Source organism: Hydrogenophaga pseudoflava (genome assembly GCF_031020795.1).
Taxonomy (GTDB): Bacteria; Pseudomonadota; Gammaproteobacteria; order Burkholderiales; family Burkholderiaceae_C; genus Hydrogenophaga; species Hydrogenophaga pseudoflava_A.
This window is the reverse complement of the sequence record NZ_JAVHJP010000003.1, coordinates 554,951-611,408: the sequence shown is the minus strand read 5'-3', so window position 1 is coordinate 611,408 and position 56,458 is coordinate 554,951. Positions and strand designations below refer to the sequence as shown.

The following is a 56,458-nucleotide window of genomic DNA, read 5'->3' as shown; positions in this document are numbered from 1 at the left end:
CGGTGCTGGGCGCTGTCTTTGCCATTGGGGCGCTGGACGCCGCGCGTGTGTGGGCCCTGGTGCTGCTGGTGCTGGCCAATGCCGCGCTGGTGGCCCATGTGTTCCTGCTCAACGACTGGGCCGGCATCGAGCAGGACAGCCAGGACCCGGCCCGGGCGCCGCGCGTGTTCCTGCAGCGCGGGGTCAGCCGCCGGGAGATCGGCGTCCTGGCGCTGCTCACGCTCGTCCTCAGTGTGGTCGGGCTGGCCTGGCTGGGCACCATGCCCCTGCTGCTCGGGCTGCTGCTGGTAATGGCGAGCGCCCTGTATTCGCTGCCGCAGGTCTCGGTCAAGGGCCGGCCGCTGGCCAATTCCCTGCTGCACTTCGTCACCGGGGTGCTGCACTTCCTGATGGGTTATGCGGTGTACCGGGACATTGACTCCGGCGGGGCCGTGATCGGGCTGTTCTTTGCGGTGGTGTTCAGCGCCGGGCATCTGACGCAGGAGGTTCGCGACGCCGAGGCCGATGCGCACAACGGCATCCGGACCAACGCCGTCTGCTTTGGCCGACGGACCTGTTTCCTTGTGGCCTTCGGTCTCTTCACGCTGGCCAACGCCCTCTTGGTGGCGTTGGCCCTGGTGGGGAGGGTGCCCGAGGCCCTGATCGCGGTGGTCGCCCTGGCGTATCCCGTGCACGCGTTCTGGACCTGGCAAGCCATGCGCGAGGGCCTCCCTCATGCCAGCGTGCGGCGCCTGCAAGTGCGCTATCGTGTGTTGTATGCAGGCATCGGACTGGCGATGATCACATCGCTGCTGCTGGGGTGATCCCTCGCTGTCCAGCTCCGATGTCCCCTGTGAGAGGCCCCTCGCCATGCCGTCCACCTCCCCCCTGCGCTCCGGCGCGACACTGCGCGCCACCGCCCGCCCGCCGTCGCTGGACGAATTGGGCGAAATCCCTTGGCTGAACCACCTCACTCCGGCCGAGCGCCAGCGGGCGCTGGACGCCCTGGTGGTCAACGAGGTGCAGGTGGGTGAGTACATCTGCCGCATCGGCCGGCCCGTCACTTACTGGTTTGGCCTGCTCGATGGCCTGCTCAAGATGAGCAACGACGATTCGCAGGGGGCGGTGATCACCTTTACCGGTGTCGCGCCGGGCGGCTGGTTCGGCGAGGGCACGGTGCTCAAGCGCGAGATCTACCGCTACAACATCCAGGCCCTGCGCAAGAGCCGCGTCGCCGGTCTGCCGGTCGACACCTTCCACTGGCTGCTGGACCACTCGATCGGCTTCAACCGCTTCGTGATGAACCAGCTCAACGAGCGGCTGGGCCAGTTCATCGCTGCCCGCGAGATCGACCGCATCTCCAGCCCTGACCTGCGCGTGGCGCGCAACCTGGCCGCGCTGTTCCACCCGCTGCTCTCGCCCAACGTAGGCGGGGTGCTGCGCATCACGCAGCAGGAGCTGGCCTATCTGGTGGGCCTGTCGCGCCAGCGTGTGAACGAGGCGCTGACCGCACTGGCGGACAAGGGCTGGATCCGGGTGGAGTATGGGGGGCTGCGGGTGCTGGACCTGCAGGCGCTGCGCTCGGGGGACTTGTAGCCTCCAGGCTTTGCCGTGGGATCATCGGGGCATGACCGACAAACCCAAGACCTTGCAGCTCAAGGCCAAACCCGCGGCCGGAAAGCCCGCCGCGCCGCGGACCCCGGTGCGCCCGCGCGGGCCGGCGCGAGCCCGTCCCCTGTCCGAAGTGCAGGCCGAACGCGCGGCGCGCGAAGCCGCCTGGGCGGCGCAGAACCCGTCGGGCGGTGACCGCCGCCCCCGCACAGACGCCACCCCGCGTGTGCCGCCCGCTGCGCCGCGGGCGACCCGCCCGCCGCGCGACACCCGGCCCGACCTGGCCCGCGTCGGCAACGTGCGCGGCGAGATCCGTCTGAACAAGCGCATGGCCGAGCTGGGGCTGTGTTCGCGCCGCGAGGCCGACGAGTGGATTGCGCGTGGCTGGGTACTGGTCAATGGCCAGCCCGCCGTCATGGGCCAGCCGGTGCCGCCCGAGGCCCAAGTGGAGGTGCTGCCGCAGGCGCGCCACCAGCAGGCGGGACAGGTCACCATCCTGCTGCACAAGCCGGTGGGTTATGTGAGCGGCCTGCCCGAAGATGGCCACGAGAGCGCGGCCGTGCTCATCAAGCCCCAGAGTCACTGGCGCGAGGACCGCAGTGGCCGCCGCTTCGAGGCGGTGCACACCCGCGGCCTGGCGCCCGCCGGCCGGCTGGACATCGACTCCACCGGCCTGCTGGTGCTGACGCAGGACGGGCGCGTCGCGCGCACCCTGATCGGTGAGGACTCGGGCGTCGAAAAGGAGTACCTGGTGCGCGTTCACTGGGCGCCGAACGGCCCCAAAGGCGCGGGCGTGGTGGCGCAGGACGTGCAGGCCATCTTCCCTGCCGAGCGGCTGGCGCTGCTGCGCCACGGACTGAGCCTGGACGAACAACCCCTCAAGCCGGCGCAGGTCGACTGGCAGAACCCCGAGCAGCTGCGCTTCGTGCTCAGGGAAGGCAAAAAGCGCCAGATCCGCCGCATGTGCGAACAGGTGGGCCTGCACGTGGTGGGGCTCAAGCGCATCCGCATCGGCCGGGTGATGCTGGGCAATTTGCCGGTGGGGCAGTGGCGGTATCTCGGGGTGAACGAGGCGTTCTGAACCGGGGACGTGGCGTTAGGGGAGGGCATCCATCGCAGACAAATCCCGGCGCCCACAATGCACCATGACCAAGCCCTCCCCTGCAGAGCCTCTGCGACGCACCCTGCTGCGCCATCTCCGCCCCTCCGACCTGAAGGCGGCGGCGCAACTGGCGGCGCAGGGCACCCACGGCGCGATCAACATCGCCGAAGGCGTGCACCAGGCGGTGCGCCAGCGGCTCGGGCTGGGCGGTGGCGCCTCGGGTGAGCAGACCGGCGGACTGACGGGCCAGATCTACCAGGCCGTGCGCGGCGTGACCCGGCTGGCGGGCTGGGGCACGGAGGCGGCGCTGGGCGTGCTGCTGCCGTTGCTGGACGACCCGTCGTCACCTCCCGAGGCCTCGCCACAGCGCGAGGCGGTGCTGGCTGCGCTCAACGGGGTGCTGGGGGACCGGCTGCAGGCCATGGGCAACCCGCTGTCGCAAGCGATGGAACTGCGCGCCGGCGGGATGTCGCTGTCGCTGGAGTCTGGCCGCCTGAAAACGCAGCTGCCCGGCGCTGGCCCCCACCTCGTGCTGCTGATCCATGGCCTGTGCATGAACGACACGCAATGGCACCGCAGCGGGCACGACCATGGGACGTTCCTGGCGCAGGCGCTGGGCGCCACGCCCGTCTACCTGCGCTACAACAGCGGCCTGCACATTTCGGTCAACGGGCGCGCGCTGGCGCTGCTGCTGGAGCGGCTGGTGGCCGCCTGGCCCGTGCCGCTCGAGCGCATCACCGTGGTGGGCCATAGCATGGGCGGCCTGGTGGCCCGTTCCGCGGTGGCGGTGGGCCAGGCCATGGGCCTGCCTTGGACGGAGCGTTTGCGCGAGCTGGTCTTTCTGGGCACGCCGCACCACGGAGCACCGCTGGAGCGTGCCGGTCACGGGGCCGACTGGCTGCTGGCCTCCAACCCTTTCACCGCGCCGTTCGCACGCCTGGGAAAACTGCGCAGCGCGGGCATCACCGACCTGCGCCATGGCCTTGTGCAGGACGCCGACTGGCAGGGCCGCGACCGCTTTGCCTCGGGTACCGACCACCGCCAGCCCTTGCCACTGCCGGACGGTGTGGCCTGCTATGCGGTGGCCGCCACGTTGGCCGGGCAGCGCAGCCGGCTGGCCGAGCGCCTGACGGGCGACGGGCTGGTGCCGCTGGACAGCGCGCTGGGCCGGCACGAAAACCCGTCGATGCGGCTGGCGCTGGCGCCCGATCACCAGTGCACTGTGTACCGGACCGGGCACCTGGACCTGCTGTCCAGCCCGAAGGTGGCCGCCCAGCTGCGGACCTGGCTGGCCGCGCCGGCTTGACACCCCGGCTTGAAATCGCGCGGTCTGCCCATAATTGCGCCCTCGCGAGTGCCACCCGGCCGGTCCGGCGCGGGTGGCACGGCCCCTCATTCCTTCTGACAATCCTCCAAGCATGAGCAAACAGACCCTCTCCTTCCAGGCCGAGGTGGCCCAGCTGCTGCATCTGGTCACCCATTCGCTGTACTCCAACCCCGAGATCTTCCTGCGCGAGCTGGTCTCGAACGCCTCGGACGCCTGCGACAAGCTGCGCTTCGAGGCGCTGAACAATGCCGCGCTGTTCGAGGACGCGCCCAACCTGGACGTGCGGGTGGCCTTCGACAAGGACGCAAAAACCATCACCATCACCGACAACGGCATCGGCATGAGCCAGGCCGAGGCGGTGGAACACCTGGGCACGATCGCCAAGAGCGGCACGCGCGACTTCATGAGCCACCTCAGCGGCGACCAGAAGAAGGACGCGCAGCTGATCGGCCAGTTCGGCGTGGGCTTCTACTCGGGCTTCATCGTGGCCGACAGGATCGTGGTCGAGTCCCGCCGCGCCGGCCTGCCGGCGGCCGAGGGCGTGCGCTGGACCAGCGGCGGCACGGGCGACTTCGAGGTCGAGGCCATCGAGCGTGCCGCGCGCGGCACCACCATCACCCTGCACGTCCGCGAGGACAAGACCGAGTTCCTGAGCCACTGGAAGCTCAAGTCGCTGATCACCAAGTACTCCGACCACATCAGCCTGCCGATCCTGATGCAGAAGGAGGAATGGGACGCCGAGAAGAGCGAGTACCTCACCCGCGACGAGTGGGAGCCGGTGAACTCGGCCAACGCCCTGTGGGCGCGCAGCAAGAAGGACATCAGCGACGAGCAGTACGCCGAGTTCTACAAGAACATCAGCTACGACCAGGCCGACCCGCTGGCCTGGAGCCACAACCGCGTCGAAGGCAGCACCGAATACACGCAGCTGCTGTACATCCCGGCCAAGGCGCCGATGGACCTCTGGAACCGCGACCGCAAGGCCGGCATCAAGCTCTATGTGCGGCGCGTCTTCATCATGGACGAGGCCGAGAGCCTCATGCCGGCCTACCTGCGCTGGGTCAAGGGCGTGGTGGACTCGGCCGACCTGCCGCTGAACGTGAGCCGCGAGCTGCTGCAGGAAAGCCGCGACGTCAAGGCCATCCGCGAGGGCAACACCCGCCGCGTGCTGACCATGCTGGACGACCTGTCCAAGGACGCGGACAAGTACGCCAGCTTCTACGCCGAGTTCGGCGCCGTGCTCAAGGAAGGCCTAGGCGAGGACTTCTCCAACCGCGACAAGCTCGCCAAGCTGCTGCGCTTTGCCAGCACCACCAGCGACGCGGTGGCCGTGTCGCTGGCCGACTACAAGGCCCGCATGAAGGACGGCCAGAAGGCCGTCTACTACATCACCGCCGACACGCTGGCCGCGGCCAGGAACAGCCCGCAGCTCGAACTCTTCCGCAAGAAGGGCATCGAGGTGCTGCTCATGACCGACCGCGTCGACGAGTGGGCGCTGTCCTTCCTGCCCGAGTTCGACGGCACGCCGCTGCAGAGCGTGGCCAAGGGCGCGGTGGACCTGGGCGAGCTGGAGGACGAAGAGGAGAAGAAGGCGGCCGAACAGGCGGCCGAGAGCTTCAGGCCCGTGCTCGACAAGCTCAAGGACACCCTCAAGGACAAGGCCAGCGATGTGCGCGTGACCACCCGACTGGTGGATTCGGCCGCCTGTCTGGTGGTGGGCGAGGGCGAGCTCTCCAGCCAGCTCGCCCGCATGCTCAAGGCCGCGGGCCAGAAGGCCCCGGACGCCAAGCCCACGCTGGAGGTCAACCCGGCGCATCCGCTGGTGCGCAAGCTTGAGGGCTCGGCACACTTCGAGGATCTGGCACACATCCTGTTCGATCAGGCCCTGCTGGCCGAAGGCGGCCTGCCCGACGACCCGGCCGCCTACGTCCGGCGGGTCAATGCCCTGCTGGTCTGAGCGCTACGGAAATAGAGTGGACGGGCGCTGAAACCCGGGTCGGTATCCGATCCGGGTTTTTTTGCGCCCGAACGGTGTTTGGGCGACAGTGGTGGCCGTGAAACAGGTCACAGATGACTACACTGGCAGATTGGGAGCTTCTGATCGGGGTGATTCGCCCCACCACCGCTGACACATCCAACCACCGTGCAACCCCAGCGCCCCTTTGATCCTGTTGTCACCTTCCGAAACAGCCAAGGCGAAGCCGCGCGCGGCACGCTGACCAGTCTCCAGCGCCGCTCGCTGGTGATGGAGATTTACAACCCCTATTCCATTGTCCAGGTCAGCGAGGTGCTCAGCGACCTGGTGATCCGCTCCGGTGAACGTGCCATCTACCAGGGCAAGGCGGTGGTGGTGAGCCTGCTCAACACCGGCCTGATGGCGGTGGTCTCGCTGGCCCTGATTGACGAGTGGTCGGACCTCAATCTGGCCCGCGGCAATGTGCGGGAGGTGGGGATGGAGGCGGCCCGTTTCGTCGAGGACTGGGAGCAGCGTTTCCGCGTCAAGGAAAGCTACCAGGTGGCGGTCAGCGAGTTCCGGGCCTTCCTGTCGGAGACGGCGCGCTGGATCGACCAGGCCGACATGCTGGACTCGCTGCCCAAGGGCGAGGACGGCAGGCTCACCGATGCCGTGTTCTGGGCCATGGCCGAGCCCCTGATGATCAAGGGCAAGAGCTTCCTGGTGCGGCTGGAAAGCGAAGCCGCCAGCGTGCCGGCGGACGACGCCCTGTTGCACCGAAGCTACGCTCAGGCGGCCCTGCACCCGCTGGTGCTGCGGGCGCCGTTCGTCTACCGGACCTTTGCCAAGCCCCTGGGCTACGCCGGCGACTACGAAATGGTCAACCAGCTGCTGGGCGACCCGCGACAGGGCGGCAGCACCTACATCCAGCTGGTCAATTCGACCTTCCTGCGGGCCGCGGTGGCCGAGGCGCACCGCAACCGCATCAACATCCTGGTCGACTACCTCCGGAGGGCCGTGGCCCTGGGCGAGCGGGAAGGGCGCCAGGTGCGCATCCTCAATGTGGGCTGCGGCCCGGCGGTCGAACTGCAGCGGCTGATCGCCTCGGGCACCGACCTGAGCCGGCTGAGCTTCACGCTGCTGGACTTCAGCCGCGAAACCCTGGACTACACCCGCGAACGCCTTGAGGCGGTAATGGCCCAAACGGGCCGGCACGTCGAGGTGAGCTTCGTTCAGGAGTCGGTGCACGACCTGCTCAAGCGCCCGGCCCAGTCGCAGGCGCTGGAGGGTGGTCAGGGCTTCGATTTCATCTACTGCGCCGGCCTGTTCGATTACCTGTCCGACAAGGTCTGCACCCGGCTGATCCGGTACTTCATGTCCCGCTCTGCCCCCGGCGCCCGCATGCTGCTGACCAACGTGCACTCGAGCAACCCCGAGCGGCACGGGATGGAGCATCTGCTGGAGTGGCACCTGATCTACCGCGATGAGGCTCAGATGACGTCGGTGATGTCGGAGGTCGGGGCGGCGATCGACCTGTACACCGACCAGACGGGTGTCAACCTCTTCGCGGAAACCACGCTTTCCGGGCGAGCCGCCCTGGACCCTGCATGATTGCCCGGGACACGGCGTCCTACGAGCGGCAGCTGTCGGCGTTCCGGCTGGCCTACAGCAAGGCCGGCAGCATCACTTCCATCGGCCTGGTGCTGGCGGGCGTCGGGCTGGACTACTTCTCCTATCCGGAGCGCCTGACCGAGTTCTTCCTGCTGCGGCTGCTGGTGGCGTCGCTCACCTTGGGCATCCTGATGCTGCTTTACACCCGCATGGGAGCCGAGCAGGTGCGGGTGCTCACCATGAGCTGGCTGGTGCTGCCGCAGGTGATGATCGCCTGGATGATCTGGCTGACCAGCGGGGTCGACTCGATCTACTTTGTCGGCCTTCACCTGGCGATGTACGCGGTGGGCATCATCCTGCCCATCACGCTGTTCGAAGGCATCGGATTTGGCGTGCTCACGCTGGTGCTTTACATGATGGCCTGCATGCTCCACCCCGACGGAGTGGCCGAGCCCGGCAAGCTTTACACCAACAGCCTGTTCATCCTGTTCTCGGCCATCGCCAGCGCGGTCTGCACCTGGTTCAACGAGCGGGCGCGACTGCGTCTGTTCGAGTTGCAGCACGAAGTGGCGATGAACAACGACAAGCTGCAGGAAACCAACCGCACGCTGGCCGAGGTCAAGGGGCAGCTGATCCAGCGCGAGAAGATGGCCGCCATCGGCACGCTCTCGGCCGGGCTGCTGCACGAGCTCAACAACCCGGTGAACTACGCCCTGATGGCGGTGAACATGGGCCTGAGCGTGCCCTCGGCCAAGACCGACCCGATGCTCAAGGAAAGCCTGGAGGACGCACGTGAGGGCCTGACCCGGGTGCAGAACATCGTCTCCGACCTCAAGACCTTCGCCTACCAGAAGCCGGGGGACGACAGCCAGCGCCCCTTCCTGCTGGAACATGCGGTGCGCTCGGCCATCCGCCTCGCCGGCTACGAACTCAAGGGCATCGAGCTGGCGCTCGATCTGCCCCAGGACACCCATGTGGTGGGCGACGAGCCGGCGATCATCGGCGTGCTGATCAACCTGCTGAGCAATGCCGCGCACGCCCTGCAGTCCGTGCAACGGGCGGCGCCACGCATCGATGTGCGTGTGGCGCCGGTGGGCGAGCGGCTGCAGATCTCGGTGCGGGACAACGGGCACGGCATCGATCCGGCCAACATCGGCCGGGTCTTCGAGCCCTTCTTCACCACCCGCGACGTCGGTGCCGGCCTTGGCCTGGGGCTCAGCGTGAGCTACGGCATCGTACAGCGGCACGGCGGCATCCTGTCCGTGGACAGCGTGTTCGGTGAATGGACCGAGTTTTCGTTCGACTTGCCGAGGCCCGTCCAATGAAGCCGGACCTGACAGGCGCCGGCGCCATGCCCCCCCTGGCCCGTGCCGTGCTGCTGGTGGACGACGAGCCGCAGGCGCTCAAGTGGTTCGCGCGTTCCTATGGCGACGAGTTCGACGTGCGGACGGCGAGCAGCGTGCGGCAGGCACTGGAGCTGCTGGAGCGGCAGGGGCACGAGGTGGCTGTCCTGCTCACCGACTACCGCATGCCCGAACGCGACGGCGTGGCCCTGCTGGCCGAGGTCCGCGAGCGCCATCCCCAGGTGTCCCGGCTGCTGATGTCGGCCTACGCCGACAAGGACGTCGCCATGGCCGCGGTCAATCTCGGCCATGTGGGGCGGATCCTGGAAAAGCCCCTGGACGAACCGCTGACCCGGCTTGCCCTGCGCGAGGCGCTCGCGGCCTGCCAGCAGCGGCTGCGCGAACAGACCCTGCTGCAGCGGCGCGACGAGGCCCTGCGCGAGACGCTCGGTTTCCTGGCGCACGAGGTGGGCACGCCGCTGGCCACCGTCAGTGGCTACCTGCACGCCATGCGCGAACGCCAGCAGACCCCCCTGTGCGGCAACACCGAGCTCGTGTGCCTCACCCAGCGCCGCCCCGGCGAGATCGGTGCGATGCTGGACGCGGCGCTGCGCCGCACCGACTACGCTCAGTCCCTGGTGGCCACTTTCGTGCGCACGGCGCGCGATGCCTACCACGCCGACGCCACTGCCAGCGAACTGGCCAGCGATCTGGTGCGATCCTTGTGCGAGGGCTATCCTTTCGATGGTGACGAGGCGGACTGGCTGGCCTGCGAACTGCTCCAGGACTTCCTTTTGCCCGGCCAGCGCGACCTGCTGTACCTGGTGCTGTGCACCCTGGTCAAGAACGCCTTGTTGGCCCTCCATTCGGCGCTGCCGCCCGATCCCCGCATCCGCATCGTGATCGCCGGAACGCCCGAGCGCGCGGTCATCGAGGTCAGTGACAACGGGCCGGGCATTGCGCCGGAGGTGCTGGGCCGGCTGACACGCGAGCCCGTCACCACCCGCTCGGCCAGTGGCGGCAGCGGCATGGGCCTGGTCTTCTGCCAGCGGGTGATGGCCTCCGTGGGCGGCTCGATCGAGGTCCGGTCGACGCCGGGCGGGGGCGCCGCGGTCCGGCTGCACTTTGGCATCACGGACGCAGAACAACACCATGAGGTATCCAGATGAAACCCGAGAAGATCCTGTACGTCGACGACGAGGCCATTGCCCTGAAGTATTTTGAGCGGCTCGTGGGGCCGCTGGCCCCGGTGCTGACCGCCAACTCGGTCGACGAGGGTCGGGCGGTGCTCAGCGTGCACGGCGCCGACATCGCCGTGCTGGTGTGCGACCAGCGCATGCCCGGCGAGCGCGGCAACGAGCTGCTGCGCCATGCCCGCACCCACTACCCGCACATCGTGCGCATGCTGACCACGGCCTATTCAGAGATCGGCGAGGCGATCGACGCCATCAACACGGGCGAGATCTACCGCTACATCGCCAAGCCCTGGGAACTGGAGAGTCTGCGCTCCGACCTCAAGAACGCGCTGGAGCTGTCGGCTCTGCGCAGCGAACGCGACGAGCTGGTGCGCGACAAGCTGCTGGCGCAGCAGTCGCGCCTGGTGTCGGGCCGCCTGTCGGCCCTGCTCGTGATTGGCGCCGGCGCCGACCCGGGCGCTTACGAGCGGGCCGTGTTCCGCCTGGCCCAGGCGGCACGGCAGGTGGGGGCTCCGGAGCCCGCCGTGGACTGGCACCGCTGGGACCACGCCGACCTGCAGCAGGCCGAGGCACGGCGTGGGGCCGGTGTGGCGTTGCAGGTGCGCTCCTGGCTGGAGCGCTTCGGCGCGCGGCAGGACGACGCGCACGCGCTGGCGCAGCTGGCCGCGGCCGTGGGCGGCGAGGTCCGGGGCGGTGCGCTGCACCTGGCCCGTCCCGAGCCCTGCACGGCGCTCCTGACCGCGCCGGCCGGCGGGGCGGCGGCGGCCGAGGACTGCGCCTGGCTGGCCTGGCAGCTCTGGACCCAGGGACGTTTCGGCCTGCAATCCACCGGCGGTGCGTGGGTCGTCGCGGCGGCCGCGGAGGGGCCCCTGCCCAATGACTGGCTGGCCGATGCGATGGAGCGCCTGGGCGGCCAGGCTTGACCTTCGTCAGGGCCGGGGCGGGGTCTCGCCACCGCCCGACGACTACACTTGCGGGGTTCCGCGGCGCCTTGTAGCGCCGCTTCGTTTTGTTTCCCACGGGTTCCCATGAAATACGCCAAGACCGTTCTCAAGTGGCTGATGTATGCGGCCGTCGTGGCGTCGATCGTCTTCTTCGTGCGCGCCTTCATGACCCACATGGAGAAGCTGCCGCCGATTCCCCTGAACCTGGCCACCGTGTCCATCGGCCTGCTGAGCATGGTGAGCGTGGTCGTGACCCACTTCTTCGGCACCCACGTCTGGCGCCTGCTCATGTCCGACCAGGGTCATCGCGTGCCCACGCGGCTGGCCGTGCAGGTGTTCTTCATCTCCCAGCTGGGCAAGTACCTGCCCGGCAACGTGGGGCAGTTCATCGGCCGCGGCGTGCTGGCCAAGTCCACCGGCATTCCGGTGGGGGTGGCGGTGGGCACCGCGGTGTTCGAGGGCATCTGGAACCTGGTGATCAGCTGCTCGCTCGCCCTGCTGGGCACGGTGGTGCTGTGGGATCTGCACAACGCCGGCGGCGCGGCGCCTGCCTTTGCCTCCAAGCTGGTCTGGATCCTGCCGCTGGCCCTGGTGGCGCCATGGCTGGGTATCAAGGTGGTCAACACCCTGCTGCCCCGGCTCAGCATGAAGATCGGCGGAGGCCAGCTGTTGCGCCTGCCACAACTGCGCACCGCTTTGTTCGTGTCCCTGTTGATCTTGATCAACTTCATGCAGCAGGGCTATGTAGTGAAATTGCAGTCGGAATACTTATTCGCAAGTCCCGACATTGACTGGTTCAGCATCGCGCTGCTCTACAGCAGCGCCTGGGTGGTGGGCTATGTGGTGCCAGGTTCTCCCGGCGGGCTGGGTGTGCGCGAGGCGATGATGGTGGTGCTCTTCACTCCGTTGACCGGAGCTGCGGTGGCCGCAGGACTGGCCGTGAGCATGCGCCTGACCACGCTGCTCGGAGACGCCTTGACCGTGTTGCTCGGCGTGCTCGGACGCCGCCTGCAATCGCACCAGACGCCTGCCGCCACTTCCTGAAGGGGGCCGGTCACTGAAGGGATGTTTCACGGGACCGCCGTCCCGACACCCTCAGGAGCCTTCAGTGTCCCGCCCCGACCTGTCCAACCGTTTCGTCTTCGACGACCCCCGCTACGAGCAACTCGCCATCGAGGGCGAGGCCCAGTACAAGCTCGGCACGCCGTTCAACCACATGGCGTTCGACAACTTCCTGCCCGCGGACATCGCCGAGGCGATGTGGCAGGAGTTCCCCAAGGCGCAGGACATCGAGTGGCACAACTACAACCGGCCGGCCGAGCGCAAACTGGTGTGTGTGGACGAGACCAAGTTCGGCCCGGTGACGCGCCAGATGCTCTACCAGTTCAACTCGGCGCCGTTCCTGCGCTTTCTTGAGAAGGTCACGGGCATCGACAACATGATTGCCGACCCGTCGATGCGTGGGGGTGGCCTGCACCAGACGCCGCGCGGCGGCCTGCTCAAGCTGCACGCCGACTTCAACAAGCACGACCAGAACTTCCTGGACCGCCGCATCAACGTCATCTTCTACATGAACAAGAACTGGAAGGAAGAGTACGGAGGCAGTCTGGAGCTGTGGGACCGCGAAGTCACTTTCTGCGGTGCCAAGATCCTGCCGGTGTTCAACCGCCTGGCCATCTTCTCGCCCACCAGCAACACCTTCCACGGCCATCCGGACCCGCTGACCTGCCCGGAAGGCGACTCGCGCAAGTCGCTGGCGCTGTTCTATTACACGAACGGTCGGCCCGACGAAGAGAAGAACGGAGCGCACACGACCATCTTTGCCGAGCGGCCCAACGAGAAGATCGGCGGCCTGCGCTGGCGCGTGTCGCAGGACTACATGCCGCCGGTGCTGTTCCGGGCCATGCGCCGCTTCCGCGAGCGGCACCTGGCCGGAACGATCCAGAAACGCGGCTGATCAGGCCAGCGTGAGGGTCACGTCGATGTTGCCGCGGGTCGCGTTCGAGTACGGGCAGACCTGGTGGGCGGCGTCGACCAGGGCCTGGGCCTGCGCGCGGTCCATGCCCGGCAGGTGCACCGTCAGGCGCGCCGCGATGCCATAGGCCTGGCCCACCGGGCCCAGGTCCACCTCGGCGTCCACCGCCACATCGGCGGGCACGGCCAGCTTCATCTTGCCGGCCACGGCCTTGATGGCACCGATGAAACAGGCCGAATAGCCGGCCGCGAACAACTGCTCGGGGTTGGTGCCGTTGCCGGGCGCGCCGGGCGGCGTGTGCTTGACGTCCAGCCGGCCATCGTCGGAGCGCGAGGCGCCATCGCGGCCGCCGGTGGTGTGGGTGCGGGCGGTGTACAGGACTTTGTCGAGAGAGGCCATGGTCGGGTCTTTCATGAAATGCTTGCGGAGCAAGCGGGTGGGAGAAGGGTGTCAGGCGCTGAGCCGGTCGCGCAGCGTCTGGATCTGTCGGGTCAGGGCGGTGACCTCATCGAGGTTGCACTGCGCGGCCTGCATCACGCAGGCGGGCAGTCGGGCGGCCCGGACCTTGAGCCGCCGGCCGGCCGCGGTCAGGCGGATCAGCACGCGGCGTTCGTCGGTGGCGTCCCGCAGGCGCGTGACCAGCTCGGCCGCCTCCAGGCGTTTGAGCAGCGGGGTCAGCGTGCCCGAGTCGAGGTGCAGTCGTTCACCGAGCGCCGAGACGGTGTCGCCGTCGCGCTCCCACAGCGCCAGCATCACCAGGTACTGCGGATAGGTCAGGCCCATCGACTCCAGCAGCGGCTTGTACAGCTTGGTCATGGCCAGCGAGGCGGAATAGAGCGCGAAACACAGCTGGTTGTCCAGCAGCAGGGCGCGTTCGTCGAGGGGTGGTGTGGAAGGCATGGGAGAACTGTAGCTGGCAATTTAATTGTTCACAATTTAATTGCCAGAAACCTTTTTGCGGAAAGGGTCAAAACGGAGCGCGATGCCGATCCAGGGCGCCGCGGAACCGGCTCTGCCGTGCCGCCAGTGCCGCCCCCTGGGGGGGACCGGCGCAGCCGGGCGCAGGGGGGTCACACCACCAGCGGTGGGTTCTGCATTTCTTCGATCTGCTCGACCAGCATGTCCACCTGACCCTGCCAGAAGTCGCGCCCGCCGAACCAGGGAAAGTTGATCGGGAAGGCCGGGTCGTCCCAGCGGCGTGCGATCCAGGCGCTGTAGTGCACCAGGCGCAGCGTTCGCAGCGGCTCGATCAAGGCCAGCTCACGCCGGTCGAAATCGCGCATCTGCTCGTAGCCGTCGAGCAGGGCGCCCAGCTGCTGCGTCTGCTGGCGCCGCTCGCCCGAGAGCAGCATCCACAGGTCCTGCACGGCCGGGCCTGTGCGCGCGTCGTCGAGGTCGACGAAGTGCGGCCCGGCGCCGGGCGCGCCTTCGGGCGTCCAGAGGATGTTGCCCGGGTGGCAGTCGCCGTGCAGACGGATGAGTGCGACCGGCTCGCCGCCGTTCGCGGGCCGGACCGGCCTAAGGGCCGGGTGCGACTCGATGATCTGCAGCGCTTCGTCCAGCGTCTGTCGCCAGGCGCTGCGCACCTCGGGCGCCACGGCCTCGTGCTCCAGCAGCCAGTCGCGCGGCTCGTGGCCGAAGCTGGCGGCGTCCAGGGCCGGCCGTTGGGCGAAGGGCCGGGCCGCGCCCACGGTGTGCAGGCGTGCGAGGAAGCGGCCGGTCCATTCCAGCACCTCGAAGTCCTCCAGTTCGGGCCGCCGGCCGCCGCGCCGCGGGCTCACGCTGAACAGGAAGCCACCGTGGCGGTGCAGCGTGCGGCCTTCGATCACCAGAGGCGCAACCACCGGCACATCGGCGGCGGCCAGCTCGGCCGCGAAGGCGTGCTCTTCGAGGATCTGCGCCTCGTTCCAGCGGCCTGGCCGGTAGAACTTGAGCACCACCTGTGCGTGGCCGTCCAGTGGTGTCTCCAGTGCCGCCTGATAGACCCGGTTCTCGTAGCTGCTCAGCGCGGACAGGCGCCCGTCGCCCCACAGGCCGAGGCTGGCCAGCGCGTCCTGCACCACATCGGGTGTGAGGGTTTCGTAGGGGTGTCGCGGGTCGGTGGCGTGCATGCGCCGATTGTGACCGCCTGCGACAATCCGGCCCATGTCCAAAGCCGTCCGCCGCACCCGAGAATCCCCCAGCCTGCAGGAACAGCTGCCCGAACTGCGCGAGGGCCAGTCCATCGAGCTGCTCAAGGAGCTGCACATCCTCACCCGCGAGGGCAGGCTCAACCAGGACACCCGGCGCAAGCTCAAGCAGGTCTACCACCTGGTCCAATTCATCGAGCCGCTGCTGGCCGAGGTGCTGAAGGACCGCGGCGACGTCACCCTGGCCGATCACGGTGCGGGCAAGTCCTACCTGGGCTTCATCCTCTACGACCTGTTTTTCAAGTCGAAGCCGGCCGGATGGGTGTACGGGGTCGAGACGCGCGCCGAGCTGGTGGAGAAGTCGCGCACGCTGGCGCAGCGGCTGGGCTTCTCGCGCATGGGCTTCCTGGCGACGACGGTGCAGCAGGCGCTGGACCATCCCGACCTGCCGGCGCAGATCGATGTGGTGACGGCGCTGCACGCCTGCGACACCGCGACCGACGACGCCATCGCCTTCGGCCTGGCGAAGCAGGCCCGCTTCATGGTGCTGGTGCCGTGTTGCCAGGCCGAGGTGGCCTCGGTGATGCGCCAGCACAAGGCGCTGTCGCTCGCCCGCACGCCGCTGGCGGAACTCTGGCGCCACCCGTTGCACACGCGCGAGTTCGGCAGCCAGATCACCAATGTGCTGCGCTGCCTGCAGCTCGAAGCCCATGGCTACCAGGTCACGGTGACCGAGCTGGTGGGCTGGGAGCACTCGATGAAGAACGAGCTGATCCTGGCGCGCCGGCACGACGGGCCGCAGGGCCAGCGCCAGCGCGCCCGCGAGCGCCTGCTGCAGATCGTCGACGAACTCGGCCTGCAGCCACTGCGCGAGCGCTTCGCGGCCTGAGGCGCCGCGCCTACTTGCCGGCCGGCTTGGCCGCGGGTTTCGCGGGTGCGGTGGCGGCTCCCGCGGTGGCCACCTTCAGACGATCGCCCAGGGCCTTTTCGAGCGCCTGCACTCGGGGCTCGACGGTGGCCCGGGTGTCGGCCACCAGCTTCGCCTGCAGCGACTGCTGCATCTCGGCGCTCAGCTGCTGGTATTTGGCGTAGGCCGGTGACTCCAGCATCGCCACGATCTCGCGCAGCTCTTCTTCGCTGAACTTGCTCTCGAGCACCGAACCGATGGTGGCGGGCGCCAGTTGCTGGGCGCTGCGGCGCACCAGGGGCACGGTGTCCTTGAGGTACTTCTGCAGCTCGGACTGCACTTCCTTGGCAACCGCCTCCTGCCGCTCGGTCGGCACCTTGGCGGCAATGATCTCGGAGGCCCGGTCGGCGAGCACCAGCGCGGGTTCTTCGGTCATGGCCGTGGCGAGCCGCTCGATGCCGCCTTGCTGGAGCTTGAGCACGCGCTGGATCAGGTCCTTCTTGGCCGGGGTGGAGGCCGTGGGTGCCGCCGGTGCGGCGGCGGGGGTGGACTGGGCGTGGGCCGCGAGGGCGGTCAGGGACAGCAGCAGCGGCAGCCCGACGGAACGGGAGAGGGAGAAGCGTTGGGATTGGGTCATGCGGCATGGTAACCCTGCGCATCCCCAGGGGTGTAACCAGACCTATGCCCGGTACAGGGACTGCTCGCTACCATCGCGCGATGGCCCGCAAGCTCCTGTCATCGCGCCTGCTCGCCACCGCCGTGGCGGTGCTGGCAGGGTGCGCCTCGCCGCAGCCTCGCGGAGCCGACGAGGGCGGGCCGGTGGCTGCCTGCCAGCGCTTGCTGCAGCAGCTCGACGAACAGACCGACGCCCACGCCGTGCGCGACGGCGGCGCCACCCGCATTCCCGGGTTTTCCTTCCTGCGGGTCGACCGGCTGCTGGCCTCCTTCCGCGACGAGGCTCTGCAGGACGCAGCGCGCTGGCAGGCCTGGGGCGAACGCCTGCTGGAGCAGGACCTGGTGGCGCGCACGGCCGAGATCCGCAACCTGCCGCCGGCTGCGCCGGAAGCGTTGGGCGCGGCCGGCCGCGCGGCATTGCAGGCTCGCGTGAGCAGCTGCGGCCCCCGGCTCTGGCAGACCCTCTCGGCCGACGAGACGGCCCGGCGGCGGCTGCGCGACGCGGCCGTGGTGCCCGACGACTACAGCGCCGTGCTGCGCACGCTGGGCCTGTACCCGCTGAGCCAGTGGCCGTTCTTCGCGGGGGTCGAACGCGAACTGCGGCACTGGCAAAGCCGCTGGATGACCTCGCCGCCCCCGCAGGCGCCCGGCTGGGTGCGGTACCGGCCCGACGCCGAGACAGTCCCGTCGGGTTCCTGGAGGCCACTGCCGGTGGACGCGCTGGGCATTCCGGCGCCCGATGCAGAGGCCGCCCGCCGTCTGCTGCAGGCCTACGCGCCGGTGCTGCACATCGAGACCCGCTCCGAAGCCGACCGGCCCGGCCGGCTGCGCTGGGGTGAAGGACCGGCACCAGAAGTGCGGACCGGGCAGCCGGTGCTCTACCAGCGCATCGCCTACACCCGATACGGCGACCGGGTGCTGCCGCAACTGGTCTACAGCCTGTGGTTTCCCGAGAGGCCGCCGCGCCACGGGCTGGACCTGCTGGCCGGCCGGGTGGACGCGGTGGTGCTCCGTCTGACCCTGGATGAGCGCGGCCGGCCGCTGATGCTTGACAGCATCCATGGCTGTGGCTGCTACCACCTGTTCCTGCCCGCGCCCACCATGGCGCTGCGCCCGCCGCCTTCCGCGCGCACCGAATGGGCGTTCGTGCCGGCCTCGCTGCCCAGGCTCGCGCCGGGCCAGCGGCTGCGGGTGCACCTGAGCGCCTCCGACCACCAGCTCATCGGCGTGGCCGCCGACGAAGGCGTGGCAGAAGGCGAGGTTCTGCGGCTGGAGGACGAGGACCAGCTGCGCAGCCTGCCCACGCCGGCAGGGGGTCATCGCAGCGCCTTCTGGTCCAATGGGATCATGCCGGGCACCGAGCGCGGCGAACGGGCCCTGTTCTGGCCCATGGGCATCGAGAGCCCTGGCGCGATGAGGCAGTGGGGGCGGCACCCGACGGCCTTTGTCGGGCGGCGCCATTTCGACGATCCGCGCCTGCTGGAACAGCGTTTCCACCGGCGTCAAGAGGCCGGCGCCCCCTGAGGGGGTTTCGTCCTGTTACATGACATCCCCCTCCGGGGGTGGTACACCCGGGGGCCGGGGCGTCGCCCCCACCTTCTTCTTCTGCATGGTGACCGACTTTCCCTTCCTTCTCCAGTCCATGGCCTGGCCCCTGGTGCTGCTGCTCGCCTGGTACTTGGGCGAGCGCCTGCACGAATGGGCCAACCTGCCGCGGGTGACCAGCTACGTGGCGGTGGGCCTGGTGGCCAGCCTGATCAACCTGCCGGGCCTGACCGACGCGGTGCCGGGCCTGCCCTTCCTGGCCAACGTGGCGCTGTCGCTGATCCTGTTCGAGCTGGGCTACCGCATCCACCTGCGCTGGTTCCGGCACAACCCCTGGGTGCTGGCGCTGGGGCTGGTGGAGTCGGTGCTGACCTTCGCCACGGTGTACTGGGTGTCCGGCCTGTTCGCGCTGCCGGTGGACACGCGGCTGATCGTCGCGGCGCTGTCGGTGTCCGCCTCGCCCGCAGGCATCGTGCGGGTGGCCAACGAGCTGCGCAGCGCCGGCCAGGTGACCGAGCGCGTGCTGCACCTGTGCGCGATCAACTGCCTGGTGGCGGTGCTGGCGCTCAAGCTGGTCATCGGCTACTGGCACCTTGCGACCTCGGGCGACCTCGTGCTGGCCGCCTTCGGCAGCGTGCACGTGCTGGTCACCTCGGTCGCCGTGGGGGCCCTGCTGGGCGTGGGCATGCCCGCGCTGCTGCGCAGCCAGCGCATCCAGGAGCGCGACGTGACCCTGGTCTTCGCGCTGGCGGTGGTGCTGCTGACCACCATGGCCTACGGTCTCAAGCTCTCGCCGCTGCTGGCGGCGCTGACCTTCGGCATCGTGGCGCGCGAGCGCCGCGTGCACCTGACCAATGCGCAGCGCGGCTTCGGCACTGCTGGTGACCTGCTGACCCTGTTCCTGTTCGTCTACATCGCGGCCCTGCTGGACTGGAGCGACATCGGTGGTGGCGTGCTGCTCGGACTGGCGCTGATCTTCACCCGCATCGCCACCAAGGTGGTGTGCAATGTGGCCGCGGCCCGCCTCTCGGGCAGCACCGAGCGCAAGGGCCTGCTGACCGGCCTGGCGCTCACGCCGATGTCGGCCTTCGCCATCCTGCTGCTGGAGCAGAGCCGCCTCTACGGCTTCGAACCTGCGCGCCAGGTGCTGATGGCCCTGGCCTTCATGATGATGCTGCAGGAGCTGTTCGGCCCGCTGGTCACCCAGCGCGCCCTGCAGGCGGCGCGCGAAACGCATGTGACCCGGGAGTGACGCAGACATGCCGCTGGAAACCTTCAAGGCCTCCGAGTCGCTCACGCTGGGTGTCGAACTCGAACTGCAGCTGGTCAACACCTACGACATGGACCTCTCCAGCAGCGCCAACGACCTGCTGGAGTTGCTGCGGCGCAAGCCTTTCCCTGGTGTGGTGACGCCCGAGATGACACAGAGCATGATCGAGATCGCCACCGACGTGCAGCACCTGCACGGCCCGCTGCTGGCGCAGCTGCGCGAGATCCGCGACACCCTGGTGCACGCGGGCGACCGGCTCAACATCGCGCTGGCCGGGGGCGGCACACACCCGTTCCAGCGCTGGTTCGAGCAGCGCATCTTCTCCAAGCCGCGCTTCGAGCAGCTCTCGGGGCTCTACGGGTATCTCGCCAAGCAGTTCACCGTGTTCGGACAGCACGTGCACGTGGGCTGCAGCTCACCCGACGAGGCGCTGTTCCTGCTGCACTCGCTCAACCGCTACGTGCCGCACTTCATCGCTCTGTCGGCGTCCTCGCCGTTCTTCCAGGGCGTGGACACGCTGTTCGACTCGGCGCGCCTGAACTCGGTGTTCGCCTTCCCGCTGTCGGGCCGCGCCCCCTTCACGCTCAGCTGGGACGAGTTCTCCAACGTGTACTTCACCAAGATGGAGAGCACGGGCGTGGTCAAGTCCATGAAGGACTTCTACTGGGACATCCGGCCCAAGCCCGAGTACGGCACCATCGAACTGCGGGTGTGCGACACGCCGCTGACGGTGGAGCGCGCCGCCGCGCTGGCCTGTTACCTGCAGTGCCTGTGCCGCCACCTCCTGCAGCGCGACGAATCGCCGCCGGTCGAGGACGACTACCTCGTCTACACCTACAACCGCTTCCAGGCCTGTCGCTTCGGTCTGGACGGCATGATGGTCAATCCCAAGACGCGCGAGCAGATCAGCATCCGCGAGGACATCCTCGCGACGCTGCGCAAGCTCGGCCACCACGCCGACGTGCTGGAGGCCCAGGCCGCGCTGGACGAGGTCGAGCGCACGGCGGCGCGCGATGGCAACCACGCCACCTGGCTGCGCCGGCGCTACGCCGAGAGCGGCAGCGTGCAGGGCGTGGTGGCGGCGGCGGTGGACGCGCTGCGCGGCTGAGCGGGGTTGCGCGGCGGGCGATCTGCTCGCGCGAGAACTGACAGGTGATTGCCGTTCTTCTCACCCCTTGTCAGGCAATTTCCTACAACGCGAATGGCGTGGCGCCGACTTAACGGTTTGAAACAGGATCAATACAGTCTGTCACATCGACAAACGACTTGTTTTCACCCCGTTTTCCCCAGGACACCGCCATGAACTCCACCGCCAGCCTCAACCCCTTCGTCCTCATGCTTGACCCGGAAGCCGTGATCACGGCGATGGAAAGCAGCCGCGATCTGCGTGGCCTGCGCCACCGCGTGTGCCGCCCGCTGGACAAGCCCCTGATCCCGATCACCCACCGCACCCTCACGCAGCGCTCGGCCGTCCGCGCCTACGACGCCGCGATCGACAACGAGGCCTTCATGGACTCGGGCGTCGAGTTCTACGCCACAGCCCAGCCGGCCCTGCAGCACGCGGTGCACTGATCACTTCGCAAAGCGTTTGCGGGTCAGCGCCAGCGCGACCCAGAACGCGCCGACCGCGTAGACCGCCAGCACCGTCAGGTGCACCAGGGGCCGATCGGGCCACTGGTCCATGAACAGGGGGCGCACCAGCGCGACGGCATTGGTCAGCGGCAGCCATTCGGAGATGGCGCGCACCAGACCCGGCAGCTGTTCCCGGGGAAAGAAGACACCGGAGAGAAACATCATCGGTGTCAGGAACAGCGTGAAGTAGTAGGTGAAGAAGTCGTAGCCCTGGGCCAGCGCGTTGAACACCAGGGCGATGCACGAGAAGGTGATGCCCACCAGCAGCAGCACCGGCAGCACCAGCAGGAGTTTGGTCGAGTGGCTGATGCCCAGCGCGAGCATCACGCCCAGGATGGCCAGCACCGTGAACAGGGCCTTGAAGGCCGCCCACAGCATCTCGGCCAGCACCACGTCGTCCAGCCGCACCGGCGCGTTCATGATGCCGTCCCAGGTCTTCTGCACGTGCATGCGCGAGAACGCCGAGTACAGCGCCTCGAAGCTGGCCGCGTTCATCGCACTCATGCAGATGCTGCCGCTGGCCAGGAAGAGGATGTAGGGCACGGCCTGCTGCCCCTGCGGCGTGGACAGGCTCACCTGGCCCACCAGCGCGCCCATGCCGTAGCCGAAGGCCACCAGCCACATCAGCGGCTCGGCGATGTTGCCGACCAGGCTGGGCAGCGCCAGCTTCTTCCAGACCAGCAGGTTGCGCTGGAAGACGGGCCACCAGCGCATGGACAGTTTCGGTGCAGACCAGTGAGCGTGTGCAGAATTCATCAGCCGTCTTCCCGTATTTGTCTGCCGGTCAGCTTCAGGAACAGGTCTTCCAGGTTGGCAGGCCGGTGCAGCGTGCGCAGATCGTGCATCGGCGCCAGTGCCTGCAGCAGGGGCCGTGCATCCCGCGTGTAGAAGAACACGGTTTCGCCGCTGACCTCGACACGCCCGGCCAGTGCCCGCAGGGCCGCGTGTTCCGGCGCGTCGTGCAGCGCCAGCGCACCGGCGCCATAAACCTCCACCACCTCGGGCTCCAGGTGCTGCGCGATCAGCTCGCGCGGCCGGCCCTCGGCGATCTTGCGGCCATGGTCGAGCACCAGCAGGCGCGAACACAGGCGCTCGGCCTCGTCCATGAAGTGGGTGGTCAGCAGGATGCTCTTGCCTTGCTGCAGCAGCAGCTGCAGGCGCTCCCACATCAGGTGCCGGGCCTGCGGGTCCAGACCGGTGGTGGGCTCGTCGAGCAGCAGCAGCTGCGGGTCGTTCACCAGCGCGCGCGCCAGCGACAGGCGCCGCTTCATGCCGCCGGAGAGCTCGCCCGGCTTGGCGTCGGCCTTGTGCGACAGGGCCGCAAACTCCAGCAGCTTCGGAATGCGCGCGCGGATGGTGGCGTCCTTCAGACCGAAATAGCGGCCGTAGACCAGCAGGTTCTCGGCGCAGGAGAAGTCCGGGTCCAGCGTGTCCATCTGGCTGACCACGCCCAGCCGCTGCTTGACCGCCAGCGCCTCCTGCGGCATGGGCAGGCCAAAGGCGCCGACCTCGCCCGTGTCCGGTGCCGTCAGCCCCAGGCACATGCGGATGGTGGTGGTCTTGCCAGCGCCGTTCGGTCCGATCACGCCCAGGCATTCGCCCGGCGCGATGCCGAAGGAGAGGCGGTCGACCACCGTCTGGCCGCCGTAGCGCTTGACCAGCTCCCGGCACTCGAACAGGAATTCGCTCATGGCGGCCGATTGTGCCGTGCCCGCTGTGCCCTTGAGGGCCGAAGTGGCGTGTGAAAACGGCCGTCCTACAATGCCGGCTCCCGGCCGAACGGTCGTCAGACGCCGCGTCCGGCGCGCTCCAAAGTGTCCCTTCCCCCAGCCGTCGCCCTGCAATACCTGTTGCCCAAGACCGCGGTCACGCGCTTCGCCGGCTGGTGCGCCCACTCGCGCGCCACCTGGTGGACGCACAACGTGATTCCTTGGTTCATCAAGCGCTACGGCGTCAACATGGACGAGGCCGTCAACTCCGATCCGCGCAGCTACGCCAGCTTCAACGAATTCTTCACCCGCCCACTGCGGTCCGGCGTGCGGCCGCTGGCGCCCGAAGGCTTTGTCTGCCCGGTGGACGGCGCGATCAGCCAGTTCGGCGACATCAAGGAGGACCAGATCTTCCAAGCCAAGGGCCACCGCTACAGCACACGCGCCCTGGTGGGCGGCAACGCCGGCCTGGCGGCGCAGTTCCGCGGCGGCTCGTTCGCCACGATCTACCTCAGCCCCAAGGACTACCACCGCATCCACATGCCCTGCAGCGCGCGGCTGCGGCGCATGATCTATGTGCCGGGTGAGCTGTTCTCGGTGAACCCGCTGACGGCGGCGCACGTGCCCGGTCTGTTTGCGCGCAACGAGCGCGTGGTTTGCGTGTTCGATGTGCCGCACGGTGTCCAAGGCGAGACCCGCCCGTTCGCCCTGGTGCTGGTGGGCGCCACCATCGTCGGCAGCATGGCCACGGTCTGGCATGGAGTGGTCAACCCACCGCGTACCGGCACGGTGCGCGAATGGACCTACGACGACGAGCCCTGCCTGCTGCAGCGCGGTGAGGAGATGGGCTGCTTCCTGCTGGGCTCCACGGTCGTGATGCTCTGGCCCAGGAAAACCATCGATTTCAACCCGCGCTGGGCGGCCGGGCGCACGGTTCGCATGGGCGAGGCCATGGGCCTCGCCGCCCCCTGACTTTCATCGAGGACACACATGACCACGCTGGGCACCCCCCTCTCGCCTTCGGCCACCCGCGTCATGCTGCTGGGCAGCGGCGAACTCGGCAAGGAGGTGCTGATCGCCCTGCAGCGCCTGGGCGTGGAGACCATCGCCGTCGACCGCTACGAGAACGCGCCGGGCCAGCAGGTGGCGCACCACGCGCGCACCATCACCATGAGCGACCCCGGTCAGCTGAAGGCGCTGATCGAGGCCGAGCGTCCGCACCTCGTGGTGCCCGAGATCGAGGCCATCGCCACGCCCATGCTGGAGCAGCTGGAAGCTGCGGGCACGGTGACGGTGATCCCGACCGCGCGCGCCGCGCGCCTGACCATGGACCGCGAAGGCATCCGCCGCCTGGCGGCCGAGACCTTGGGCCTGCCGACCAGCCCGTACCGGTTCTGCGACTCGCTGGCCGAGCTGCAGGCCGCCATCGACGCCGGCATCGGCTACCCCTGCATCGTCAAGCCAGTGATGAGCAGCTCGGGCAAGGGCCAGAGCAAGATCGACGGCCCGGCCGACGTGCAGAAGGCCTGGGACTACGCCATGGCCGGCGGGCGCGTGAGCCACGGCCGCGTGATCGTCGAAGGCTTCATCGACTTCGACTACGAGATCACCCAGCTGACGGTGCGCGCCAAGGGCGCCGGTGGCGAGACGGACACCCACTTCTGTGAACCCATCGGCCACGTGCAGGTCAGCGGCGACTATGTGGAGAGCTGGCAGCCCATGGCCATGCGCCCCGAGGCCATCGAGAAGTCGCGCCAGATCGCCAAGGCGGTGACCGACAACCTCGGCGGCCTGGGTCTGTTCGGCGTGGAGCTGTTCGTCAAGGGCGAACAGGTCTGGTTCAGCGAGGTCAGCCCGCGTCCGCACGACACCGGCCTCGTGACCCTGTGCACCCAGCACCAGAGCGAGTTCGAGCTGCACGCCCGCGCCATCCTGGGCCTGCCGGTGGACACGAGCCTGCGCAACCCCGGCGCCAGCGCCGTGATCTACGGCGGCGTCGAGGCCCAGGGCATCGTGTTCGACGGGATCGACGAAGCGCTGCGTGTGCCGGGCACCGACCTGCGCCTGTTCGGCAAGCCCGAGAGCTTCACCAGGCGCCGCATGGGCGTGGCGCTGGCGCGGGCGCAGGACACCGACACCGCACGGGCCAACGCCAAGCTGGCCGCAGGCAAGGTCAGGCCCCGCAAGGCCTGAACTCACTCGTGCCTTAGCGCATCGATGGGATTGAGGCGCGCCGCGCGCCGCGCCGGGAAATAGCCGAACAGCACGCCGATGGCGGCGGAAAACAGGAAGCTCAGCAGGTTCACGCCGATGTTGAACTGGTAGGGCACGTCCATCACCGCCGACAGCGCCACCGAGGCGCCGGTGGCCAGCACGATGCCCACCAGGCCGCCCAGCGCAGCCAGCACCACGGCCTCGATCAGGAACTGCAGCAGCACCTCGCGCTCCAGGGCGCCGATGGCCAGCCGCAGCCCGATCTCGCGGGTGCGCTCGGTCACGCTCACCAGCATGATGTTCATGATGCCGATGCCGCCCACCAGCAGGCTCACCGCGGCCACGGCGCCCAGCAGCATGGTCATGATCTTCGTCGTGCCCGACAGTGTCTCGGCCAGCTGCTTGGTGTCGAGCACGTTGAAGTTGTCCTCGTCGGCTTCGGCCAGCTTGCGGCGTTCGCGCAGCAGCTGGGTGATGGACGCGGTCACGCGCGCGGCGTCGGCGCCGTCGCTCATCGAGACCAGCAGGGTGTTGACGCGGGTGTGGCCGACGATGCGTCGCTGCAGGGTCTTGATCGGCATCAGCACCATGTCGTCCTGGTCGTTGCCGAAGGCGCCCTGGCCCTTGGAGCCCAGCGTGCCGATGACCTCGCAGCTCATGGCCTTGATCCGCAGCTGCGCACCCACCGCGCTGGTGCTGCCGAACAGCTCGCGCTGCACCGTCTGGCCGATCAGGCAGACCGCGCCGCCCGCGCGCAGCTCGTCGTCGCTGAAATTGCGGCCGTCGGCGATCTTCCAGTTGCCGGTGACCAGCCAGTCGTTGGTGCTGCCGATCACGCTGGAATTCCAGTTGCGGCCGTTGGCCACCAGCGTGGTTCCGGTGCGGGCCTCGGGCGCGACCGCCACGATGCCGCTGACCTGGCCCACGATGGCTTCGCCGTCGCTTTCCTTGAACGCGGGCGCGCCGGCACCGCCGCCGCCCGGGCCCATGCGCTGGCCGGGCCGCACCTGCAGCAGGTTGGTGCCCAGGCCGGCGATCTGGTTCTGCACCGCCGCGGTGGCGCCATTGCCCACGGTGACCATGGTGATCACGGCACTCACGCCGATCACGATGCCCAGGATGGTGAGGAAGGAGCGCAGCAGGTTGCGCCGGATCGAGCGCAGCGCGAGGATCAGGGTGTTGAGCCACATCTCAGGCCTCCTGTCCCGCGTCGTTGCGCAGGGCGTGGGCCGGCTGCAGCGCCACCGGGTGCGGGTTGCGCTCGTCGCTCGCGACCACGCCGTCCACGAAGCGCACGATGCGCCGGGCGTAGGCCGCCATGTCGGGCTCGTGCGTGACCATCAGCACGGTGATGCCCTGCTCGGCGTTCAGGCGCCACAGCAGCTCCATGATCTCCTGGCTGCGCTGGGTGTCGAGGTTGCCGGTGGGCTCGTCGGCCAGCAGCACCTGGGGCTCGGTCACGATGGCGCGCGCAATGGCCACGCGCTGCTGCTGGCCGCCGGAGAGCTCGCCCGGCGTGTGGTGCTCCCAGCCTTTGAGTCCGACCTTCTCCAGCGCCGCTTGCGCCGCCGAGTGGCGCAGCGCCGCGGGTTCGCCGCGGTAGACCAGGGGCAGTTCGACGTTCTCCTGCGCGGAGGTGCGCGCCAGCAGATGGAAGCCCTGGAACACGAAGCCGAAGTAGCGCCGGCGGAGCCGGGCGCGCTGGTCGCGCGACAGCGCTTCCACGTGCACGCCGCGGAACAGGTACTCGCCGGTGGTGGGCACGTCCAGGCAGCCCAGGGTGTTCATCGCGGTCGACTTGCCCGAACCGCTGGGGCCCATGATGGCCACGAAGTCGCCCTGCCGGATGTCGAGGTCCACGCCCTTGAGCGCCTGGAAGGCGGTGTTGCCTTCGCCATAGGTCTTGGTGATGCCGCGCAGGCGGATGAGCGGCTTGTCGCTCACGGCGCCGCCCCGCTGCGTTGTTCGGTGATCACGGCCATGCCTTCCGCGAGGCCCTCGCCGCTGACCTCGGTGTTGCGCCCGTCGCTGATGCCGGTGTGGACCTCCTTGGCCACGGGCTGGCCGTTGTCCAGCACCCAGATCTGGCGCGGGCCGCCGCCGCGGCGGTCCATGCCGGCGGTCTTGGGCCGGGCGGTGCTGGGCGGGCGCGGCATCATCTTCGAGAGGATGCCGCCGCCACCGGCGGACGCAGCGCCGCTGGCCGAGGCCGGCGAATAGCGCAGCGCGGTGTTGGGCACCAGCAGCACACCCTTGGCTTCCTTGGCCACGATGGTCGCGGCCGCGGTCATGCCGGGGCGCAGGCTTAGGTCTGCGTTGTCGACGTTGAGCGTGGTGGTGTAGGTGACGACGTTGTCGGTCTTGGTCGATCCGAAGGCCACACGCTGGATGGTGGCCGGGTAGCGCCGCGCGGGGAAGGCGCTGACCGTGAACGTCGCTTTCTGGTCGACCTTGACATTGCCCACGTCCGCCTCGTCCACCGACACATCCAGCTTGAGCTGGGCCAGGTCTTCGGCCAGCGTGAACAGGGTGACCGCCTGCAGTGAGGCGGCCACCGCGTTGCCCGGGTCGACCGAGCGCGAGAGCACCACGCCGTTGATGGGCGAGCGGATCGAGGCCTTGGACAGGTTGGTCTCGTTGGTCGACAGCGCGGCGCGGGCTTCGTTGACCGAGGCCCGGGCAGCGGCTTCGGCGGCCACGGCACGGTCCACGGCGGCCTTGGCACTGTCCAGTTCGGTGGCCGAGGGCACCTTGCCACCCGACAGGCGCGCGACCTCTTCGAAGCGCGCGAGCGTGGCGCGGGCTTCGCGGGCCGTGGCGCCGGCCTGGGCGAGCTGCGCCTGGGCCGAGGCCAGGCCGGCGCGCGCCTGCGTCACCTGGTCCTGCAGCTTGGCGGTGTCCAGCTCGACCAGCACCTGTCCGGCCTTCACGCGGTCGTTCACGTCCACCAGCACGCGCTTGACCGTGCCCGAGAGTTCGCTGCCCACGTTGACCGAACGGGTCGGCTGCAGCGTGCCGTTGGCCGCGACCGTGAGCGTGATGTCGCCGGTCTTCAGCGGCTCGGTCACGTAGACCGGCGCGGCCTTGGCGTTCTTCTGCGACTGCCACACATAGAGGCCGCCGCCGGCCAGCACCAGCACCGCGACCACGATCCAGGTCGAGGCGCGCTGCCACCAGCGGGGCGGACGGTCGTTGCCCAGCAGGTCCTGGACGTCGGCGGGGGTGGGGGTTTTCTTGGCGTTCATGGTGATGGGGAGCAAGCGGTCAGCGGGCGGCGTTCGGTGCGGCGGTGTCCGGCGTCCATCCGCCACCCAGGGCCTTGTAGAGGCGCACATGGCCGGTGGCGAGCGAAGCCTGGGCGCTGGCCACGCTGTCCTGCGCGGACAGCAGGGTGCGCTGGGTGTCGAGCACGGTGCGGAAGTCGATCAGGCCGCTCTGGTAGCGCTGGCGGGCCAGCAGCTCGGCGTTCACGGCCGCGTCCGCGGCGGTCTGCAGGCGGGCCAGGCGCTCCAGGTCGCCCCGGATGGCGACGAGCGCATCCTCCACGTCCTGCAGCGCGGTGAGCACCGTGCTGGCGTAGCTGGCGCGCGCCTGTTCCAGCGCCGCCTCCTGCGCGCGCACCTGGGCCTTCGCCGCGCCGCCGTCCAGCAGCGGCACCGACACGCTGGCCAGCAGCGAGCGCAGCACCGAAGCGCCATCGGTCAGTGTGCCCAGTGTGAGTGCGGACAGGCCGAGCGAGCCGCCGAGCCGGAAGCTCGGGTAGCGCGCGGCGTCGGCGGCCGCCACCCGCGCCAGTGCGGCGCTGATGCGGTGTTCGGCGGTGCGCACGTCGGGGCGCTGGCGCAGGGTTTCGGCCGGCAGCGAGAGCGCGATGTCGGCGGGCGGCTGCGGCACGGGCGCCACCGGGCCCAGCGTGGCGTCCAGTGCGCCGGGTGCCTGGCCGGTCAGGACCGCGAGCGCGTGGCGGGCCTGGGCCAGGCTGGTCTGCAGCGCGGGGATCTGCGCCTGGGTCTGCGCCTGCGCGGCGATGGCCTGTTCGAGGTCGAGCGAGGAGGCCAGGCCGGCCTGTACCCGCCATCGCGTGATCTGCAGCGTCTCGGATTGGGCGGCCAGGTTGCGCTGCGCAATGTCCAGCCGCGACTGCAGGCCACGCAGCTCGATCAGCGAGGCGGCGACTTCGGCCGCCAGCGACACCTGCACATCGGCCAGGCTGGTTTCGGACGCACGGGCGTCCGCCTCGCTGGCGGCCAGGCTGGCGCGGTGGCCGCCGAAGACGTCGGGCTCCCAGCTGGCGTCGAAGCCGGCCTGGAAGCGGTTGCTGGCATCGGCCGTCCCCGATCGGCTGCGCTGGGCCGAGCCTGAGGCGCTGAGCGAGGGGCCGTTGTTCGCCTGCTGCACGTCGCGCTGGGCCCGCGCCTGCTGCAGCGCGGCCTGTGCGCTGCGCACGCCGGGGTTGGCCTGAAGTGCCTGGGTGACGAGTCCGCCCAGGGCCGGGTCGTTGAAGCGCTGCCACCACTGGGCCAGCGCGGTGGACGAGGGCTGGTTGGTGGTGGCTCCGGTGGACCAGGTGGCCGGCACGGTCACACCGGGTGTCCCAGGGGCGGGCGCTGCATTCGGGGTGGCACAGCCCCCCAGCAGGGCGGCCGCGCACAGGCCCAGCAGGAGCGCAACGGGGCGGGGCCGTGACGGAGGAGCAAAGGTCATCGGTTCGTTCATGGCGTGGTGCCGGCAGACCGGCTGGAGACCGATTGTGCGCAGGCGCCCCGAAGGGACCGTGACCGGTGTGTGAAGTTCCGGTAAAGCGCCTGCCTTACTGGAACGCCACCTCGGCGAAGCTGCGCAGCTTGCGGCTGTGCAGCTGGTCGACCCCGCCGGTGCGCAGCAGTTCCACCGCGCGGATGCCGATGCGCAGGTGCTGGTCCACGCGCTCGCGGTAGAAGTGGTTGGCCATGCCGGGTAGCTTGATCTCGCCGTGCAGGGGTTTGTCGCTCACGCACAGCAGGGTGCCATAGGGCACGCGGAATCGGAAGCCGTTGGCCGCGATGGTGGCGCTCTCCATGTCCAGCGCGACGGCACGCGATTGCGAGAAGCGCCGTTGCGGCGTGTTGTCCGGCAGCAGTTCCCAGTTGCGGTTGTCGGTGCTGGCCACCGTGCCGGTGCGCATGATGCGTTTGAGTTCCTGCGGCGGCACGCCGGTCACGTCGGCCACGGCCTGCTCCAGCGCGACCTGGATTTCGGCCAGCGCGGGAATCGGCACCCACAGCGGCAGTTCTTCGTCCAGCACGTGGTCCTCTCGCACGTAGGCGTGGGCCAGCACGTAATCGCCCAGCTGCTGGCCGTTGCGCAGGCCGGCGCAGTGGCCCAGCATCAGCCAGGCGTGCGGGCGCAGCACGGCGATGTGGTCGGTGATGGTCTTGGCATTCGCCGGGCCGACGCCGATGTTGACCATGGTGATGCCCGAACGGTCCTGCCGCAGCAGGTGGTAGGCCGGCATCTGCGGCAGGCGCGGCAGGGCCTTGCCCAGCGCGTCGATGGCCTCGGCCGACAGACCGGTGCGGCGCGTGACCAGGTTGCCCGGCTCGACGAAGGCGATGTAGTCGCTGCGCGGGTCGGCCATTTCGGCATGGCCGAGCTTGATGAACTCGTCGATGTAGAACTGGTAGTTGGTGAACAGCACGAAGTTCTGGAACCAGTCGGGCGAGGTGCCACTGTAGTGGCGCAGGCGCTGCAGCGAGTAGTCCACGCGCGGGCCGGTGAACAGGGACAGCGGGTGCGGCTCGCCGGGCTTGGGCTCGTGCGTGCCGTTGGCGATGCCGTCGTCCATCGCGGTGAGGTCGGGCAGGTCGAACACGTCGCGCATCAGGGCGCGGCGCTCCACGCTCATCTCGCCTTCCACGTGCTCGTGCTCGGCGAATGAGAAGTGGATCGGGATCGGCTGCGTGCTGGTGCCGACTTCGAGCTTTCCGTCGTGGTTGGACAGCAGCAGCCGGAATTGCTCCATGTAGTAGTCGCCGTAGAGGTCGGGGCGGGTGAGCGTGGTCTCGAAGCGGCCCGGTCCCGCGACGAAGCCGTAGCTCAGCCGGCTCTGCAGCCCGGCTTCCTGGCGCGAGACGCTGCGCGAGTGCAGCCGCACGAACGGGTAGCAGGCGCGGATGCGGGCACCCCCCGGTTCGGTGCCGGCCACGAAGTCGTGCATGGCCTCACGCAGGAAGGCGACGCTGCTGTCGTAGATGTGCTGCACCTGGGCCAGCGCGGCGGCCGGCTCGTCGAACAGCTGGGGGGCGATGAAGGTGGGGGATTTGTGCATGGGGGTTATTGTGACCACCCCGTGCCGCTGTGCGGCCTCCCCCTTCTCTTCGCCTGCGGCGGGGAGGGGGACGCACCCTGTGGCCCGGCGGAGCCGTGTTCCACGGGGGCCCTGAAAAGGCCCGCGGTCCGGCGGATCGGCTTACCTGTTGACCGGTTCGCGCATGGTCACGAACTCTTCGGCCGCCGTCGGGTGGATGCCGATGGTGCTGTCGAACACCGTCTTGGTGGCGCCGGCCTTCATGGCCACCGCAAAGCCCTGCACGATCTCGCCGGCCTCTGCACCCACCATGTGCAGGCCCACCACGCGGTCGCTGGCGGTGTCCACGATCAGCTTCATCAGCGTGCGCTCGCTGCTGCCGGAGAGCGTGTGCCTGAGCGCCTTGAACTCACTACGGAACACCGTGATGGCGCCGAACTGCTCGCGCGCCTGCGCCTCGCTGTAGCCGACGGTGCCGATGTTCGGGTGGGTGAACACGGCGGTGGGGATGAACTCATAGCCCATGCTGCGCGGCGGCTTGCCCGGGGCGGGGCCGAACAGCTGGTCGACCACCACCATGGCTTCGCCCAGCGCCACCGGCGTGAGCTGCACCCGGTTGGTCACGTCGCCCACGGCCCGGATGCTGGGCACGTTGGTGCGGTAGTGCGCGTCCACGATCACCTCGCCCTGAGCGCCCTGCGCCACACCGACCGCCTCCAGCCCCAGGCCCTGCACGTTCGGCTTGCGGCCGGTGGCGTAGAGCACGGCATCGGCCATGACGGTGTTGCCGTCCTCCAGTTCGGCGCGCAGGCCTTCGGTGGTCTTGCGGATGTCCACCACACCGGCGTTCAGGCGCAGGTCCACGCCGGATTTCTGCATTTCGCCGGCCACGAAGTGGCGGATCTCGTCGTCGAAGCCGCGCAGCACCTGCTCGCCGCGGTACAGCTGGGTGACTTTTGATCCCAGGCCATTGAAGATGGACGCGAACTCGCAGGCGATGTAGCCGCCACCGACCACCAGCAGGCGCTGCGGGAAGGGTTCGAGGTCGAACACCTCGTTGGAGGTGATGACATGCTCGCGCCCGGTGAAGTGCGGCACGAAGGGGGTGCCGCCGGTGGCAATCAGGATGTGGGCGGCGGTGAAGGACTGGTGACCGGGCGAGCCGTCGGCGTTCAGCGTGGCCACGGTCACGGCGTGCGGACCGTCGATGCGCGCGAAGCCGTTGATGACCGTGACGCCCGAGCCGCGCAGCAGGTTGGCGTAGACGCCGTTCAGGCGCGAGATTTCCTTCGCACGGTTGGTCTTGAGCGTGGACCAGTTCAGGACGGGTTTCTCGCCTTCCCAGCCGAAGCCGTGCGACTCCTCGAAGGCATCGGCGTAGTGCGCCGCATAGCTGTAGAGCTTCTTGGGAATGCAGCCCACGTTCACGCAGGTGCCGCCCAGGCCCTCGGTGCCAAGGGTTTCGGCCATCGCGACGCGGGCGCCGCGCCCGGCGGCCATGCGGGCGGCGCGCACGCCGCCGCTGCCGCCACCGATGACGAAGAGGTCGAAGTCGAAAGAACTCATGGCTTCAGGTGCAGGACAGGAAGCCGGTCAGTGTACGGGGCCACCCGCTGGCACCTCGCGTGCAGGGGCTCTCAGGCGAGCGCGCGCACCTCGTCCTGGGCCATCACGCGCCGCCGCGCCATCTCGCGGCCCATGCCGACGGTGTCGATGCCGGCGAGCCGCTTGCGGGCCTCCGGGTAGGCCAGCGACTCCTCAAGCAGGATGTGGTCGAGGTAGAGCGCCTCAAACACCTCCAGCGCGTGCCGCAACTCCGCGGGGTCGAACCAGAGGTTGCCGTTGGTCGCGGCCTCCAGCGAGGGTGCGATCTGGATCCAGTTTTCCTCCAGCCAACCGTGGTCCTGGATCAGGTGCTCGGCCGCCTGCACCACCTCGGCGTCCTGGCTGGCCAGCAGCGCCGGGAAGATGTGTTTCTCTTCGTCCAGATGGTGTTGGCGCGCCTCGGTGTTGAAATAGTTCAGCACACGGCGGGCCAGCGCCCGGTTGGCCGCGTTCAGCCCGTCGGACTCGATGGCATCCACCAGCCCGTGCAACTGCTTCACCTGGCCCTGGATGTCCTTGTGGGTGCTGTCGAGGAATTCGAAGATCGCGATGGAGACGGGGGCGGCGCTCATGGTGGACTCCTTGATGACGTGCAATCCATTCTGGAGATGTGGCGCCGCCGCCCATTGATCTGCCTCAAGAAATGGCTCCCCCCGCGCCGCCTTCGCCGTCACCCCCCAGGGGGCGGCACTGGCGGCCCGGCGAAGCCGGTTCCGCGGTGCCCTGGACCCACTTCCCTTCCGGCACGGGGGGATCAGTACGTGTACACGCCTTTGCCGGTCTTGCGGCCCAGCCAGCCAGCGGCGACCATTTCCTTGAGCAGCGGGGCCGGGCGGTACTTGCTGTCGTTGAACTCGGCCATGTAGACGTTCATCACGGCCAGGCAGACGTCCAGACCGATCATGTCGGCCAGCGCCAGCGGGCCGATGGGCTGGTTGGTGCCCAGCTTCATGCCGGCGTCGATGTCCTCGGCCGTGGCCACGCCCTCGGCCAGCACGAAGAAGGCCTCGTTGATCATGGGCACCAGGATGCGGTTGACCACGAAGCCGGGCGCGTTCTTCACCGTGATCGGCGTCTTGCCCAGGGCCTCGGCCAGCGCCTTGACGGCGCCGTGCGTGGCGTCGCTGGTCTGCAGGCCGCGGATGATCTCCACCAGCGCCATCATGGGCACCGGGTTGAAGAAGTGCATGCCGATGAATTTGTCCGAACGCTTCGTCGCCGCGGCCAGCTTGGTGATGCTGATCGAGCTGGTGTTGGTGGCCACGATCACCTCGGGCGCGAGGATGTCATCGAGCTGCTGAAGGATCTTGACCTTCAGGCCTTCGTTCTCGGTCGCGGCCTCGATGACCAGCTGGGCGCCCTTGAGGTCGTCGTAGCTGGTCGAGCCCTGGATGAGCGCCAGCGCCGCGGCCTTGCCTTCGGCGGTCAGCTTCTCTTTCTTGATCAGGCGGTCCAGGCTGCCGGCCACGGTGGCCAGGCCCTTGTCCACCGCGGCCTGGGCCACGTCGACCATGACCACGCGGATGCCGCTGACGGCGCAGGCCTGCGCGATGCCGTTGCCCATGGTGCCGGCGCCGATGATGCCGACGGTCTGGATGCTGCTCATGTGGGAATCACTCCTGGAAGATGAGGGTAAAGACGGAGGCGCTCTAGGCGGGCCAGCCTACTGCGGCCAAGGGCCCTGTGCTACCTTGCCCCGCATTGTCGCGCAGCGTCTTGCACTGGCTTGACAGGCGCGCGACGCCAGGAGTCAACATGTTCGATTACATCGTCGTGGGCGGCGGGTCCGCCGGCAGCGTGCTGGCCGGCCGTCTGAGCGAGGACCCGGCCGTGCGCGTGGCGCTGCTCGAAGCCGGGCCGCCGGACCGCAGCGTGCTGATCCACTGTCCCGGCGGGCTGGCGGTGATGGCCAAGTACCAGCTCAACGGCTGGAACTACGAGACCGTGCCGCAGCCGGGCCTGCACGGCCGCCGCGGCTACCAGCCGCGTGGCAAGGTGCTGGGCGGCTCCAGCTCCATCAACGCGATGATCTACGCGCGCGGCCACGCGCAGGATTACGACGCCTGGGCGTCCGAGGGCAACCCGGGCTGGTCGTTCAAGGAGGTGCTGCCCTACTTCAAGCGCGCCGAGCACAACGAGCGCGGCGCCGACGACTGGCACGGCACGGGCGGGCCGCTGAACGTGATGGACCTGCGCTCACCCAATCCGGTGCTGCCGGATTTCATCGAGGCCGGGCGCCAGGCGGGCTACCCGCTCAGCCGCGATTTCAACGGCCCCGACCAGGAAGGGATCGGTGCCTACCAGGTCACGCACAGGAACGGCGAACGCTTCAGCGCCGCCAAGGCCTACCTCACGCCGCACCTGGGCCGCCCCAACCTGCGGGTGATCACCAACGCGCTGACCACGCGCGTGCTGACCGAGGTGGTCGATGGCCGGCCCGTGGCGGTGGGCGTCGAGTACCGCCCCGATGGCGGCCGCGGACCGCTGCAGACCGTGGCCCTGAACCCGGGCGGCGAGGTGCTGCTGAGCGCCGGCGCCTTCGGCTCGCCGCAGCTGCTGATGCTCTCGGGCATCGGGCCCCGCGCGCATCTGTCGGAGCACGGTCTTGCGGCGGTGCACGATCTGCCCGGCGTGGGCAGCAACCTGCACGACCACCCGGACGTGGTGATGGTGGTCAATGCCCCCCGGCTGACCGGCCTGTTCGGCCTCTCGCCGGGCGGGGTGCTGAACATGGCCCGTGGCGTGCTCGAGTGGCGGAGCCGGCGCAGCGGCATGCTCACCACCAACTTCGCCGAAGCCGGCGGCTTCATCAAGAGTGCGCCCGAGGAGTCCATTCCGGATCTGCAGCTGCACTTCGTGGTGGGCAAGCTGGTGGACCATGGCCGCAAGACCGTGCTGGGTCACGGCTACTCGTGCCACGTCTGCCTGCTGCGCCCGAAAAGCCGCGGCACCCTGCGGCTGGCCAGCAGCGACCCGCAGGTCGCGCCGCTGATCGACCCGGCCTTTCTGCAGGACCCGGACGATGTGGCCCGGCTGGTGCGCGGCTTCAAGCGCATGCGGGCGCTGTTGCAGCAACCGGCCCTGGCGCGCCATGGCGGTGTCGAATCGGCCGCCTCGCGCGATGCACAGAGCGAGGCGCAGATCGAGCAGTTCGTCCGCCACCACGCCGACACCATCTACCACCCGGTGGGCACCTGCCGAATGGGGCCCGACCCGGCGGCGGGCGCCGTGGTCGACGCCCGGCTGCGGGTGCATGGCGTGGACGGGTTGCGGGTGGTGGACGCATCGGTGATGCCCAGCGTGGTGGGCGGCAACACCAATGCGCCGGTGATCATGATGGCTGAGAAAGCCACCGATATGATTCGCGACGATCGCCGGGCCGCCGTGGCCTGAGACCTTTGGAGCGAACATGATTCTTGAACACGCCGACATCCGCATCGACCCCGCCAAGGCAGCCGATTTCGAAGCCGCCATCCTGCGCGGTGCCCGCACCGTCATTGCCGGCGCCAAGGGTTTCAAAGGCTTCAAGGTCAACCGCAGCCAGGAAAGCGCAGGTCGCTACATCCTGATGATCTACTGGGACACGCTGGAAGACCACACGGTGGGCTTCCGCCAGTCGCCGGCCTTCGCCGAGTGGCGCGCCATCGTCGGCCCGTTCTTCCTGCAGCCACCGGTCGTCGAGCACCTCGAACTCGTGGGCAAGAGCTGAAAAACAACGGCTCAGGCGCGGGGGCCTATTTCTTCCGCATGAGGGTCGATTTCCCGAACAGGCTCTCGATCAGGTCCACGGCCAGCTCGGCCGTGCGGTTGCGCACATCCAGCGCCGGGTTGAGCTCCATCACGTCCAGCGACGCCAGGCGCCCGGTGTCGGCAATCATCTCCATGCACAGCTGCGCTTCGCGGTAGGTGGGGCCGCCGGGCACCGTGGTGCCCACGCCCGGCGCGATCTCCGGGTCCAGGAAATCCACGTCGAAGCTCACGTGCAGATGGGTGCGCTCGTCCAGCCCCATGAGGGCCTGCTCCATGGTGTGGCGCATGCCCATCTCGTCGATGTAGCGCATGTCGAACACCTCCAGCCCCACCTCGTGCACGAAGCGCTTTTCACCGGGGTCCACGCTGCGGATGCCGATCTGGCGCACCGCGCTGGCATCGATGGCCGGTGTGTGGCCGCCGATGCCGGTGAGCTCGGCCGGGCCGTGGCCGCACAGGCAGGCCACCGGCATGCCGTGGATGTTGCCGCTGGGGGTGAGCTCGGCGGTGTTGAAGTCGGCGTGCGCGTCGAGCCAGAGCACGCGCAGCTGCTTGCCCGTCTCGCGGCAATGGCGCGCCACCGCACTGATGGAGCCCATGCCCAGGCAGTGGTCGCCGCCCAGCACGATGGGCAGGCGGCCCAGCGCGAGTTCGGCGTGCACGGCGTCGTGCAGCGCGGTGTTCCAGGCCACCACCTCGGGCAGGTGCCGGTAGCCGTTGACCGGCGGCAGCCAGGGGTTGGCGGGGCCGCCCAGGTTGCCGCGGTCAACCACCTGCAGGCCGTGGCTTTCGAGCACCGGCTGCAGGCCGGCCACGCGCAGGGCCTCGGGCCCCATGGAAGCGCCGCGCGCGCCGGCGCCGATGTCGGATGGGACGCCGATGAGGCTGACGGGAAGGTTCATGGTCGGTTCGTCGGTGAGAGTTCGGACAGTGTAGGAGCGGTGGCGGAAAGTCCGGACAGGCTTTCCCGCATTCACGCCAGGGGCAGATCGATTTCGAAGCAGGCGCCCTGGCCCGTCGCGCTCTCGGCGCGGATCGTTCCGCCCATGCGTTCCACCGCTTTGAGCACCAGGGCCAGGCCGATGCCGGTGCCGGGAATCTGGTCCTGCCGGTGCAGGCGCTGGAACATGCCGAAGATGCGGTCGTGGTGCTTCATGTCGAAGCCGATGCCCTGGTCGGCCACGCTCAGCAGCACCCGGTCGCCGCGGGTCTGCGCCTCGATACGGATCTGCGGCGCCTGGCCCGCCGGCGTGAACTTGAGTGCGTTGTCGATCAGGTTGCGCAGCGCAATCGCCAGGCCCTTGGGGTCGGCGAGCACCCGCACGCCGCCGGGCACCGGTGTCTCCAGCCGTCCCTGACGGGCTTCGAGTTCGTCGCGGAACGGCGCCGCCACGTCGCGCACACACGCGGCCAGGTCCACGGGCGCGATCTGCTCCGTCATCTGCTGCAGCCGCGAATAGGCCAGCAGGTCGCTGACCAGTCGCGACATGTGCAGCGTCGCGCGCTGGATGCGGCGCAGGTACTCGCGGCCCTGCTCGTCCAGCTGCTGCGCGTGTTCCTCCAGCAGCAGGGCGCTGAAGCCTTCGATGCCGCGCAGCGGCGTCCGCAGGTCGTGCGAGGCCGAGTAGGTGAAGGACTCCAGCTCGCGGTTGACGACCTGCAGCCGCTGCACGCTGTCATGCAGCTGCCGGGTCCGTTCCTCGACCTTCTGCTCCAGTCGTTCGGTCATCTCGCGCACCTGCGCCGCCGCCTGGGCCCGCAGCTGCATGTTCACCAGCATCTGTCCGAACAGCTCCAGCAGCGTGATTTCTTCCTGGCCGTATTCGCGCGCCTGGTGCACCGAGTCCAGGCCCACGAAACCCAGGCAGGTGTCGTCGTGCCTCAGGGGCAGGGTGAGCAGGCCTCGGATTTCCATGGTGTCCAGCAGATCCCTGAGCGCACCGGCGGGCAGGGTCCTGGTGTCGGCGACCAGGATTTTTTCGCCGCGCAGGTGCATCTGGTACCAGTCGGACAGGCCGCCGATCGGCACACCTTGCCACTGCGGCTTCTGTGGCGCGATGCCGGGGGCGCACCACTCGTGGGTATTGGTCGCCGTGTTCGCCTGCGCGTTGTAAGCGAACAGGTAGGCGCGGTCTGCGCCGACGAATACGCCCATGTCCCCCAGCGCGGCATCGATCGCCTCGTCCATGTGCTGCAGCGGCAGATTGATGAAGCGGCTGGCCAGGCGGAACAGCAGCAGCACGAAGTCGTTCATGCGCTCCCGCTCGCGCCGGGCCACCTGTTGCTCGGTGGTGTCGCGCACCAGGAACATGCACTGGTCGCCACCCGGCAGCCAGGCCAGGCGCGCGTTGAAGTGGTGGGTGCCACCGGGCAGTTCCAGGCTGTAGTCCAGTTCCTGGAGCCCTTCCGCGCGGGCCTGGTGCATGGCCGCCTGCAGCCTGGGCACCAGAGGCGGTGGCATCACCTCGCTGATCGTGCGCCCCAGGAACTCGTCGGGCCGCCGGTAGAGCCGGTCTCCGGTGCCCGCCTGGAAGAACACGAAGCGCTCCTGGGCATCCACCACGAAGAGCATGTCCTTGAGCACATCGAAGACCTGCTTGAGGGTGGCGTCGCGTTCACGGGCGGTGGCTTCGGCTTCCCGCAGGTCGGTCACGTCCAGGCAGGAGCCGACATAGCCGATGAAGCGCTGGTCCGCGTCGTAGCGGGGCTTGCCCTGCTCGTGCACCCAGCGGTACACGCCATCGTGCCGGCGCAGGCGGTATTCCATGCTGTACGGCCGACGCGCTTCAAAGTTCTCGTCGAAGGTCTTTTCGCAGCGCTCCCGGTCCTGCGGATGCAGGTCCTCCAGCCAGAAGGTCTCGCATTCGGTGGCCAGGTCGCGACCGGTGAAGTCGAGCCAGGCCTGGTTGAGCCAGTCCGGGTGCTTCTGATCGTCCACGGTCCAGGCCAGCCCGGCCGACGCATTGGCCACCGTGTCCAGGTGCTTGAGGGTCTGCCGCTGCGCCTCTTCCAGCGCCTTGCGGTCGGTGATTTCGAAGGTGGTACCGGCCATGTAGGTCACTCGGCCCATGGCGTTGCGCAGGCCGCTGCCCCGGGTGTCGAACCAGCGCACCCGGCCCTGGGCGTCGATCGCCCGGTACTCGACGCGGAACTCGGCCTCGCCCTTGAGGTAGCGGCGCGCCGCCTCGAGCAGCCGCGGGCGGTCCCCGGGATGGATCAGCGCCGCGATGGCCTTCTTCATGTCCTTCTGTTCCGGTGGGCGGTGCCCCAGGTTCAGGAAGAACTCGTCGCTGGGCTGGATGAGGTCGCGCACGAAATCCCGCTCCCACACCTGCCCGTGGGAGGCGGCCAGCCGGAACCGCTGTTCGCTGCGCACCAGGGCACGCTGCTCGCGCTCCAGCTGGGTGACGTCGCGGAACATCAGCAGCAGGCAGTCGCCGCCGTCCCGCTGCACCCGCTCGGCGCTGTAGCGCACATGCACCATCTGCCCGTCGGGGCGGGGGCTGCTGCCAGCGATGTCGCGCACCTCCTCCCCGCTCTCCAGTGCGTCGATCAGGCGCTGGCGGCGGGTGCTGGAGTGCCAGAGCCCCAACACGGAGGACGACTGCCCGACCAGTTGTTCGCGCGACCGTCCGAACAGCTCGCAGAAGGCGTCGTTGACCAGCAGCAGGCGGCCGCTGTGCCATTCGCTGAGCGACATGGCCTCGGGCGCCGCCTGGAAGGCGGTTTCGAAAAGCTGCCGTGCGGAGTGTCGCAAGGCTTCCGCCTCATGGCGCTCGGTGATGTCTCGCGTGATGACCAGGACCGTGGGCTCTTCGCCTGGCGCCGCCGGTTCCAGACGGGCCTGGGACTCCCAGTGCCGCATGCCGGCGGGCGCATGGTGGCTGAAGTAGAGGGTTTCGGCCCGCCCGGTGGCGAACACGCGGTGCAGACAATCGGTCCACAAGGCTTCGTTGTCGGGAGGAGCGCCCAAGGCCGTGATGGGACGTCCGATCAGGGCGTCGGGCTTCAGTCCGGTCGCCATCTCGATGGCCGGGTTGGCATACAGCACGTGGCAGGCCTTGTCGTAGCGGACAACCACGTCCGGCATGTGGTCGGTCAGGGTCTGCAGGTGGTGCTCGCTGCGGGCCAGGGCCCGCATCGACCGGTGCAGACGCCAGGCGCCGTAGGCCATGGCCGCCGCCACCAGCAGGGTGAGGCCCCAGGCCAGCGGCAGGATGGATTGCCACCCGGCCAGCACGCTGTCGACCGAGAGGGCATACACCACGACCAGGCGGTCGGCCTCGCCACCGAGGCGCTGGTAGCCGACGATGCGCTCCACGCCGTCGATCATCGCCGCGGCCCGGAACACGCCGGTGGGGTGGTTGTCGAGCGCGTTCGCGACATGGCCACGGAAGCTGTGCCCCTGTTCCTGGGCCACCATCGGATGGCGCGCCAGGACCGTGGTGGCTCCGTCGGGCTCGAGCCGGAACAGACTCATGCTGCCCCCGGCGGGCAGGCCTTCCGATTCGAAGCGCGCCAGCACGGCGTCGCGGGGCAGCCAAAGCTCGTAGACGTCGGAGGGGCCGCCACCCGGGGGGCGCCACAGGAATGGCAGCACCCAGCGGCCGCTTTCCTGGCGAGCCAGTTCCGGCACCCAGGTCTGCACAGGAATTTCGGAGCCGCCCGCGGGCTGGCGGTGCAGTTCGAACGGCAGGCTCAGCGTGTCGACCAGCGGTCGGTGGTCGCCGAGGAGCTGCGGCGGTTGCAGCCCGGGCGAGAGGCGGCTGACCTCGATGGCAGCGCGGCCCAGGCGCAGGGACTGGTCGAGTTCGGCCGCCAGGCGCCGGACCTCGCGTTGCGCCCGGGCTGTGGCGAGGTCCAGTGCGGCGTCTCGCTGGGCCAGCAGCAGGACGGTGGCCAGCGCCGCCAGCAGGCCGATGGACACCAGCACCAGGGCCACCAGCCCCCATGGGCGGGTGCCCGTGCGGAACGCCAGGGCGGGCGGCGCGGAGGGAATGGGCTCGGTGGGCGCGCTGGGTGGGGCCATGGAAGGGGAGGCTGTGCGTGAGCCCATATGGGCCACGGGAGTCTAGCAACCCCGTCCCGTTTGAAGAATCACATGTTGCGCCGGTATTGACCACCCACCTCGAACAACGCGCTGGTGATCTGCCCCAGGCTGCAGCAGCGCACCGCGTCCATCAGCACCTCGAACACGTTGCGGTTCTCGATCACGGCCTGCTTCAGGCGCGCCAGCTGCACCGGCGCCTCGTCCGCATGGCGGGCATGGAAATCGGCCAGGCGCTGCAGCTGGCTCTGCTTCTCGTCGTCGGTCGAGCGCGCGAGTTCGATGGACTCGGGTACGGGGTCGCCCTTGGGATTGCGGAAGGTGTTGACGCCGATGATGGGGTACTCGCCGGTGTGCTTGAGCATCTCGTAGTGCATGCTCTCTTCCTGGATCTTGCTGCGCTGGTAGCCGGTCTCCATCGCGCCCAGCACGCCGCCGCGCTCGGCGATCTTCTCGAACTCGGCCAGCACCGCTTCTTCCACCAGTTCGGTCAGCTCGTCGATGATGAAACTGCCCTGGTTGGGGTTCTCGTTCTTGGCCAGGCCCCACTCGCGGTTGATGATCAGCTGGATCGCCATGGCGCGGCGCACCGAGTCTTCGGTCGGCGTGGTGATCGCCTCGTCGAAGGCATTGGTGTGCAGCGAGTTGCAGTTGTCGTAGATCGCGATCAGCGCCTGCAGGGTCGTGCGGATGTCGTTGAACTGGATCTCCTGCGCGTGCAGGCTGCGGCCGCTGGTCTGGATGTGGTACTTGAGCTTCTGGCTGCGTTCGTTGGCGCCGTATTTCTCTTTCATGGCCACTGCCCAGATGCGGCGCGCCACGCGGCCCAGCACGGTGTACTCCGGGTCCATGCCGTTGCTGAAGAAGAAGCTCAGGTTGGGCGCGAAGTCGTCGATGTGCATGCCGCGCGCCAGGTACGCCTCCACGAAGGTGAAGCCGTTGGACAGCGTGAAGGCCAGCTGGCTGATCGGGTTGGCGCCGGCCTCGGCGATGTGGTAGCCCGAGATCGACACCGAGTAGAAGTTGCGCACGTCGTGGTGCACGAAGTACTCGGCGATGTCGCCCATGACCTTGAGCGAGAACTCGGTCGAGAAGATGCAGGTGTTCTGGCCCTGGTCTTCTTTCAGGATGTCGGCCTGCACCGTCCCGCGCACATTGGCCAGCACCCACTCGCGGATCTTGGCGGCCTCGGTGTCGGTCGGTTCGCGGCCGTTCTCGGCCTGGAATTTCTCCAGGTTCTGGTCGATGGCGGTGTTCATGAACATCGCCAGGATGGACGGCGCCGGCCCGTTGATGGTCATCGACACGCTGGTGGTCGGGTTGCAGAGGTCGAAGCCGCTGTACAGCACCTTCATGTCGTCCAGCGTCGCCACGTTCACGCCGCTGTTGCCCACCTTGCCGTAGATGTCGGGCCGCAGGTCGGGGTCGTTGCCGTAGAGCGTGACCGAGTCGAAGGCGGTGGACAGGCGCTTGGCCGGCATGCCTTCGCTGACCAGCTTGAAGCGGCGGTTGGTGCGGAAGGGGTCGCCTTCGCCCGCGAACATGCGGGTCGGGTCCTCGCCCTCGCGCTTGAAGGCGAAGGTGCCGGAGGTGTAGGGGAAGCTGCCCGGCACGTTGTCCAGCATCAGCCACTTGAGGATCTCGCCGTGGTCCTCGTACTGCGGCAGCGCGACCTTGCGGATGGTGGTGCCGGACAGGCTCTTGGTGGTGAGTGCGGTGCGGATTTCCTTGTCGCGGATCTTCACCACGTACTCGTCGCCCGCGTAGGCCTTCTGCATGTCGGGCCACTGGGCCAGCAGCTTGCGTGCGGCCGGGTCCTGCACCAGTTCGCGGGTCTGCGCCAGGTCGATGGCCGCTTCGGACGCCTTGGGCCGGTTGGGCTTGTCCACCGCCAGCATGGCGGCGGCGGCGCGCAGCTGCTGGATCTCGCGCGCCAGTTTCGCCTGTTCGCGCGCCTTCCTCTTGTAGCCGCGCACGGTGTCCGAGATCTCGGCCAGGTAGCGGGTGCGCGCGGGCGGCACGATGGGTGTCTGGTTGGTGCTGTGGCGCACGTTCACCAGCGGCAGCCGGCCGTCGGCGAGCTTCAGGCCTTTCTCGATCAGGCGTGCCTTGAGTGCCTGGTAGAGCGCGGTCACGCCGTCGTCGTTGAAGCGCGCGGCCATGGTGCCGAACACCGGCATCTGATCGGGCATGACGGTGAAGGCCTCGCGGTTGCGCTGCACCTGCTTGGCCACGTCGCGCAGCGCGTCGGCTGCGCCCTTGCGGTCGAACTTGTTGATCGCCACGAACTCGGCGAAATCGAGCATGTCGATTTTTTCGAGCTGGCTGGCGGCGCCGAACTCGGGCGTCATCACGTACATCGGAATGTCCACGTGCGGCACGATGGCCGCATCGCCCTGGCCGATGCCCGAGGTCTCGACCACGATCAGGTCGAAGCCCGCCACCTTGCAGGCCGCCACCACGTCGGGCAGGGCGGCGCTGATTTCGCTGCTGGTGTCGCGCGTGGCGAGCGAGCGCATGTAGACGCGCGGGCCCTTCTGCCACGGCGTGATCGCGTTCATGCGGATGCGGTCGCCCAGCAGGGCGCCGCCGCTCTTGCGGCGGCTGGGGTCGATGGAGATCACGGCCACGCGCAACGCGTCGTCCTGGTCCAGCCGGATGCGGCGGATCAGCTCGTCGGTGAGGCTGGACTTGCCCGCACCGCCGGTGCCGGTGATGCCCAGCACGGGCGTCCGGATGCCCGCCGCGGCCTGGCGCACCGCATCCAGAACCGCCGCCTCGGCCTTGCCGTTTTCCAGCGCGGTGATGAGCTGCGCCAGCGCGCGCCAGGCCATCTCGCCATGGCCCTGGATCGCGTCGATGGCCTTGGGTGCATGGCCGCTGAGGTCCTGGTCGCAGCGCATCACCATCTCGCCGATCATGCCCTGCAGGCCCATGCGCTGGCCGTCTTCCGGACTGTAGATGCGGCCCACGCCGTAGGCGTGCAGTTCGCGGATCTCGGCCGGCACGATCACGCCACCGCCGCCGCCGAAGACCTGGATGTGCGCGCCGCCGCGCTGGCGCAGCAGGTCCACCATGTACTTGAAGTACTCCACATGGCCGCCCTGGTAGGAGCTGATGGCGATGCCCTGCACGTCTTCCTGCAGGGCGGCCGTGACCACGTCGTCCACCGAGCGGTTGTGGCCCAGGTGGATCACCTCGGCGCCCATGCCCTGCAGGATGCGGCGCATGATGTTGATGGCCGCGTCGTGGCCGTCGAACAGGCTTGCGGCGGTGACGAAGCGCACCTTGTTCGTGGGGCGGTAGCTGGCCAGGGCCTTGAAGTCGGCGGACAGGTCGGTCATGGTGGGGTCTCTCTCGGGTGGGCTTGTCGGGGTGGGCGTTTATTCGATCCGCAGTCCCTTGAGGACCGGGTCTTCAGGAGGAAAGCGAAGGTCCAGCGCCTGGAGCGTGTCGCGCACGATGGTCGCGATCATCAGGTTGCGGTGCGTCTTGGAGTTGGCGGGCACCACGGTCCAGGGCGCCCAGGCGGTCGAAGTGGCTTCCAGCAGGTCTTCGTAGGCCTGCTGGTACTGCGCCCACTGCTTGCGCACCTCCAGGTCGCCCAGGCTGAACTTCCAGTGTTTGGTGACGTCGTCCACGCGTTCCTGCAGGCGCTCGCGCTGCTCGTCGGCGCTGATGTGCAGCATGAACTTCAGGACCACGGTGCCGGTTTCGGCCAACAGGCGTTCGAAGTCGTTGATGTGCTGGTAGCGCTGCTTCGTCTGTGCCGGGGTGATCCAGTCGTTGACCACCGGCACCAGCACATCCTCGTAGTGGCTGCGGTTGAACACGGTGATGTGGCCGGCGGCCGGCACCTGCTGGTGGATGCGCCAGAGGTAGTCGTGCGCACGCTCGGGCTCGGTGGGCGCTTTCCAGCCCACGGTGTGCACGCCCAGCGGGCTGGTCTGGCCGAACACACCGCGGATGGTGCCGTCCTTGCCCGAGGTGTCGGTGCCCTGCAGGACCACCAGCAGCTTGTGACGCCCGTCGGCGTAGAACAGGTTCTGCAGTTCGTCGATCTCGCGCGCCAGGGTCTGCACCCGTGCCTGGTCCTCGGCCTTGCTGCCCTTGGAGAAGGGCTTGTCTCCCGGGTCGAAGTCCTTCAGACGGATCTGGCGCCGTGCCGGTCCCGGACCGATCTGCCACCGGGCCCAGGCGCTGCCCGCCGGTGCGTGCAGCGCCTCGAAAGCCGCCGGATCCAAGCCGTTCTGGATGTTCATGAGGGTATCCGCAGGGTGTTTGACGTTTACGTAAACGTAAATTCGAATGTTAACGCAGCCCGTGCGGATACACCATGGGGGAAGCCCGCCCAAGCCTAGAATCTTGCGGCCGCCGCCCTGCAGAAAGAGACCGATGCCCACCGTCCACGACCCCGAACGCAAACGTGCCCTGGTGCTGCGCCTCAAGCGCGTCGAGGGCCAGTTGCGAGGCATCCAGAAGTTGCTGGAGTCCGACGCCGACTGTGAAGCGGTGGCCCAGCAGCTTTCGGCCGCCCGCAAGGCGCTGGACAAGAGCTTCTTCGCCATGGTCGGCTGCGTGATCGCCCAGGGCGACATGCCACCCGACGACGTGGCCGACATGCTGGCCCGCTTTTCCTGACCCACAGCCCTTCAGGTCCTGCCATGAAACCCATCCAGCTGTTCGACCCGGCGTCGAGCACCTACACCTACCTGCTGTTCGACCAGACCACGCGCGACGCGGTGATCATCGACCCGGTCGACGAGCAGATCGAGCGCGACCTGGCGATGCTGCGCGAATACGGGCTGCGCCTGGTCTGGGCGCTGGAAACCCATGCCCATGCCGACCACATCACCAGCGCCGGCAAGCTGGCCGAACTGGCGGGCGCCCGCACGGCCGCGCCGGCGGGCTGTGGCATCGGCACTGCGGGCCGGCAACTGCAGGACGGTGAAGAGCTCGAATTCGGCGGCGAACGCCTGCGCGCCCTGCACACGCCGGGCCACACGGCCGGCAGCATGAGCTACCTCTGGCGCGACCACGTCTTCACCGGCGACGCGCTGCTGATCGGCGGCTGTGGCCGCACCGACTTCCAGTCGGGCAGCGCGGTCGATCTCTACCGCAGCCTCACGCAGGTGCTTTTTGCGCTGCCCGATGGCACCACCGTGTGGCCAGGGCACGACTACCAGGGCCGAACGTCGTCGACCATCGGCCGCGAGAAGGCCGGCAACCCGCGCGTGGCCGGCAAGACCGAGGCCGAGTTCGTGGCCATCATGGACAGCCTGAACCTGCCCAGGCCGCGTCGCATCGACGAGGCCGTGCCTGCCAATCTCAGCTCCGGGTTGCGCCATGACGCCGATGGCGTGCTGCTGATGCAGCCGCGCAGCGGGCAGGGCGGCTACGCGGGCGACGTGTCGCCCCAGCTGGCCTGGCAGTGGGTGCAGCAGGGCGAGGCGGTGCTGGTGGATGTGCGCACCGATGCCGAACGCGAATGGGTGGGCTTCGTGCCCTGCGCGCTGCCGGTGGCCTGGAAGCAGTGGCCGGGCATGGCCATGAACGCCGGCTTCGACGAGGCGGTGCGTGGCGCGGCCGAGGGCGGGCGCAAGCTGGTGCTGCTGTGCCGCAGCGGGGTGCGCTCGGTGGCGGCCGCCCGGCGTGCCACGGAGCTGGGGCTGCAGGCCTACAACATCCTCGAAGGCTTCGAGGGAGACCCCGATGCCCATGGCCAGCGGGGCCGCAAGGGTGGCTGGCGGTTTCACGGCCTGCCCTGGCGCCAGAACTGAGCACAGGCGAACCGTTGCCTGCCGGCGGCGCGCCGCTTATCGGAAAGACAGCTTCAAACTTGAGAAGAAAGCGTAACCACCCCTGCTAAGGCTGACAGGGAGGGGGCGTTTTTCGTCCTACAAGTTTTTTCAATGGGTTCTTCTTTTTACAGGAGCATCCCATGGAACTGCTGGACCACGCCCTTGAAACGCAACGCACCTCCCCCCGCCTGACGGCCGCGCTGGAGGCGCGGATCCAGAAGGACTTCCTGCCCCGCTGGAACGACCTGTGGCAGGGTCGGTTCGCGGTACAGGGCGCACGTCCTGGCCCCAATTCGGTGCGTCTGGACGGCAACGACTACCTGTCGGTGTCCGGCCACCCGGACATCGTGCGGGCCCAGGTGGAGGCGCTGACCCGCAGCGGTGGTTTCGCCGTGCAGTCCGGTGTGTTCCTGCACGACGAACACCCGACCCGCAACCTCGAACTGAAGCTCGCGCACTGGGTGGGCAAGGAGGACGGATTCGTGTGCCAGTCCGGCTACGCGGCCAATGTGGGCCTGATCCAGTCGGTGGCGAATCCGGACACGCCGGTGTATCTGGACGGGCAGGCACACGCCTCGCTGTGGGAAGGCGCCCACGCAGCCCGCGCGCCCTTGCAGGTGTTCCGGCACAACGACCCTCAGCATCTGGACAAGCTCATGGGCCGTCACGGGCCTGGGCTGGTGGCGGTGGACTCGGTCTACAGCACGACCGGCGCGGTGTGTCCGCTGCTGGAGATGCTGGAGGTGGTGGAGCGGCACGGCTCGATGATCCTGGTCGACGAGTCGCACTCGCTGGGCACCCACGGCCCTTCGGGCGCCGGCCTGTGCGCCCAGCTCGGTGTCACGGACCGGGTGCATTTCATTTCCGCGAGCCTGGCCAAGGCCATGGCCGGCCGGGCCGGCTTCTTCACCGCGCCGGCCCGCCTGCGTTACCACATCCTCACGTCGAGCTTCCCCAACATCTTCAGTTCCTGCGTGCTGCCGCACGAAGCGGCTGGTCTGGCGGCGACGGTGGACGTGCTGCAGCAGGCCGACGCCGCACGGGAGAACCTGCGGCGGGTGACCCGCCGCATCCGCAGCGCGCTCACCGGGATGGGCTATCCGATCGACCAGGGCACCGAGCAGATCATCGCGCTCGAAGCGGGCCCGGAGCCGGCCACGATCCTCGTGCGCGACGAGCTGGATGCGCAGGGGGTGCATACCGCGTTCTTTGGTGCCCCGGCCACCAGTCGCAACCGGTCGCTGGCGCGCATGACCCTGCACTCGGCGCTCACCGAGGCGGAGCTCGACCATGTGGAATCGGCCGCACAGCTGGTCGCGGACAGGGTCCGGCCCTGGGAGTGGGCGGCCGCCCGCCGCCAGCGCGGCGGTGCTCAGCTGTCGTGAATGGTGCGCACGCCGTGCATGTCAAGGAAGTTGCGGTACGGGTAGATCGGCTGCGGCAGATCGGCCTCGGCCAGCGGGAACAGGGCGCCGATGAGCTGGCCGTCGTCGCCCACTGCAAAGGCCGGTTCGGTGCGGATCGGCCCGCGCAGGCCCAGCTGCTGGTGCAGCTCGACGGCCGGGAGCTGCCGGCCGTTCTGGATCGCCTGCACCACGTCGAACCCAAGGCCGGCCGAGCGGGCGAGATCCGCCACGTCTTTCAGGCCCGAGGATGGTTCGAGCTGCAGCCACTCGCAGCGGCCCTCCGCGGTCAGCCCCAGCATGCCGAACGGTTCATCGAGCACGACGTACTCGACCCACTGGGAGCGGGCCCGGCCCAGAAGCGCATCGGTGACCGACGGCACTTCGAGGATGGCCTGGTGGTGCGACTGCATGGCCGTGCGCCAGACGGTGTTCAACCGCGGATGCGCTCGCCGGGCCAGCTTGATGAGGGTGGTCATCAGGCGCCCGGCGATGTCCGCGGTCTGCTTGGGGATGAACTGGTCGATCAGCCCGTTGTTGAAGGCCTGGATCGCGATCTGTTCGTCGGCCTGTCCGGTCAGCAGGATGCGTGAGCCCGGCCAGTCCACCAGGGTTTCGAGCACCTTCAGGCCATCGATGCCGGGCATGGCGAAGTCCACCACGCAGGTCTGCGCCAGCTGGTAGCGCGCCGGGTTCGAGCCCCAGTAGCGCAGCACCTGCGGGAGCAGGTGGTGGCCGTGGCGCCAGCGATCGATCATCTGCAGGTGGTGGCCGGCGTCGGCTTCCCAGCGCGCGGGCTCGTCGTTCATCCGGGCGATGAAAGCCGTCGGTCGTGAGAACAGCTCGACCTGGAGGAAGCTGGGCACCACCATGCCGAGCATTTCCAGGTAGTCGATGTCGTCGTCCAGAAAGATCAGGCTTCCCGAACGGTGGTACAGCGGAAAGTTGAAAGCCATGGCTCAGTGTGTACTCGTGGGCGGGATGAAGGGGGCACGCTCGTCCCGCAGGGGCAGCACGATCGTGAACGATGCGCCGTGACCGGGCTGGGACGACAGGAGCAGCCGGCCGTCGGACGCCTCCACCACGTTCTTGCAGAACGTCAGTCCCAGTCCGTTGCCGACGCTGCTCTGCAGGGAATAGAAAGGCTCGAAGATGCGGTGCTGCTTCTGCAGCGGGATGCCGGTGCCCTTGTCGGCCACCACGATCCGGCCCAGTCCGTCCCGCACCGTCACCTCCACCCGCAGGTCGCCCGGCTTGGGCGCATCGCCGGAGGCGGCCAGCGCGTGCATGGCATTTTTGATCAGGTTGACCAGAACCTGTGAAAACTGGGCGCGAGACCCCAGGAAGCCGAAGTCCTCTTCCAGCACCAGCTGCACGCACTCGCGCTCGCGCGGAGAGCGGAAAGGGTACTGGCCGAGCACGTCCTGCACCAGCTCGAAGGCGGTGAGGTGGGTGGTGGGCCGGGGCAGCCGCAGCAGCTGGGCGTTGGAGATCTGGGTGTCGATCTGCCGGTTCATGGTGCGCACCAGGTTCTGCAACCTCTGCGCCAGTTCCTCCAGCTTCCGGCGCTTGGGCTCGGGCACGTCGTGCTGGGCCAGTCCGCGCAGCACATCACCGACCAGGTTCACCGTGGCCAGGGGCGTGCGCAGCTCATGCGCCATCACGCCCATGGTGCTGAGCGTGTTGATCAGCCGGACCCGGCGCAGGTTCGCGCCGGACATGCCGAGCATGAGGCTCATGACAAACGAGAACGCGATGAGGGTGAGGTTCTCTGGCTCGATGCCGGCCCAGGTCTGCTGCGTGCCGGTGAGCAGGAACAGCGCCGCGGCGACCGCAAACCCGGTGATGCAGCCCAGCGAGGCCAGTCGCCAGTCGGTGATGTGGAAGTAGATCAGGATCATGCTGCACACGCTGGCCAGCCAGACCTTGTTGCCTTCGTTCATCAGGAACATCCACCCGAAAAACAGCGGCAGCTGCAGCCAGAAGATGAGCCCGAACACCTGGATGCTGGTCTTGGACTGCAGATCCCGGTTCACGCGCGGATGCAGCAGCAGCAGTCCGGTCATGGCCAGCACCACCCGCACCGCAAACAGCTCGAAGGGTTGCGGCAGGGCCTGACCCCACAGCCACCCGAAGATGAAGTGTCCGCCGAAGGTGAAGACGCCCAGCCACTGGAGGCGGGCCGTCGAAGGATGCAAAATAGGCTCCAGAGGTGCGCGGACAATTTCGTCCACCACCCAGCGCCAGAACCTCAGCCTGGCGTTGTGAACCCTCAGACGGTCCCACTGCAACATGTATTCCTTCCAGCGTCGACCGACGTTGCCAGCCCGACGTCTTCTGGCGGGCGGGTTCATTGTCCCGGCAACGGGACCTCGCCCGTCATGACCCTTCCTGTCAATTTTGACAGCGTGGGCGTGGACGCCATTTTGGCCGATTGGGTGCGCGCCCTGCGCGATTCCGGCGTCGAGGCGGTGCTGGTCATGGGGCCCAATCCGATGGGGGGGCGCGACGAGCGCGAGGTGCTGGCGGTGCATCCCCCGCGCCTGCTCAGTGCCGCCGAGGCGCTGGCCGCGAGCACCGACTTTGGCGCCAGCTGGCGCGACAGCGACGCACCTCTGGTGGCCTGGCAGGACATTTCCAAGGCAGCCTATGCCGAGCCCTCCAGCCGCTGGCGCAGACTGTGGCTGGCCCACGGGCACCAGACCTTGGTCCGCGTGGCCTTCAGCCTGCCGGCGGGGCGCGCCTTCGAGTGCTTCATGTTCAGCCCCCGGGCGTTCGCCGACCGCTCGGAAGCGGCGGCCCTGGCCTGGTCGGCCTACAACATCTGGCCGATGCTGCGCCGCGCCATCGCCGAGCAGCGGGTGACCCTCAGTCCCCGCGAGCAGGAAAGCCTGAATTACGCCTTCGAGGGACTGACAGCCCGCGAGACCGCACAACGCATGGACTGCTCGGAGCGCACCGTCAACTACCACCTGGCCAACGCCATGGCCAAACTCAAGACCGACAACAAGCTCTCTGCGGTGCAGCGCGCCTGCTGGATCGGGTTGATCTGAACCCGGGTGTCCGCGCTGAAGATGCTGCATTGCCGCAAAGTGCGCCCCGGGCCTTGTTCATAATTCCCCGCATGACCTTACTGGCGCTGGACGTTGGCAACACGCGATTGAAGTGGGCGCTGTATGACGCCCCCCGTGTGGGAGGGCGCCTGCTGGCGCATGGTGCGCAGTTCCTGGAGAACATCGAGAAGCTGGCCGAAGGCGACTGGAGCGGACTGCCGGCGCCGACGCGGGTGCTGGGCTGCGTCGTGGCGGGCGACGCCGTGAAGCGGCGGGTCGAGGAGCAGCTGGAACAGTGGGACGTGACGCCGCAGTGGGTGGTGTCCAGCGCTGCGGAAGCGGGGCTGAGCAACGGCTACGACCACCCGGCCCGCCTGGGCTCCGACCGCTGGGTGGCCATGATTGGCGCGCGGCAGCGGCTGCTGCAGCAGGGGGCCGCCCGGCCCTGCGTGGTGGTCATGGTCGGCACCGCCGTGACGGTCGAGGCGATCGATGCGGCCGGCCGCTTTCTGGGCGGCATCATCCTGCCGGGCCACGGCATCATGCTGCGTGCGCTGGAGTCCGGCACCGCCGGGCTGCACGTGCCCACCGGCGAGGTGCGCGACTTCCCGACCAACACCAGCGACGCGCTCACCAGCGGTGGCACCTTCGCGATCGCCGGTGCCGTGCAGCGCATGTGGGACAACCTGCGCCAGCACTGCGGCGAGGACCCGGTCTGCTACATGACCGGTGGCGCGGGCTGGAAGATGGCGCCCAGCATGTCCACCCCATGTGAGCTGGTGGACAGCCTGATCTTCGACGGCCTGCTCGAAATCGCCCACAAGCGGTTCGGTTAGACCTCGCCCCACGGCAGCATCAGGGTCACGGCCAGCAACTGCGCAAACTCCGGTTCGAAGGCGTCGATGATGCGCTGCGGGTCGGGGCAGAGCGCGCTGTCGGCGATCACGCCGAACTGCACACCGCCGCCGTAGCTCAGGATCGAGACGCCCAGGCCGACGGTGCCGGTCTGCGGCACCCAGAACATGGTCTGTTCCAGCGTGGCGCCGCAGAACTTCAGCTTCTCGCCAGGACCGGGTACGTTGGTCATGACGGCCGTGGTTTTGCGGCCGAACAGGCTGAGCATGGCGTCCTGCGCCGGCTTGATCAGCAGCCCCGCCACCGAGAGCAGGCCGAAGGTCAGCAGCGGCTGCAGGCTGCCCTTGAGCGCGTTCATGCGCGCGCGCACCGCGTAGACACGCTCGATCGGGTTGGCGATGCCGATGGGCAACACCAGCGGAATCAGGCCAAAACGGTTGCCCAGCTTCCAGGCCTCCTCCATCGGCCGCAGGTTGATCGGCACCATGGCTCGGATTTCCTGGCCCGCCGGGTCGTCGCCGTGCTGGCGCAGGTAGCCGGCGATGGCGCCGGCCACGCAGCTGAGCAGCACGTCGTTGACCGAGCAGTTGAGTGCCTTGCCGATGGCCTTGACCTCGACCAGCGGGATCGGCTGGCACCAGGCCACCCGCTTCTCGCCTTTGGGGGCGCCCTTGAGCCGCGTGGGCGAGTCGTCGGGCATGAGCGCCAGCGCCGCCAGATCACTCGCCAGCTGGCCGCCCATGCGCGCCACTTCCATGGCCTGGTCCAGCGTATCCCCCAATCCTTGCTGGGGCGCTGCCAGCATCGACAGCGACTTCGCCGCCCCCCCGCCGGCGGCGTCCAGGGCCCGCGCGGCAATGTCACCGAACGGCCGGATCAGCGTGTCGGCCACCCAGTCCTCGGCCGCTTCCAGCCCTTGTCTGTGCGCCCTGGGTTTTCGCTTCGGCGGTTCGGTGCCGCCGTCGACCAGACTCATCATCACGCCGATCAGCGCGATGCCGTCGGCGATGCAGTGGTGGATGCGCGCGATCAGCGCCGAGCCGCCCTGATAGTCCTCGATCAGCTCGAACTGCCACAGCGGGTGCGCCGGGTCCAGCGGCACCATGGCCAGCGCTCCGGCGCGTGCCTGCAGCGCGGCCTGGGCGTCCTGGCCGCGGCGGCGCACCAGGCTGTGCGTGACCACATGCCGGTCGATCGAGAAGTCGGGGTCGTCGCGCCAGTGGGCACCGGCCGCGTCCAGCCGTGCGGTCTGCCGGAAGCGCCGGTAACCCAGCAACTTCTCCTGCACCCGCTGTGCCAGCGCCTCGCGGGTGATGCCCGGGCGCAGGATCCAGACGCCCACGATCATCATCAGGTTGATGTCCGAGTCCATGCGCAGCCAGGCGGTGTCCACCTTGCTCATGCGTTCGCCCTCGAGGCCCAGGACGCCGGCCACCGACTGCAGGGCGCTGCGGTTCCGGGGCTCGGATGGGGAGGTGCCTTTGCGGATGCGCGTGACCATGCTGTCTCCTGCGGTGCCCCGTGGGTCCGGGGCTGGTGGTGATTGGGTGGCGGCGTCTATTCTGGGGGCAGACGCAACCGTAAGATACCGGGCCTCCCCTAGCCCCGGTCCGGGCCACCCCCCCACTCACGGAGACCTTCATGTCCGACCTCCAGTCCCGCTTCGATGCCGCCGTTGCCCAGTCCAAGAACCTCAGCGAGCGCCCCGACAACGCCACGCTGCTCAAGATCTACGGCTTGTACAAGCAGGGCACGGTGGGCGACAACACCGAGAAGAAGCCCGGCTTCGGTGACATGGTCGGCCGCGCCAAGTGGGACGCCTGGAACAGCCTGAAGGGCATCTCGCAGGACGATGCCCAACAGCAGTACATCGACCTGATCGCGTCGCTGAGTTAAGCCCCCACGCCCCGCCGCTTCGCGGGTCCGGTCTTATTTTTTCTTCGAGCCGGCGGCCGCCTTGGTCGCCGGCTTTTTCTTGGCTGCCAGCAGTTCGTCGAGGTTCTTCACGATCTCGCTTTCGATGCGGTCCTTGAAGGCGCCCAGCAGGAAGCCGAGCTGGGCGTCCAGCTCGAAATGGTCGGCCGTGACCCGCAGCGAGCCCTTGGCCCCGGTGCGCGAGAAGTGCACCTCGTCGGCGTCGACACCCTCTTCGTAGGCGCACTGCATGTCGAACTCGGACTCGGCCTGTTCCGCCCACTGCCAGGCCACTTTGCGTGCGCCGTCCAGGCCCAGGTGGTGCTTGCGCTGAATGTGGATGTTCGCCATGGTGCGTGTGTGTCAGAGGTTGGACGGCGGTCGGGCCGAGGGGTCGAGGGCCTGCAGCGCGGCCTGCCGTGCGGCCGCAGGCTGGCGGGCCAGTGAGCGCACCGCATCATAGAACCGTGCGAAGTCTCGGCCCTCGCGCTCGAACAGGGCTTCAAAGGCCGGCACCCACTGGTCGTAGGCGGCCTGGGCTCCAAAGCTGGCGTTGTTGGCCTGCGCGACCCAGGCGTCGTAACCCTTGTAGCCGCCCCAGCCCTCGCGCAGTTCCGCGTAGCGCTGGCGGAAATCCAGCATCAGTTCGGCCTTGCGGGCGCGTTTGCCCGCATCGTCCAGGGCGGGGTCGTCGTAGAGCGCCTGCAGGTTCTCGCGGGTGGTTCGGGTGAGTGCGCGGAAGGTCTGGCGCCTGCCGTCGAACTCGGCGTAGGCCACTCGCGCAGCCTCGTCGGACTGTGCCAGCCAGCGTGCGCCGCCCAGGCGCTCGACCGCCGTGGCAAACGACTCGTTGAACACCGTGTCCCCCGCGGCGTAGACCACCTGGTGGGCCAGTTCGTGAAAGACCAGGCGCGCCAGCTCGCCCTCGGGGTAGCCGATGAAGGTGCTGAGCAAAGGGTCGCCGCCGGCCCAGTTCATCCAGCCCAGCGTGGAATAGGCGGGCACGGGGTAGACCGCCACGTCCAGACCGTTGCCGAGCCCGGCCGCAAACGCCCGGGCCTGGGCCTCGTCGAAATAGCCCCGGTAGCCGACACAGCCCGCGACCGGGAAACACCACTGCTGCAGCCGCAGGGAGAGCGCGGGCGCGGCCACCACGTTGTAGACCGCCGCCTTGCGCCGGAGGTCGGCGTAGCGTCGGTAGCTGGCGTTGTCGGGCAGGTCCAGTTCGGTGACCGCAAACGTGCGGATGCGTTGCGTGAGCTGCAGCTTCTGCTGCAGCGCCATCGGTGTGGCGGGGTCGTCGAGCCAGTCCTGCACCGGCCGCGCCGCGTGCATCAGCTTCAGGTGGCCGGTCACCGATTGCCAGTAGTAGGCGGGGCCGGTGTCCGTCGAGGCGCAGCCAGACAGCAAAGCCGCCAGGCAAAACGCCACCAGCACGCGCCGAGGCACCGGCTTCATTCCTTTTCCACCTCCACCAGGCAGTCGTAGAACACCGGCGCGTGGCCCAGGTCGGTGAGCTTCTGGCTGGTCAGCTCGTTCACATTGGTGCCGTCCAGCCCCAGCTTGCGCCACCAGATGCCCAGGCCGTTGACCACGCCCTCGCGCGCCCGGGGCGAAATGC

The 56,458-nt window shown here is 68.6% G+C and carries 50 protein-coding genes and 1 pseudogene (2 of these 51 cut by a window edge); 27 read left to right on the top strand and 24 right to left on the bottom strand.

All coding sequences use genetic code 11. The annotated features are described in order from the left end of the window. The 11 genes from RCO38_RS12470 to RCO38_RS12420 all read left to right on the top strand — a co-directional run. Positions 1-803: the 3' portion of a UbiA family prenyltransferase gene (locus RCO38_RS12470; RefSeq protein WP_308328634.1), read on the top strand. Its footprint begins 88 nt before the window's first position; 803 of the gene's 891 nt are visible here — the last part of the coding sequence; its start codon lies beyond the left edge, outside the window; it ends in the stop codon at positions 801-803. 46 nt (positions 804-849) lie between these two features. Then, entirely contained in the window at positions 850-1,575 is a 726-nt protein-coding gene (locus RCO38_RS12465; RefSeq protein ID WP_308328633.1) for a Crp/Fnr family transcriptional regulator, read from the top strand. A gap of 31 nt (positions 1,576-1,606) precedes the next feature. After that, entirely contained in the window at positions 1,607-2,671 is a 1,065-nt protein-coding gene (locus RCO38_RS12460; RefSeq protein WP_374694539.1) for a pseudouridine synthase, read from the top strand. Between the two features lie 64 nt (positions 2,672-2,735). Continuing rightward, complete coding sequence (locus tag RCO38_RS12455; RefSeq protein WP_308328632.1) at positions 2,736-3,998, top strand: lipase family alpha/beta hydrolase; 1,263 nt, start codon at positions 2,736-2,738, stop codon at positions 3,996-3,998. Between the two features lie 112 nt (positions 3,999-4,110). Next, positions 4,111-5,976, top strand: a complete 1,866-nt coding sequence (gene htpG / locus RCO38_RS12450; RefSeq protein ID WP_308328631.1) for a molecular chaperone HtpG — start codon at positions 4,111-4,113, stop codon at positions 5,974-5,976. A gap of 186 nt (positions 5,977-6,162) precedes the next feature. Next, positions 6,163-7,584: a class I SAM-dependent methyltransferase gene (locus RCO38_RS12445; protein ID WP_308328630.1), complete on the top strand. Its 1,422-nt coding sequence runs from the start codon at positions 6,163-6,165 to the stop codon at positions 7,582-7,584. Then, positions 7,581-8,909, top strand: coding sequence for a sensor histidine kinase (locus RCO38_RS12440; protein ID WP_308328629.1), 1,329 nt, complete (start codon positions 7,581-7,583; stop codon positions 8,907-8,909). The genes RCO38_RS12445 and RCO38_RS12440 overlap by 4 nt, the downstream gene beginning before the upstream one ends. 26 nt (positions 8,910-8,935) lie before the next feature. After that, positions 8,936-10,096 (top strand): hybrid sensor histidine kinase/response regulator, encoded by a 1,161-nt coding sequence (locus RCO38_RS12435; RefSeq protein ID WP_308328628.1) that lies wholly within the window; start codon positions 8,936-8,938, stop codon positions 10,094-10,096. Then, entirely contained in the window at positions 10,093-11,046 is a 954-nt protein-coding gene (locus tag RCO38_RS12430) for a response regulator (RefSeq protein ID WP_308328627.1), read from the top strand. Before RCO38_RS12435 ends, RCO38_RS12430 begins: the two co-directional genes overlap by 4 nt. Positions 11,047-11,151: 105 nt before the next feature. Further along, on the top strand, positions 11,152-12,111 hold the full coding sequence (locus tag RCO38_RS12425) for a lysylphosphatidylglycerol synthase domain-containing protein (protein ID WP_308328626.1): 960 nt from the start codon (positions 11,152-11,154) through the stop codon (positions 12,109-12,111). 64 nt (positions 12,112-12,175) lie between these two features. Beyond that, positions 12,176-13,024, top strand: a complete 849-nt coding sequence (locus RCO38_RS12420) for a 2OG-Fe(II) oxygenase (protein WP_308328625.1) — start codon at positions 12,176-12,178, stop codon at positions 13,022-13,024. Here the strand turns inward: RCO38_RS12420 and RCO38_RS12415 are convergent, their stop codons facing one another. The 3 genes from RCO38_RS12415 to RCO38_RS12405 all read right to left on the bottom strand — a co-directional run bounded on the left by RCO38_RS12415 (position 13,025) and on the right by RCO38_RS12405 (position 15,153). Beyond that, on the bottom strand, positions 13,025-13,441 hold the full coding sequence (locus RCO38_RS12415) for an organic hydroperoxide resistance protein (protein ID WP_308328828.1): 417 nt from the start codon (positions 13,439-13,441) through the stop codon (positions 13,025-13,027). A 51-nt stretch (positions 13,442-13,492) separates the two neighbouring features. Further along, positions 13,493-13,942 (bottom strand): MarR family winged helix-turn-helix transcriptional regulator, encoded by a 450-nt coding sequence (locus RCO38_RS12410; RefSeq protein WP_308328624.1) that lies wholly within the window; start codon positions 13,940-13,942, stop codon positions 13,493-13,495. A gap of 170 nt (positions 13,943-14,112) precedes the next feature. Continuing rightward, on the bottom strand, positions 14,113-15,153 hold the full coding sequence (locus tag RCO38_RS12405; RefSeq protein ID WP_308328623.1) for a serine/threonine protein kinase: 1,041 nt from the start codon (positions 15,151-15,153) through the stop codon (positions 14,113-14,115). Between the two features lie 34 nt (positions 15,154-15,187). Here RCO38_RS12405 and RCO38_RS12400 point away from each other — a divergent pair, with 34 nt between their 5' ends. Further along, positions 15,188-16,060 (top strand): class I SAM-dependent methyltransferase, encoded by an 873-nt coding sequence (locus RCO38_RS12400; protein ID WP_308328622.1) that lies wholly within the window; start codon positions 15,188-15,190, stop codon positions 16,058-16,060. Between the two features lie 10 nt (positions 16,061-16,070). On the opposite strand, the gene RCO38_RS12395 is transcribed toward RCO38_RS12400, so the two are convergent. Then, positions 16,071-16,715 (bottom strand): hypothetical protein, encoded by a 645-nt coding sequence (locus RCO38_RS12395; RefSeq protein WP_308328621.1) that lies wholly within the window; start codon positions 16,713-16,715, stop codon positions 16,071-16,073. Positions 16,716-16,795: 80 nt separating this feature from the next. Between RCO38_RS12395 and RCO38_RS12390 the strand changes: the two genes are divergently transcribed. From RCO38_RS12390 to RCO38_RS12375, 4 genes are all read left to right on the top strand, one after another. Then, positions 16,796-18,277 (top strand): hypothetical protein, encoded by a 1,482-nt coding sequence (locus tag RCO38_RS12390; RefSeq protein ID WP_308328620.1) that lies wholly within the window; start codon positions 16,796-16,798, stop codon positions 18,275-18,277. Between the two features lie 19 nt (positions 18,278-18,296). Then, positions 18,297-19,550, top strand: a complete 1,254-nt coding sequence (locus RCO38_RS12385) for a cation:proton antiporter (protein WP_308328619.1) — start codon at positions 18,297-18,299, stop codon at positions 19,548-19,550. A gap of 7 nt (positions 19,551-19,557) precedes the next feature. Beyond that, positions 19,558-20,676 carry a YbdK family carboxylate-amine ligase gene (locus tag RCO38_RS12380; protein WP_308328618.1) on the top strand — a complete coding sequence of 373 codons (1,119 nt, stop codon included), beginning with the start codon at positions 19,558-19,560 and terminating at the stop codon, positions 20,674-20,676. 191 nt (positions 20,677-20,867) lie between these two features. Next, positions 20,868-21,140: a hypothetical protein gene (locus RCO38_RS12375; protein WP_308328617.1), complete on the top strand. Its 273-nt coding sequence runs from the start codon at positions 20,868-20,870 to the stop codon at positions 21,138-21,140. On the opposite strand, the gene RCO38_RS12370 is transcribed toward RCO38_RS12375, so the two are convergent. Continuing rightward, positions 21,141-21,956, bottom strand: coding sequence for an ABC transporter permease (locus RCO38_RS12370; RefSeq protein WP_308328615.1), 816 nt, complete (start codon positions 21,954-21,956; stop codon positions 21,141-21,143). It abuts the gene before it with no gap. Continuing rightward, positions 21,956-22,891, bottom strand: a complete 936-nt coding sequence (locus RCO38_RS12365; protein WP_308328614.1) for an ATP-binding cassette domain-containing protein — start codon at positions 22,889-22,891, stop codon at positions 21,956-21,958. Before RCO38_RS12365 ends, RCO38_RS12370 begins: the two co-directional genes overlap by 1 nt. Before the next feature lie 123 nt (positions 22,892-23,014). Between RCO38_RS12365 and asd the strand changes: the two genes are divergently transcribed. Together asd and purT are read left to right on the top strand one after the other, a co-directional pair. Then, complete coding sequence (gene asd / locus RCO38_RS12360; protein WP_308328613.1) at positions 23,015-23,881, top strand: archaetidylserine decarboxylase; 867 nt, start codon at positions 23,015-23,017, stop codon at positions 23,879-23,881. Positions 23,882-23,899: 18 nt separating this feature from the next. Continuing rightward, positions 23,900-25,102 (top strand): formate-dependent phosphoribosylglycinamide formyltransferase, encoded by a 1,203-nt coding sequence (gene purT / locus RCO38_RS12355; RefSeq protein ID WP_308328612.1) that lies wholly within the window; start codon positions 23,900-23,902, stop codon positions 25,100-25,102. Positions 25,103-25,104: 2 nt separating this feature from the next. On the opposite strand, the gene RCO38_RS12350 is transcribed toward purT, so the two are convergent. From RCO38_RS12350 to RCO38_RS12315, 8 genes are all read right to left on the bottom strand, one after another. Further along, positions 25,105-26,313, bottom strand: coding sequence for an ABC transporter permease (locus RCO38_RS12350; protein ID WP_308328611.1), 1,209 nt, complete (start codon positions 26,311-26,313; stop codon positions 25,105-25,107). 1 nt (position 26,314) lies between these two features. After that, positions 26,315-27,067 (bottom strand): ABC transporter ATP-binding protein, encoded by a 753-nt coding sequence (locus RCO38_RS12345; protein ID WP_308328610.1) that lies wholly within the window; start codon positions 27,065-27,067, stop codon positions 26,315-26,317. Further along, entirely contained in the window at positions 27,064-28,368 is a 1,305-nt protein-coding gene (locus RCO38_RS12340; RefSeq protein ID WP_308328609.1) for an efflux RND transporter periplasmic adaptor subunit, read from the bottom strand. The genes RCO38_RS12345 and RCO38_RS12340 overlap by 4 nt, the downstream gene beginning before the upstream one ends. A gap of 19 nt (positions 28,369-28,387) precedes the next feature. Continuing rightward, the gene (locus tag RCO38_RS12335) at positions 28,388-29,839 is read right to left on the bottom strand and encodes an efflux transporter outer membrane subunit (RefSeq protein WP_308328607.1); all 1,452 of its coding nucleotides are present in this window, start codon (positions 29,837-29,839) and stop codon (positions 28,388-28,390) included. Positions 29,840-29,933: 94 nt separating this feature from the next. After that, positions 29,934-31,430 (bottom strand): AMP nucleosidase, encoded by a 1,497-nt coding sequence (locus RCO38_RS12330; protein ID WP_308328606.1) that lies wholly within the window; start codon positions 31,428-31,430, stop codon positions 29,934-29,936. A gap of 141 nt (positions 31,431-31,571) precedes the next feature. Then, positions 31,572-32,975 (bottom strand): glutathione-disulfide reductase, encoded by a 1,404-nt coding sequence (gorA, locus tag RCO38_RS12325; protein WP_308328605.1) that lies wholly within the window; start codon positions 32,973-32,975, stop codon positions 31,572-31,574. A gap of 71 nt (positions 32,976-33,046) precedes the next feature. Then, entirely contained in the window at positions 33,047-33,586 is a 540-nt protein-coding gene (locus tag RCO38_RS12320; protein WP_308328604.1) for a hemerythrin domain-containing protein, read from the bottom strand. A 182-nt stretch (positions 33,587-33,768) separates the two neighbouring features. Beyond that, complete coding sequence (locus RCO38_RS12315; RefSeq protein ID WP_308328603.1) at positions 33,769-34,620, bottom strand: 3-hydroxybutyryl-CoA dehydrogenase; 852 nt, start codon at positions 34,618-34,620, stop codon at positions 33,769-33,771. Between the two features lie 149 nt (positions 34,621-34,769). On the opposite strand from RCO38_RS12315, the gene RCO38_RS12310 reads away from it, so the two are divergent. Continuing rightward, complete coding sequence (locus RCO38_RS12310) at positions 34,770-36,407, top strand: GMC family oxidoreductase (RefSeq protein WP_308328602.1); 1,638 nt, start codon at positions 34,770-34,772, stop codon at positions 36,405-36,407. Between the two features lie 16 nt (positions 36,408-36,423). After that, a complete protein-coding gene (locus RCO38_RS12305; protein ID WP_308328601.1) occupies positions 36,424-36,723 on the top strand; it encodes an antibiotic biosynthesis monooxygenase family protein in 300 nt (99 codons plus the stop codon). A gap of 25 nt (positions 36,724-36,748) precedes the next feature. Here RCO38_RS12305 and rocF read toward each other — a convergent pair whose 3' ends face one another. The 4 genes from rocF to RCO38_RS12285 form a co-directional block, all read right to left on the bottom strand. Continuing rightward, positions 36,749-37,666, bottom strand: a complete 918-nt coding sequence (rocF, locus tag RCO38_RS12300) for an arginase (protein WP_308328600.1) — start codon at positions 37,664-37,666, stop codon at positions 36,749-36,751. 71 nt (positions 37,667-37,737) lie between these two features. Further along, positions 37,738-41,793 (bottom strand): PAS domain S-box protein, encoded by a 4,056-nt coding sequence (locus tag RCO38_RS12295; RefSeq protein ID WP_308328599.1) that lies wholly within the window; start codon positions 41,791-41,793, stop codon positions 37,738-37,740. Between the two features lie 68 nt (positions 41,794-41,861). Beyond that, positions 41,862-45,155: a fused isobutyryl-CoA mutase/GTPase IcmF gene (gene icmF, locus RCO38_RS12290; protein ID WP_308328598.1), complete on the bottom strand. Its 3,294-nt coding sequence runs from the start codon at positions 45,153-45,155 to the stop codon at positions 41,862-41,864. A 39-nt stretch (positions 45,156-45,194) separates the two neighbouring features. Beyond that, on the bottom strand, positions 45,195-46,073 hold the full coding sequence (locus tag RCO38_RS12285) for a PPK2 family polyphosphate kinase (RefSeq protein ID WP_308328597.1): 879 nt from the start codon (positions 46,071-46,073) through the stop codon (positions 45,195-45,197). A 133-nt stretch (positions 46,074-46,206) separates the two neighbouring features. Between RCO38_RS12285 and RCO38_RS12280 the strand changes: the two genes are divergently transcribed. The 4 genes and pseudogenes from RCO38_RS12280 (at position 46,207) to cqsA (ending at position 48,997) form a co-directional block, all read left to right on the top strand. Beyond that, positions 46,207-46,452 (top strand): metal-sensitive transcriptional regulator, encoded by a 246-nt coding sequence (locus RCO38_RS12280; protein WP_308328596.1) that lies wholly within the window; start codon positions 46,207-46,209, stop codon positions 46,450-46,452. Between the two features lie 23 nt (positions 46,453-46,475). Beyond that, positions 46,476-47,156 (top strand): annotated as a pseudogene (locus RCO38_RS12275) (MBL fold metallo-hydrolase); the annotation flags it as partial. A gap of 24 nt (positions 47,157-47,180) precedes the next feature. Continuing rightward, complete coding sequence (locus RCO38_RS12270) at positions 47,181-47,591, top strand: rhodanese-like domain-containing protein (protein WP_308328827.1); 411 nt, start codon at positions 47,181-47,183, stop codon at positions 47,589-47,591. Positions 47,592-47,752: 161 nt separating this feature from the next. After that, positions 47,753-48,997 carry an alpha-hydroxyketone-type quorum-sensing autoinducer synthase gene (cqsA, locus tag RCO38_RS12265; protein WP_308328595.1) on the top strand — a complete coding sequence of 415 codons (1,245 nt, stop codon included), beginning with the start codon at positions 47,753-47,755 and terminating at the stop codon, positions 48,995-48,997. On the opposite strand, the gene RCO38_RS12260 is transcribed toward cqsA, so the two are convergent. After that, on the bottom strand, positions 48,985-49,971 hold the full coding sequence (locus tag RCO38_RS12260) for a response regulator (protein ID WP_308328594.1): 987 nt from the start codon (positions 49,969-49,971) through the stop codon (positions 48,985-48,987). The two genes, cqsA and RCO38_RS12260, sit on opposite strands and share 13 nt — an antisense overlap. A 3-nt stretch (positions 49,972-49,974) precedes the next feature. After that, entirely contained in the window at positions 49,975-51,213 is a 1,239-nt protein-coding gene (locus RCO38_RS12255) for a sensor histidine kinase (RefSeq protein WP_308328593.1), read from the bottom strand. A gap of 183 nt (positions 51,214-51,396) precedes the next feature. Here RCO38_RS12255 and RCO38_RS12250 point away from each other — a divergent pair, with 183 nt between their 5' ends. Further along, on the top strand, positions 51,397-52,068 hold the full coding sequence (locus RCO38_RS12250) for a helix-turn-helix transcriptional regulator (protein WP_308328592.1): 672 nt from the start codon (positions 51,397-51,399) through the stop codon (positions 52,066-52,068). A 71-nt stretch (positions 52,069-52,139) separates the two neighbouring features. Continuing rightward, positions 52,140-52,904: a type III pantothenate kinase gene (locus tag RCO38_RS12245; protein ID WP_308328591.1), complete on the top strand. Its 765-nt coding sequence runs from the start codon at positions 52,140-52,142 to the stop codon at positions 52,902-52,904. Here RCO38_RS12245 and RCO38_RS12240 read toward each other — a convergent pair. Beyond that, positions 52,901-54,325, bottom strand: a complete 1,425-nt coding sequence (locus tag RCO38_RS12240) for a wax ester/triacylglycerol synthase family O-acyltransferase (protein WP_308328826.1) — start codon at positions 54,323-54,325, stop codon at positions 52,901-52,903. The genes RCO38_RS12245 and RCO38_RS12240 overlap by 4 nt on opposite strands. A gap of 239 nt (positions 54,326-54,564) precedes the next feature. On the opposite strand from RCO38_RS12240, the gene RCO38_RS12235 reads away from it, so the two are divergent. After that, positions 54,565-54,819: an acyl-CoA-binding protein gene (locus tag RCO38_RS12235; protein WP_308328590.1), complete on the top strand. Its 255-nt coding sequence runs from the start codon at positions 54,565-54,567 to the stop codon at positions 54,817-54,819. Positions 54,820-54,852: 33 nt separating this feature from the next. Here the strand turns inward: RCO38_RS12235 and RCO38_RS12230 are convergent, their stop codons facing one another. The 3 genes in view from RCO38_RS12230 to RCO38_RS12220 are tightly spaced (at most 12 nt apart) and all read right to left on the bottom strand, a layout consistent with a single transcriptional unit that may run on beyond the window. Further along, the gene (locus tag RCO38_RS12230; RefSeq protein WP_308328589.1) at positions 54,853-55,188 is read right to left on the bottom strand and encodes a polyhydroxyalkanoic acid system family protein; all 336 of its coding nucleotides are present in this window, start codon (positions 55,186-55,188) and stop codon (positions 54,853-54,855) included. 12 nt (positions 55,189-55,200) lie between these two features. Further along, positions 55,201-56,295: an aminopeptidase gene (locus tag RCO38_RS12225; RefSeq protein ID WP_308328588.1), complete on the bottom strand. Its 1,095-nt coding sequence runs from the start codon at positions 56,293-56,295 to the stop codon at positions 55,201-55,203. Beyond that, positions 56,292-56,458: the final stretch of a molybdopterin-containing oxidoreductase family protein gene (locus tag RCO38_RS12220; RefSeq protein ID WP_308328587.1), read on the bottom strand. Its footprint extends 1,879 nt past the window's final position; only the last 167 of its 2,046 coding nucleotides appear in the window; its start codon lies beyond the right edge, outside the window — the gene reads right to left on this strand; its stop codon occupies positions 56,292-56,294. Before RCO38_RS12220 ends, RCO38_RS12225 begins: the two co-directional genes overlap by 4 nt.

Coding starts and splice junctions, on each gene's coding strand:
- RCO38_RS12465 (WP_308328633.1), top strand. CDS start 850: ATGCCGTCCACCTCCCCCCTGCGCTCCGGCGCGACACTGCGCGCCACC.
- RCO38_RS12460 (WP_374694539.1), top strand. CDS start 1,607: ATGACCGACAAACCCAAGACCTTGCAGCTCAAGGCCAAACCCGCGGCC.
- RCO38_RS12455 (WP_308328632.1), top strand. CDS start 2,736: ATGACCAAGCCCTCCCCTGCAGAGCCTCTGCGACGCACCCTGCTGCGC.
- htpG (WP_308328631.1), top strand. CDS start 4,111: ATGAGCAAACAGACCCTCTCCTTCCAGGCCGAGGTGGCCCAGCTGCTG.
- RCO38_RS12440 (WP_308328629.1), top strand. CDS start 7,581: ATGATTGCCCGGGACACGGCGTCCTACGAGCGGCAGCTGTCGGCGTTC.
- RCO38_RS12435 (WP_308328628.1), top strand. CDS start 8,936: ATGCCCCCCCTGGCCCGTGCCGTGCTGCTGGTGGACGACGAGCCGCAG.
- RCO38_RS12430 (WP_308328627.1), top strand. CDS start 10,093: ATGAAACCCGAGAAGATCCTGTACGTCGACGACGAGGCCATTGCCCTG.
- RCO38_RS12425 (WP_308328626.1), top strand. CDS start 11,152: ATGAAATACGCCAAGACCGTTCTCAAGTGGCTGATGTATGCGGCCGTC.
- RCO38_RS12415 (WP_308328828.1), bottom strand. CDS start 13,441: ATGGCCTCTCTCGACAAAGTCCTGTACACCGCCCGCACCCACACCACC.
- RCO38_RS12410 (WP_308328624.1), bottom strand. CDS start 13,942: ATGCCTTCCACACCACCCCTCGACGAACGCGCCCTGCTGCTGGACAAC.
- RCO38_RS12405 (WP_308328623.1), bottom strand. CDS start 15,153: ATGCACGCCACCGACCCGCGACACCCCTACGAAACCCTCACACCCGAT.
- RCO38_RS12400 (WP_308328622.1), top strand. CDS start 15,188: ATGTCCAAAGCCGTCCGCCGCACCCGAGAATCCCCCAGCCTGCAGGAA.
- RCO38_RS12395 (WP_308328621.1), bottom strand. CDS start 16,715: ATGACCCAATCCCAACGCTTCTCCCTCTCCCGTTCCGTCGGGCTGCCG.
- RCO38_RS12390 (WP_308328620.1), top strand. CDS start 16,796: ATGGCCCGCAAGCTCCTGTCATCGCGCCTGCTCGCCACCGCCGTGGCG.
- RCO38_RS12385 (WP_308328619.1), top strand. CDS start 18,297: ATGACATCCCCCTCCGGGGGTGGTACACCCGGGGGCCGGGGCGTCGCC.
- RCO38_RS12380 (WP_308328618.1), top strand. CDS start 19,558: ATGCCGCTGGAAACCTTCAAGGCCTCCGAGTCGCTCACGCTGGGTGTC.
- RCO38_RS12375 (WP_308328617.1), top strand. CDS start 20,868: ATGAACTCCACCGCCAGCCTCAACCCCTTCGTCCTCATGCTTGACCCG.
- RCO38_RS12370 (WP_308328615.1), bottom strand. CDS start 21,956: ATGAATTCTGCACACGCTCACTGGTCTGCACCGAAACTGTCCATGCGC.
- RCO38_RS12365 (WP_308328614.1), bottom strand. CDS start 22,891: ATGAGCGAATTCCTGTTCGAGTGCCGGGAGCTGGTCAAGCGCTACGGC.
- purT (WP_308328612.1), top strand. CDS start 23,900: ATGACCACGCTGGGCACCCCCCTCTCGCCTTCGGCCACCCGCGTCATG.
- RCO38_RS12350 (WP_308328611.1), bottom strand. CDS start 26,313: ATGTGGCTCAACACCCTGATCCTCGCGCTGCGCTCGATCCGGCGCAAC.
- RCO38_RS12340 (WP_308328609.1), bottom strand. CDS start 28,368: ATGAACGCCAAGAAAACCCCCACCCCCGCCGACGTCCAGGACCTGCTG.
- RCO38_RS12335 (WP_308328607.1), bottom strand. CDS start 29,839: ATGAACGAACCGATGACCTTTGCTCCTCCGTCACGGCCCCGCCCCGTT.
- RCO38_RS12330 (WP_308328606.1), bottom strand. CDS start 31,430: ATGCACAAATCCCCCACCTTCATCGCCCCCCAGCTGTTCGACGAGCCG.
- gorA (WP_308328605.1), bottom strand. CDS start 32,975: ATGAGTTCTTTCGACTTCGACCTCTTCGTCATCGGTGGCGGCAGCGGC.
- RCO38_RS12320 (WP_308328604.1), bottom strand. CDS start 33,586: ATGAGCGCCGCCCCCGTCTCCATCGCGATCTTCGAATTCCTCGACAGC.
- RCO38_RS12315 (WP_308328603.1), bottom strand. CDS start 34,620: ATGAGCAGCATCCAGACCGTCGGCATCATCGGCGCCGGCACCATGGGC.
- RCO38_RS12310 (WP_308328602.1), top strand. CDS start 34,770: ATGTTCGATTACATCGTCGTGGGCGGCGGGTCCGCCGGCAGCGTGCTG.
- RCO38_RS12305 (WP_308328601.1), top strand. CDS start 36,424: ATGATTCTTGAACACGCCGACATCCGCATCGACCCCGCCAAGGCAGCC.
- rocF (WP_308328600.1), bottom strand. CDS start 37,666: ATGAACCTTCCCGTCAGCCTCATCGGCGTCCCATCCGACATCGGCGCC.
- RCO38_RS12295 (WP_308328599.1), bottom strand. CDS start 41,793: ATGGCCCCACCCAGCGCGCCCACCGAGCCCATTCCCTCCGCGCCGCCC.
- icmF (WP_308328598.1), bottom strand. CDS start 45,155: ATGACCGACCTGTCCGCCGACTTCAAGGCCCTGGCCAGCTACCGCCCC.
- RCO38_RS12285 (WP_308328597.1), bottom strand. CDS start 46,073: ATGAACATCCAGAACGGCTTGGATCCGGCGGCTTTCGAGGCGCTGCAC.
- RCO38_RS12280 (WP_308328596.1), top strand. CDS start 46,207: ATGCCCACCGTCCACGACCCCGAACGCAAACGTGCCCTGGTGCTGCGC.
- RCO38_RS12270 (WP_308328827.1), top strand. CDS start 47,181: ATGCAGCCGCGCAGCGGGCAGGGCGGCTACGCGGGCGACGTGTCGCCC.
- cqsA (WP_308328595.1), top strand. CDS start 47,753: ATGGAACTGCTGGACCACGCCCTTGAAACGCAACGCACCTCCCCCCGC.
- RCO38_RS12260 (WP_308328594.1), bottom strand. CDS start 49,971: ATGGCTTTCAACTTTCCGCTGTACCACCGTTCGGGAAGCCTGATCTTT.
- RCO38_RS12250 (WP_308328592.1), top strand. CDS start 51,397: ATGACCCTTCCTGTCAATTTTGACAGCGTGGGCGTGGACGCCATTTTG.
- RCO38_RS12245 (WP_308328591.1), top strand. CDS start 52,140: ATGACCTTACTGGCGCTGGACGTTGGCAACACGCGATTGAAGTGGGCG.
- RCO38_RS12240 (WP_308328826.1), bottom strand. CDS start 54,325: ATGAGCAAGGTGGACACCGCCTGGCTGCGCATGGACTCGGACATCAAC.
- RCO38_RS12235 (WP_308328590.1), top strand. CDS start 54,565: ATGTCCGACCTCCAGTCCCGCTTCGATGCCGCCGTTGCCCAGTCCAAG.
- RCO38_RS12230 (WP_308328589.1), bottom strand. CDS start 55,188: ATGGCGAACATCCACATTCAGCGCAAGCACCACCTGGGCCTGGACGGC.
- RCO38_RS12225 (WP_308328588.1), bottom strand. CDS start 56,295: ATGAAGCCGGTGCCTCGGCGCGTGCTGGTGGCGTTTTGCCTGGCGGCT.